Origin of the sequence: Pseudomonas sp. Leaf434 (assembly GCF_001425545.1) — a bacterium.
Taxonomy (GTDB): Bacteria; Pseudomonadota; Gammaproteobacteria; order Pseudomonadales; family Pseudomonadaceae; genus Aquipseudomonas; species Aquipseudomonas siliginis.
Map to the genome: position 1 here is coordinate 1 of NZ_LMQZ01000013.1, position 56,117 is coordinate 56,117.

The 56,117-nt window shown below is 60.5% G+C and carries 52 protein-coding genes and 6 pseudogenes (1 of these 58 running past the window's edge); 25 read left to right on the forward strand and 33 right to left on the reverse strand.

The features are described 5' to 3' along the window. The 8 genes and pseudogenes from ASG55_RS24890 to ASG55_RS24920 all read right to left on the reverse strand — a co-directional run. A pseudogene (locus ASG55_RS24890) lies at positions 1 to 802 on the reverse strand (toxin VasX); the annotation flags it as partial. Continuing rightward, positions 792 to 1,457 (reverse strand): hypothetical protein, encoded by a 666-nt coding sequence (locus ASG55_RS24895; RefSeq protein WP_056791345.1) that lies wholly within the window; start codon positions 1,455 to 1,457, stop codon positions 792 to 794. The gene ASG55_RS24895 and the pseudogene ASG55_RS24890, both read right to left, overlap by 11 nt. 179 nt (positions 1,458 to 1,636) lie before the next feature. Next, positions 1,637 to 1,998, reverse strand: a pseudogene (locus ASG55_RS27555) (toxin VasX); the annotation flags it as partial. Further along, entirely contained in the window at positions 1,995 to 2,861 is an 867-nt protein-coding gene (locus ASG55_RS24905; protein WP_056791351.1) for a DUF4123 domain-containing protein, read from the reverse strand. The gene ASG55_RS24905 and the pseudogene ASG55_RS27555, both read right to left, overlap by 4 nt. After that, entirely contained in the window at positions 2,858 to 4,861 is a 2,004-nt protein-coding gene (tssI, locus tag ASG55_RS24910) for a type VI secretion system tip protein TssI/VgrG (protein WP_056791354.1), read from the reverse strand. Before tssI ends, ASG55_RS24905 begins: the two co-directional genes overlap by 4 nt. A gap of 270 nt (positions 4,862 to 5,131) precedes the next feature. Then, positions 5,132 to 6,088 (reverse strand): quinone oxidoreductase family protein, encoded by a 957-nt coding sequence (locus tag ASG55_RS24915; protein WP_056791356.1) that lies wholly within the window; start codon positions 6,086 to 6,088, stop codon positions 5,132 to 5,134. 31 nt (positions 6,089 to 6,119) lie between these two features. After that, positions 6,120 to 6,293 (reverse strand): DUF1427 family protein, encoded by a 174-nt coding sequence (locus ASG55_RS26645; RefSeq protein ID WP_081932387.1) that lies wholly within the window; start codon positions 6,291 to 6,293, stop codon positions 6,120 to 6,122. A 211-nt stretch (positions 6,294 to 6,504) separates the two neighbouring features. Beyond that, positions 6,505 to 7,281 carry an AraC family transcriptional regulator gene (locus tag ASG55_RS24920; RefSeq protein WP_056791359.1) on the reverse strand — a complete coding sequence of 259 codons (777 nt, stop codon included), beginning with the start codon at positions 7,279 to 7,281 and terminating at the stop codon, positions 6,505 to 6,507. A 137-nt stretch (positions 7,282 to 7,418) separates the two neighbouring features. Here ASG55_RS24920 and ASG55_RS24925 point away from each other — a divergent pair, with 137 nt between their 5' ends. Then, positions 7,419 to 7,646, forward strand: coding sequence for a DUF6555 family protein (locus ASG55_RS24925; protein WP_016775403.1), 228 nt, complete (start codon positions 7,419 to 7,421; stop codon positions 7,644 to 7,646). Between the two features lie 49 nt (positions 7,647 to 7,695). Continuing rightward, positions 7,696 to 7,968 carry a hypothetical protein gene (locus tag ASG55_RS24930; protein WP_056791362.1) on the forward strand — a complete coding sequence of 91 codons (273 nt, stop codon included), beginning with the start codon at positions 7,696 to 7,698 and terminating at the stop codon, positions 7,966 to 7,968. 22 nt (positions 7,969 to 7,990) lie between these two features. On the opposite strand, the gene ASG55_RS26650 is transcribed toward ASG55_RS24930, so the two are convergent. The 3 genes from ASG55_RS26650 to ASG55_RS24940 all read right to left on the reverse strand — a co-directional run bounded on the left by ASG55_RS26650 (position 7,991) and on the right by ASG55_RS24940 (position 9,746). Beyond that, positions 7,991 to 8,158, reverse strand: coding sequence for a metallothionein (locus ASG55_RS26650; protein WP_016775405.1), 168 nt, complete (start codon positions 8,156 to 8,158; stop codon positions 7,991 to 7,993). Between the two features lie 646 nt (positions 8,159 to 8,804). Next, entirely contained in the window at positions 8,805 to 9,257 is a 453-nt protein-coding gene (locus ASG55_RS24935) for a DMT family transporter (RefSeq protein WP_056791365.1), read from the reverse strand. A 3-nt stretch (positions 9,258 to 9,260) separates the two neighbouring features. After that, positions 9,261 to 9,746 (reverse strand): DMT family transporter, encoded by a 486-nt coding sequence (locus ASG55_RS24940; RefSeq protein WP_056791368.1) that lies wholly within the window; start codon positions 9,744 to 9,746, stop codon positions 9,261 to 9,263. Positions 9,747 to 9,859: 113 nt separating this feature from the next. Between ASG55_RS24940 and ASG55_RS24945 the strand changes: the two genes are divergently transcribed. After that, positions 9,860 to 10,795, forward strand: a complete 936-nt coding sequence (locus ASG55_RS24945) for a LysR family transcriptional regulator (protein WP_056791371.1) — start codon at positions 9,860 to 9,862, stop codon at positions 10,793 to 10,795. Positions 10,796 to 10,996: 201 nt separating this feature from the next. Here ASG55_RS24945 and ASG55_RS27765 read toward each other — a convergent pair whose 3' ends face one another. The 3 genes and pseudogenes from ASG55_RS27765 to ASG55_RS24955 form a co-directional block, all read right to left on the reverse strand. Beyond that, positions 10,997 to 11,818: a methyl-accepting chemotaxis protein gene (locus ASG55_RS27765; RefSeq protein WP_370695145.1), complete on the reverse strand. Its 822-nt coding sequence runs from the start codon at positions 11,816 to 11,818 to the stop codon at positions 10,997 to 10,999. A gap of 36 nt (positions 11,819 to 11,854) precedes the next feature. Next, a pseudogene (locus ASG55_RS27770) lies at positions 11,855 to 12,679 on the reverse strand (cache domain-containing protein); the annotation flags it as partial. 202 nt (positions 12,680 to 12,881) lie between these two features. Continuing rightward, positions 12,882 to 14,198: a Na+/H+ antiporter family protein gene (locus ASG55_RS24955; RefSeq protein ID WP_056791374.1), complete on the reverse strand. Its 1,317-nt coding sequence runs from the start codon at positions 14,196 to 14,198 to the stop codon at positions 12,882 to 12,884. A gap of 1,601 nt (positions 14,199 to 15,799) precedes the next feature. Between ASG55_RS24955 and ASG55_RS27775 the strand changes: the two are divergent. Next, a pseudogene (locus ASG55_RS27775) lies at positions 15,800 to 15,946 on the forward strand (HAMP domain-containing protein); the annotation flags it as partial. Positions 15,947 to 16,048: 102 nt separating this feature from the next. Continuing rightward, the gene (locus tag ASG55_RS27780; RefSeq protein ID WP_370593523.1) at positions 16,049 to 16,804 is read left to right on the forward strand and encodes a methyl-accepting chemotaxis protein; all 756 of its coding nucleotides are present in this window, start codon (positions 16,049 to 16,051) and stop codon (positions 16,802 to 16,804) included. A 204-nt stretch (positions 16,805 to 17,008) separates the two neighbouring features. On the opposite strand, the gene ASG55_RS24965 is transcribed toward ASG55_RS27780, so the two are convergent. From ASG55_RS24965 to ASG55_RS24980, 4 genes are read right to left on the reverse strand one after another with little or no spacing between them, the layout of a single operon-like run. After that, entirely contained in the window at positions 17,009 to 18,322 is a 1,314-nt protein-coding gene (locus ASG55_RS24965; protein WP_056791379.1) for a sensor histidine kinase, read from the reverse strand. Continuing rightward, entirely contained in the window at positions 18,319 to 18,987 is a 669-nt protein-coding gene (locus ASG55_RS24970; RefSeq protein WP_016775412.1) for a response regulator transcription factor, read from the reverse strand. The genes ASG55_RS24965 and ASG55_RS24970 overlap by 4 nt, the downstream gene beginning before the upstream one ends. A 3-nt stretch (positions 18,988 to 18,990) precedes the next feature. Further along, the gene (locus ASG55_RS24975) at positions 18,991 to 19,302 is read right to left on the reverse strand and encodes a PepSY domain-containing protein (RefSeq protein ID WP_016775413.1); all 312 of its coding nucleotides are present in this window, start codon (positions 19,300 to 19,302) and stop codon (positions 18,991 to 18,993) included. Beyond that, entirely contained in the window at positions 19,302 to 19,610 is a 309-nt protein-coding gene (locus tag ASG55_RS24980) for a PepSY domain-containing protein (RefSeq protein WP_016775414.1), read from the reverse strand. The genes ASG55_RS24975 and ASG55_RS24980 overlap by 1 nt, the downstream gene beginning before the upstream one ends. A gap of 292 nt (positions 19,611 to 19,902) precedes the next feature. Between ASG55_RS24980 and ASG55_RS24985 the strand changes: the two genes are divergently transcribed. From ASG55_RS24985 to codA, 4 genes are all read left to right on the forward strand, one after another. After that, entirely contained in the window at positions 19,903 to 20,982 is a 1,080-nt protein-coding gene (locus ASG55_RS24985) for a hypothetical protein (RefSeq protein ID WP_056791383.1), read from the forward strand. Positions 20,983 to 21,067: 85 nt separating this feature from the next. Then, on the forward strand, positions 21,068 to 21,424 hold the full coding sequence (queD, locus tag ASG55_RS24990) for a 6-carboxytetrahydropterin synthase QueD (protein ID WP_007915588.1): 357 nt from the start codon (positions 21,068 to 21,070) through the stop codon (positions 21,422 to 21,424). 245 nt (positions 21,425 to 21,669) lie between these two features. After that, entirely contained in the window at positions 21,670 to 22,941 is a 1,272-nt protein-coding gene (gene codB / locus ASG55_RS24995; RefSeq protein ID WP_056791386.1) for a cytosine permease, read from the forward strand. Positions 22,942 to 22,955: 14 nt separating this feature from the next. After that, entirely contained in the window at positions 22,956 to 24,191 is a 1,236-nt protein-coding gene (gene codA / locus ASG55_RS25000; protein ID WP_039763460.1) for a cytosine deaminase, read from the forward strand. 129 nt (positions 24,192 to 24,320) lie between these two features. On the opposite strand, the gene ASG55_RS25005 is transcribed toward codA, so the two are convergent. Then, complete coding sequence (locus ASG55_RS25005) at positions 24,321 to 25,301, reverse strand: diaminopimelate epimerase (RefSeq protein WP_056791390.1); 981 nt, start codon at positions 25,299 to 25,301, stop codon at positions 24,321 to 24,323. A gap of 244 nt (positions 25,302 to 25,545) precedes the next feature. Here ASG55_RS25005 and ASG55_RS25010 point away from each other — a divergent pair, with 244 nt between their 5' ends. Then, complete coding sequence (locus ASG55_RS25010; RefSeq protein WP_041477246.1) at positions 25,546 to 26,697, forward strand: MFS transporter; 1,152 nt, start codon at positions 25,546 to 25,548, stop codon at positions 26,695 to 26,697. Between the two features lie 150 nt (positions 26,698 to 26,847). On the opposite strand, the gene ASG55_RS25015 is transcribed toward ASG55_RS25010, so the two are convergent. From ASG55_RS25015 to ASG55_RS25030, 4 genes are all read right to left on the reverse strand, one after another. Beyond that, a complete protein-coding gene (locus ASG55_RS25015; RefSeq protein ID WP_056791392.1) occupies positions 26,848 to 29,271 on the reverse strand; it encodes a TonB-dependent siderophore receptor in 2,424 nt (807 codons plus the stop codon). 98 nt (positions 29,272 to 29,369) lie between these two features. Beyond that, entirely contained in the window at positions 29,370 to 30,353 is a 984-nt protein-coding gene (locus ASG55_RS25020) for a FecR family protein (protein WP_056791395.1), read from the reverse strand. Between the two features lie 87 nt (positions 30,354 to 30,440). Further along, positions 30,441 to 30,932, reverse strand: coding sequence for a sigma-70 family RNA polymerase sigma factor (locus ASG55_RS25025; protein WP_056791398.1), 492 nt, complete (start codon positions 30,930 to 30,932; stop codon positions 30,441 to 30,443). A 251-nt stretch (positions 30,933 to 31,183) separates the two neighbouring features. Then, positions 31,184 to 31,624 carry a carboxymuconolactone decarboxylase family protein gene (locus tag ASG55_RS25030; RefSeq protein WP_016775423.1) on the reverse strand — a complete coding sequence of 147 codons (441 nt, stop codon included), beginning with the start codon at positions 31,622 to 31,624 and terminating at the stop codon, positions 31,184 to 31,186. Between the two features lie 189 nt (positions 31,625 to 31,813). Between ASG55_RS25030 and ASG55_RS25035 the strand changes: the two genes are divergently transcribed. Continuing rightward, positions 31,814 to 32,167: a hypothetical protein gene (locus ASG55_RS25035; RefSeq protein ID WP_041477257.1), complete on the forward strand. Its 354-nt coding sequence runs from the start codon at positions 31,814 to 31,816 to the stop codon at positions 32,165 to 32,167. Between the two features lie 159 nt (positions 32,168 to 32,326). Here the strand turns inward: ASG55_RS25035 and ASG55_RS25040 are convergent, their stop codons facing one another. The 3 genes from ASG55_RS25040 to ASG55_RS25050 all read right to left on the reverse strand — a co-directional run bounded on the left by ASG55_RS25040 (position 32,327) and on the right by ASG55_RS25050 (position 35,562). Continuing rightward, positions 32,327 to 33,895, reverse strand: a complete 1,569-nt coding sequence (locus tag ASG55_RS25040; protein ID WP_056791557.1) for a sensor domain-containing diguanylate cyclase — start codon at positions 33,893 to 33,895, stop codon at positions 32,327 to 32,329. Between the two features lie 174 nt (positions 33,896 to 34,069). Then, entirely contained in the window at positions 34,070 to 34,843 is a 774-nt protein-coding gene (locus ASG55_RS25045) for an aldolase (protein ID WP_056791401.1), read from the reverse strand. A gap of 11 nt (positions 34,844 to 34,854) precedes the next feature. Next, positions 34,855 to 35,562 carry a haloacid dehalogenase type II gene (locus ASG55_RS25050; protein ID WP_056791404.1) on the reverse strand — a complete coding sequence of 236 codons (708 nt, stop codon included), beginning with the start codon at positions 35,560 to 35,562 and terminating at the stop codon, positions 34,855 to 34,857. Between the two features lie 108 nt (positions 35,563 to 35,670). Here ASG55_RS25050 and ASG55_RS25055 point away from each other — a divergent pair, with 108 nt between their 5' ends. Further along, positions 35,671 to 36,528 (forward strand): LysR family transcriptional regulator, encoded by an 858-nt coding sequence (locus ASG55_RS25055; protein ID WP_056791408.1) that lies wholly within the window; start codon positions 35,671 to 35,673, stop codon positions 36,526 to 36,528. A gap of 177 nt (positions 36,529 to 36,705) precedes the next feature. Here the strand turns inward: ASG55_RS25055 and ASG55_RS25060 are convergent, their stop codons facing one another. Beyond that, positions 36,706 to 37,374, reverse strand: a complete 669-nt coding sequence (locus ASG55_RS25060; protein WP_056791411.1) for a ribonuclease T2 family protein — start codon at positions 37,372 to 37,374, stop codon at positions 36,706 to 36,708. Positions 37,375 to 37,538: 164 nt separating this feature from the next. On the opposite strand from ASG55_RS25060, the gene ASG55_RS25065 reads away from it, so the two are divergent. The 8 genes from ASG55_RS25065 to ASG55_RS25100 all read left to right on the forward strand — a co-directional run bounded on the left by ASG55_RS25065 (position 37,539) and on the right by ASG55_RS25100 (position 43,849). Beyond that, positions 37,539 to 38,009 (forward strand): hypothetical protein, encoded by a 471-nt coding sequence (locus ASG55_RS25065; protein ID WP_041477268.1) that lies wholly within the window; start codon positions 37,539 to 37,541, stop codon positions 38,007 to 38,009. 102 nt (positions 38,010 to 38,111) lie between these two features. Then, the gene (locus ASG55_RS25070; protein ID WP_056791414.1) at positions 38,112 to 39,809 is read left to right on the forward strand and encodes a copper resistance system multicopper oxidase; all 1,698 of its coding nucleotides are present in this window, start codon (positions 38,112 to 38,114) and stop codon (positions 39,807 to 39,809) included. An 11-nt stretch (positions 39,810 to 39,820) separates the two neighbouring features. Continuing rightward, positions 39,821 to 40,690: a copper resistance protein B gene (locus ASG55_RS25075; RefSeq protein ID WP_056791559.1), complete on the forward strand. Its 870-nt coding sequence runs from the start codon at positions 39,821 to 39,823 to the stop codon at positions 40,688 to 40,690. A gap of 32 nt (positions 40,691 to 40,722) precedes the next feature. Next, complete coding sequence (gene copC / locus ASG55_RS25080) at positions 40,723 to 41,097, forward strand: copper homeostasis periplasmic binding protein CopC (protein WP_056791417.1); 375 nt, start codon at positions 40,723 to 40,725, stop codon at positions 41,095 to 41,097. A 3-nt stretch (positions 41,098 to 41,100) separates the two neighbouring features. Further along, a complete protein-coding gene (gene copD, locus ASG55_RS25085; protein WP_056791420.1) occupies positions 41,101 to 41,970 on the forward strand; it encodes a copper homeostasis membrane protein CopD in 870 nt (289 codons plus the stop codon). A 58-nt stretch (positions 41,971 to 42,028) separates the two neighbouring features. After that, positions 42,029 to 42,814 (forward strand): transporter substrate-binding domain-containing protein, encoded by a 786-nt coding sequence (locus tag ASG55_RS25090; protein WP_056791423.1) that lies wholly within the window; start codon positions 42,029 to 42,031, stop codon positions 42,812 to 42,814. A gap of 178 nt (positions 42,815 to 42,992) precedes the next feature. Continuing rightward, positions 42,993 to 43,427, forward strand: a complete 435-nt coding sequence (locus ASG55_RS25095) for a YeeE/YedE family protein (protein ID WP_056791428.1) — start codon at positions 42,993 to 42,995, stop codon at positions 43,425 to 43,427. A 2-nt stretch (positions 43,428 to 43,429) separates the two neighbouring features. Next, positions 43,430 to 43,849 (forward strand): DUF6691 family protein, encoded by a 420-nt coding sequence (locus ASG55_RS25100; protein ID WP_056791431.1) that lies wholly within the window; start codon positions 43,430 to 43,432, stop codon positions 43,847 to 43,849. Positions 43,850 to 43,907: 58 nt separating this feature from the next. Here the strand turns inward: ASG55_RS25100 and rimA are convergent, their stop codons facing one another. The 4 genes and pseudogenes from rimA to ASG55_RS27355 form a co-directional block, all read right to left on the reverse strand. Further along, the gene (rimA, locus tag ASG55_RS25105) at positions 43,908 to 44,717 is read right to left on the reverse strand and encodes a S6 modification regulatory phosphodiesterase RimA (RefSeq protein WP_056791436.1); all 810 of its coding nucleotides are present in this window, start codon (positions 44,715 to 44,717) and stop codon (positions 43,908 to 43,910) included. 141 nt (positions 44,718 to 44,858) lie between these two features. Then, on the reverse strand, positions 44,859 to 45,731 hold the full coding sequence (locus tag ASG55_RS27785; protein WP_442962996.1) for a methyl-accepting chemotaxis protein: 873 nt from the start codon (positions 45,729 to 45,731) through the stop codon (positions 44,859 to 44,861). 33 nt (positions 45,732 to 45,764) lie between these two features. Continuing rightward, positions 45,765 to 46,793: pseudogene (locus tag ASG55_RS27790) on the reverse strand (methyl-accepting chemotaxis protein); the annotation flags it as partial. A 423-nt stretch (positions 46,794 to 47,216) separates the two neighbouring features. Then, positions 47,217 to 47,353, reverse strand: a pseudogene (locus ASG55_RS27355) (Lrp/AsnC family transcriptional regulator); the annotation flags it as partial. 230 nt (positions 47,354 to 47,583) lie between these two features. On the opposite strand from ASG55_RS27355, the gene dusA reads away from it, so the two are divergent. Together dusA and ASG55_RS25120 are read left to right on the forward strand one after the other, a co-directional pair. After that, positions 47,584 to 48,594: a tRNA dihydrouridine(20/20a) synthase DusA gene (dusA, locus tag ASG55_RS25115; RefSeq protein WP_082530344.1), complete on the forward strand. Its 1,011-nt coding sequence runs from the start codon at positions 47,584 to 47,586 to the stop codon at positions 48,592 to 48,594. 75 nt (positions 48,595 to 48,669) lie between these two features. Next, entirely contained in the window at positions 48,670 to 49,041 is a 372-nt protein-coding gene (locus ASG55_RS25120) for a DUF2388 domain-containing protein (protein WP_056791440.1), read from the forward strand. On the opposite strand, the gene ASG55_RS25125 is transcribed toward ASG55_RS25120, so the two are convergent. Then, positions 49,042 to 49,875, reverse strand: coding sequence for an undecaprenyl-diphosphate phosphatase (locus ASG55_RS25125; RefSeq protein WP_056791442.1), 834 nt, complete (start codon positions 49,873 to 49,875; stop codon positions 49,042 to 49,044). Between the two features lie 491 nt (positions 49,876 to 50,366). On the opposite strand from ASG55_RS25125, the gene ASG55_RS25130 reads away from it, so the two are divergent. The 3 genes from ASG55_RS25130 to ASG55_RS25140 all read left to right on the forward strand — a co-directional run bounded on the left by ASG55_RS25130 (position 50,367) and on the right by ASG55_RS25140 (position 53,829). After that, positions 50,367 to 51,107, forward strand: a complete 741-nt coding sequence (locus ASG55_RS25130; protein WP_056791444.1) for a winged helix-turn-helix domain-containing protein — start codon at positions 50,367 to 50,369, stop codon at positions 51,105 to 51,107. Positions 51,108 to 51,384: 277 nt separating this feature from the next. Next, a complete protein-coding gene (locus ASG55_RS25135; RefSeq protein WP_016775451.1) occupies positions 51,385 to 52,044 on the forward strand; it encodes a winged helix-turn-helix domain-containing protein in 660 nt (219 codons plus the stop codon). A 390-nt stretch (positions 52,045 to 52,434) separates the two neighbouring features. Then, positions 52,435 to 53,829, forward strand: coding sequence for an undecaprenyl-phosphate glucose phosphotransferase (locus tag ASG55_RS25140; RefSeq protein WP_056791447.1), 1,395 nt, complete (start codon positions 52,435 to 52,437; stop codon positions 53,827 to 53,829). Positions 53,830 to 54,152: 323 nt separating this feature from the next. Here the strand turns inward: ASG55_RS25140 and ASG55_RS25145 are convergent, their stop codons facing one another. Beyond that, positions 54,153 to 56,117, reverse strand: the 3' portion of a protein-coding gene (locus tag ASG55_RS25145) for a YjbH domain-containing protein (RefSeq protein WP_056791450.1). 114 nt of this gene lie beyond the right edge of the window; the window shows 1,965 of its 2,079 coding nt (coding positions 115-2,079); its start codon lies beyond the right edge, outside the window; its stop codon occupies positions 54,153 to 54,155.

Here is a 56,117-nt window from a genome sequence, read left to right on the forward strand (position 1 = left end):
AGATGGCTACTGAAGCGTCCGACGAAACCATCATTCTGCTGGGGTTCGGTGGTGACATCGCCATGCCGGCGTTGAACAGCGTTGAATATTGCCCGGCCTGTTCGGTCTGCATGCGCAGCGGCAAGGTGTAGAACAGCGGGCGGGTCAGTTGCGGGTGTTGTTCGAGGTAATCGAGCATTTGCTCGTTGGCCGCGTCGCTGCGGCCGATGTCCTTGAGGCAGGCGTATTCGCTGGCGAAAGCCTGATCGATCTGCGCCGGCAGTTGCCCGTCGAAATACCACGCCGAGCGATGGAAACGCCCGGCGCACAGCAGTTGCGCGCGATCGGCGGTGATGCGTTCGAGCAGGCGATTCCAGCGTCCGAGGTTGTCGCGATGACTGTTCAGCACCTCGTCCATGGCCGGGCGGTCGATCAGGTCGTTGATGCCGCGTTTGCCGCTGAGCAATGGGCCGTCGAGCACGTCTTTCATGCGCCGGCTCTGATCTTTGCCGAGGTCAACCAGTGTGCTCAGGTGACGCTCGACGAAGTCGGCCGGGGCGACTTCAACAAAATATTCGCGGGTATAAAAGCGTCGGTCCGCCTCGGCGGTGACGCGAGCGTGCGCGGTGAAATCCGGGGCAACGCCGTCGAAGCGGTTCAGCGCCAGTGACTCGTCCAATGCCTTTTCGCGAAGCTGTTGCAACTCAGGCGTGGCTTCGACTGCAACTGGCTCGACCTCACCACCCTTGTTCAAATAGTCGAGCAGCGCCTGCCGGGTATTTTCCCGATCCGGTTCGGGCAATTGCTCCAGTTCAGCAAACAATGCCTGGGCGCGCGGATCGTCGCTGGCCTTGGCCGGCCAAAGTGTCGAAGTCCTGAGATCCGAGCTGGCTCAGCGACTCGATGTAACTGGCCAGCAGATAGTCGCGCTCGTTGTTGTCGGTGTTGCTCCACTGCTCGATCCAGCCGACCACCAGGTCCTGATAATCAGCCAGATCGCGCATCACGCCGAGGTCGTCGTTGACCAGCAGAAACAGCGTGTCGTCCTGATATGGTCCGCGCACCCGCCCGAGAAATTCGCCGATATGCGCCTCGCGAAAACGTCGCGGGTTTTCCCACAGATAGGGTTCGCGTTCGTGCTCCGGCGCATCGCTGACCTGCAACGCCGGCATCCGCGTGGCGTCCGCCTCGGCCAGCGGTTTCGCTGTGCAGGCCACTTCCGCCAGCCACTGTTTCGCCTGAGCCACGGTGAGCAAATGCTCGCCGCCGATCAGACAATGCACCGGGCCGAGATCGACGGCCTGCATGAAGTGCTCGCGTTCCTCCGCGCTGTCCAGCACCTGTCGGCATTTCGCCGCGCTCAACTGCACATCGGCGAAGGTCACGTAAAGGGTGCTTTTGCGCGAAAAGATCAACGCCGGACGTTCTTCGATGGCGCTGCGCTGATCCTCGCTGACGCTTTTGCCGCGATGCAGCAATGCGCTGATGACATCAGCTCGCGCTGAGTGCCACGGTTTTCGGTGAGCAAGCGTTCGTTGTCACGGGGACTTGGTTTCCTCCAGATATAACCGGTATGTATCGGTAGCGAATGGTATTTGCCCTACACCTGAGCAGCCCCGTAAAGACAAACTGGCCGCTGTTCCACGTGGTGGTGATNCTTTTGCGCGAAAAGATCAACGCCGGACGTTCTTCGATGGCGCTGCGCTGATCCTCGCTGACGCTTTTGCCGCGATGCAGCAATGCGCTGATGACACCGTCGAGCACGCGATATTCGTACAGCTCACCGTTGAGACTGTCGACGATGTACAGCCAACCGTCGCGCAGGCGGCGGATGCCCATGGGGCGCGTGGTCAGGGTGTACGGCAGCGTGAGTTCGGTGCTGGGGTCGAAGGGTTTTTCCACCAGGCCGTAAGCGAGGGGTAGCAGTTGCACGTGGGTGTTGCGCAAGGGGCAGGCGGCTGGCGCACCAATGGGCGCTTTCGAGGCGGCTAACGCATCGAGGATGGCGGGGTGATTCATGATTGATGTCTCTCAGAGGCCCATCGAAAGGCCATTGCAGCGGCAATCGCAACGCGCTCGCCGGGGGATTGCAGCGAAGGTGTGTGCATCAGCTGATGGATCTGCGGGTGCCGACTGCACGCTGCATCGTCCAGCCATGCCACCACGTTGGCGTACAGCAGAATCTCGGACGGGCTGCTCAAGGCAAGCTCGCTGGCATGGGCGTGGATGCGTTCCAACAATTGCCAGCGTTCAACTGCCGTGTCCCCGACATGAAAGTCAGGAAAGTGCTTGAGCAGGTGGGTATCGATGTCGAGCAACACCCGCCGCCGATCCACCCGATCCAGCGCGGCATCCTGCTCCGCACTCAACCGATACGGCGCCACCAGCGCCCCACCCTGCCCGTGCCGAGGTCGCTGACAGTGCCAGACTCCCCGCGCGCCATCCGCCGTGACCACGCACCCCAGCGGCCCGAACAGACTCGCATCGCCGCTGGCAAACAGCGCCTGCGCTACGGCGGCATCCGCCAGGCGCAACAACACCGGCGAGCCGACCGGCAACTCGATGATCAGCAACTGGCGCAAGTGCGCGACAATTTCATGCGCCGGCGCGGCGCTGAACAACAGCACGCCCCATTCCTGTTGGGCGTGCTGGCGATAAAACCGCGCCACCGGATCGTCAGCGTCAGCGAGCGCCACCAGCAGCGGCGAGACGTCACGCAGGGCCGAAAACGGTGGCTGGTCGTACAGCGCAAAAGCGTTGGCGGCGGGGTCGAGCCTTCGCAGTTGCGCCGGCAAATCCGCGATCGTCGCACCGTCGAGCAGCACAAACGCCTGCTGCTCAGCCCACGGCAAACCTTCAGGCCAATCCGTCAAAAGGCTCATGCCTGGGCCGCCTCGCAAATCAGGCAACGCGAGGTCCGCGTGGTCAGCAGCGCATGCCGTTGCTGCACGGCATCGAACGTCGCCTTGAGCAACGGCGCGGCCCCCGGCAGCAAGGGTTCCGCTGGCAGACACACCGTCGGCGCCCCGCCCTGCACCACCGGCACACTGCTGAAAATGCCGGCGGCGCCGACCGTCAGCCAATGCCCGCCAGCAGCCAGAGTGATCTGCAGGCCGCTGTTGAAAACCACCTGCTCGCCCGCGCCGAAATGCAGCTGCTGCGCGGCACTGACGCGCTGGCTGGCGACCCGCACATGCTGCTCGCCCTGCACCCACAGATGATCGTCCTGCTTGAGTTCAGTCAGGCGATTGCCGTGGGTCAGGTGATGTTCCTCGTCGCGCAACTCAAGGCTGGAGACGCCGCCAATCACTTGGCTGTGCAGGTTGTCGATCTGCACACGCAAGTCGTTGAGCACGTGCTGCACCAAGTCGCGCTGCGCCCTGATGGAGATTTCTTCCGCGCCTTGCCGGTCCTCGATGCGCAGTTCGTTGTAACCACCGCCACCGGGACTGCTCTGGCTGCGCCAGATGCTACGCGTCTGTTGCGCCGGCAGGTCCAGTGGCACCGGGGTTTCGGCGTTGGGCAGGCAGGCGAGCACATGCGGTTTGTCCGGATCGCCATCGGTGAAGCCCACCAGCACTTCCATACCGACGCGAGGAATCTGCACGCTGCCGTAGCGGTCATGCGCCCAGGCAGTGGCCACGCGCAGCCAGCAACTTGACTGTTCATCACGCTGGCCGTCGCGATCCCAGAGCATTTGCACTTTCACGCGGCCGTAGGCATCGCTGTAGATTTCTTCGCCGGGCGGGCCGGTCACCACCGCCAACTGACTGCCACTGACGCGCGGTTTGACATGCCTGAGCTGCGGGCGAAACACCACGTCCCACGGCGTCGCGACGAAATGGTTGCGATAGCCCTGACTGAAACCATCAGCGTCGACCTGCTCGGTGAACGCTTCTTCGAGCACTTGCGGCTGTTTGCCGATGTGCTCGACCTCGGTCAGCAACCATAAATCGTTGCAGTCGGCGCGCGAGTAATCCGCCATGGTCATGAAACTGCCGCCGCGCATCAGCGCCTGATTGCTACGTCCGTTAGCCAGACGATAGTCGGCACCATGGCGCTCCAGCGCACACTGGCTGAGGTGCTTGCCGCGCTCGCGATGGGTGAACTGCCCGGGAAACTCATAATCTTCCAGCAGCGGAACCCGCGCTGCACTGACCTTGGCGTCCAACTGCACTGCGGGCTTTTCGAAGTGATAGTCGCGGCGCTCGACGAGGTTGGAGCGTGGCTCCAGGCGCACAGTGAACTGGTCGATAACCGGCGCATCGGCAACCAGGCCGTTGCCCTGCACATAGCGCGTCGTCACGTCGTGTTTGAGGAACGCCGTTTGATCGTCGCCGAACACCAACAGGTGCGCCTCACGGCGGTGGCGGAAGTGAAAGTGCAGACCCTCCTCTTCGCACAGCCTCTGGATGAAGTGCAGATCGGATTCCTGGTATTGCACGCAATACACCCGCGCCGGGTACTCGGCGCTGAGCTGAAAATGCCAGGCATCGGCCTGCATGCCGTGATCGCTCAACACATTGGCGATGATCTGCGGCACGCTCAGGTTCTGGAAAATCCGCTGATTGCGCCGATGCGCGAGGTAGGCAAGATGCGGCGCCAGGGTGACCTGGTAACGGCTCAGCCGAACACCGCAATCACCCTGGCCGACCCGATAGACCAGCCCGTGCATGCCGCTACCGTCGGCACCGAAACAGAGAAAGGCCGGCCGATGCAGCAAGCCTTCCAGATCCACATCGGGCCGCTCGCTGACCAGCTCGAGATCCAGTTCATAGGTCTGGTTGAGCACTTCCCGGGTGCGAAAGCCGAACACTTGAAGATCGTGGGCAACGCCTTCTATCTCGAGAGTGAAAACAACGGGCCTGCCAGCGATGCGCATCCACCTGTCCCTGTGTCTGATTGAAAGACGGGACTGTGCAACGGTGCACTGCAATGGGTGAAGTCAGACCTTTCCCTGTTTTGCCGGCCTGCGAGCGAAAAGGACGTGGCCCACAGAGAAGCGGCCGGGATCCTACGGAAATGATCCCGAATCCTATGCCTTTCCCCTGTGGGAGCGAGCCTGCTCGCGAAAACGGTGTGTCAGTCGCCGACGGTTTAACTGATCTACCGTCATCGCGAGCAGGCTCGCTCCCACAGGGATTTGCGTGAGTCAGGGCAGCAAGATGATCTTGTCGCCACCACCTTGATTGACCTCAGCATAGCGCGCCGGCCCTTCAGACAGCGGCACCTCCACCAAGCCCTGCGGCAGCGGCAAGCGATCCTCATCGAAGAAGCGCCCGAACTGCTCGAGCATCGCCGCGCACGCCTCAACGCCGTACAACAACGAGTTGATCCCGACCACCGAACCGCCCTTGCGATACAGCGCCAGCGCCGGCAATTGCACGTGGCCGTCGACCGGTGCGGCGATGATGGCGATGCGACCGAAGGTCGCCAGTGCCGCCACCGAAGCGGGCAGCCAGAAGCCGGTGGTGTCGAAGATCACATCGGCGCCACCGCGATACACCGCGTTGACCTGCGCACCCAGCTCTTCAGGCTTATCCAGTTGAATCGTCTGATAGCCCTGCTGCTGCAGATCGGCTACCTGCTCGGGCCGGCGCGCCGCCGCCAGCAATTGCGCGCCGCGCACTTTTGCCAGGGCCAAAGCCGCAGTTGCCACTGCCCCGCCGCCGATCACCAGCAAGCGCGTGTCGGCGCTGACCAGGCTGCGTTCCAGCGCATCCCACGCCGTGGTGTACGGCACGCCAACGCTGGCCGCCTGAGCAAAACTCAAATGCGCCGGTTTGTGCGACACGCCACGGGCCGACAATTTGACGAATTGCGCATGGGCGCCGTCGGCGAAGAAGCCCAGCTCGCGGCCGGTACCCCAGACTTCCTGACCGATCAGTGCTTGCGGCCCCTCGACCACCACCCCGGCAAAATCCCGCCCCGGAACCCGTGGCAGCGTGGTGTAAGGGAAACGCCCGAGGACGTTTTTCACATCGCTGGGGTTGAGGCCGGCAGCCTTGATCTGCACCAGCACTTCATCGGCGCCGGGCACCGGGGTCGGAACGTCGACGAAACGCAGGGAAGACAGGTCGCCGGTCTGATCGAATTGCAACGCTTTCATGGGCACATCCACCGAAAGGAAAAAGGGAAATTCAGGACACCCAGCCAGCGACCAGTTGCCGGCCCAGCGGCCACAACTGCTCACCGGCCAACATGCCAAGCAGACCGACCAGCGCGATGGCCGGTGGGGCGGGAGAACGGAAATCGAGCGCGCCGTAGAGCAGGCCGACGCCCAGGCCGATGGCCAGAGAAATGAGGTAGTTCATGAAAGGAACTCCGCCGCGATAAGTGATGGGCAGAGTCTAGGGAAACGGGCGGAGCGGTATCGGCCAAGGACTTCTGAATTTCGGACAAACCTTCTGCAGCCGCCATAGAACCGTGTGGGAGCGAGCCTGCTCGCGAATGCGGTCTTCCAGTCAGCACTTCATTGCCTGGTGCAAAGCTTTCGCGAGCAGGCTCGCTCCCACATGGATCTGTTCAAGTTGCCGAGAATTGCGAAGGCGCCACCCCCAGCTCCCGGCGAAACATGTCGCTGAAACTGCTCGGTGAATAACCCAGTTCGCGAGCAATGACGCTCACCGCCACGCCTTGAATCAACGCCGCCACCGCCGTCGCCAACTGCACCTGCCGCCGCCATTCGGCGAAGCCCATGCCGAGGCTGTCCTTGAACAAGCGCGCCAGGGTACGCACGCTGGCCCCGGCGTTCTGCGCATGCTGCTCGAACGGGATCTCCAGCGACGGCGCGGCCATCACCGCCTGACACAGATTCATCAGACGCCGGTCGGACTCGTCCGGCAGTGGAATCTTCAACTGCGAACGCCTGGCCCGGCGCAGTTCCAGCAATGCCAGCCCGACCAGTGCATCGTAATACTCAGCCTCGCCGTCATCGCCCTGCGCCACCAGTCCGACGATCAACTCGCGCAGCAGACCACCGACTTCGATCACCTGCACCGTCGCATCCAGCGTCGCCGCCAGCGCCGGGCGCAGGTAGATATTGCGCATCTGCAAATCCGACACCACCCGAATCCCGTGCGGCACCCCCGGCGGCAACCACACCGCCCGCTGCGGCGGCACCACCAGCGCTTCGTGCGGGGTTTCGACCCACATCACCCCGCTCATCGCATACAGCAACTGCCCCCAGACATGCTCGTGCGGCTCGATGAACAAACCACGCGGATAGGTCCGCGCCAGCGGTTGCACGGGCACATCGGTGTCGGTCAGATCAGGGGGCGCGGCGAGGGCCATGGCGAGCATTCACAGGGGGTTGGCGAAGCCGCCATGGTAACCAGCACGCCGCGCACTCGCCAACGATAGATACCGTCGGACAATCCGAATGAATTTTCCCGGCACAGCGCGATCCGTTTAATACCACAGGGAGGAATTCGGGCTTTATGAACAACGCAAAACTTTACGTCATCGACTACACACTGCATGGCACCCCCAAGTCGTTCATTATCCGCTCGGACAAAATGGACAACGCCGAAGCCTGGCATTGGGCAAGCTGCGACGCGGGCGTGGGTCGCATCCCGCGCTTCGGCCGCGAGAAAGTGCAAAAGACCAGCAAACCGATGGCAGAAAAATTCGGCCTGGAAAACGTCACCTGGCGCCAGACCAACTGACCCCACCGCCTCCACCGCAGGCTTGGCAATCGACAGGGGGAATCGACCGATGACCGACACTTATCACACGGCCCGACTGGACTACGGCCTGACCACCTTCTTCGGCCAGATCACCAAAACGGTGAATTGCGCAGTCGCACTGGAAACGGTCGCGGATGACCCTTACCGCTTCACCTTGTGCGTCCAGGCACCGGTACCGGAAGACCTCCACCAAGCCAAGGTTGTGGTGGTCAAGGTCGAAGGGCGAACACTGCAAGGCACGGTGAGGCACTTTGAACGACAGGAAGACGACAGTCTGAAAATGGAAGTGGAGCCTGATTAGGCTCCACTTTTTTTTGCCGCGCTTATTTCGGATGAGCGCAACCGCAGCCCTTCATCGCACATTCTTCACCGTGTTTGTGGTGATGAGCGCAAGCCTCGCAGCAATAGTGTTTACCGTGTACAGCGTAGGAATGTTCGCCTTCTTTGATCGTGCAGTTGCAGCCCGGGCAGTCGCATTTTTTATCGGACATGGGACAGACTCCTTGCGTAGTGGTTGTCTGAGGCTTGAGTGGTAAGCCGTAAGGGACAGTGTAGAAGGTGGTGTTGCAGGCTGACCAACTGTTGAGAGATTGGGCGACGCAGAGATGGCTTTCGCGAGCAGGCTCGCTCCCACCAGAACGACATCGCGCTGCACAGACCTGCACATGACATCAAAAGCCCCTCACCCTAGCCCTCTCCCAAAGGGAGAGGGGACTGATTGGGGAGTGCTTCAAAAGTACACCGACCTGATCGTGCGTCACCGAATCCATAATCGATAAGGTCTTTCAGTTCGCTGTATAACGCGAAACAACTCGGTCGGCTCCCTCTCCCTCGGGAGAGGGCTGGGGTGAGGGGCGAATCCCGGCACAAAACCAAAGCCAGACACCACCCGCTCCTAACCACTCAACACAATGAGCGCAAGCTCGAGTACCGCCCTTGATCTTGCCGTGCCGGCCCCATCGGCAGGCTGAGTGGAGGGATCGGTCCCGGAGCGAAGGAACCCCGAGCCCCAGCGAGCGGGCCGAACGCCGGGGCCAAGCCTTTTGGTTACTTTTTGGCGTCTGAAAAAGTGACCCGCTGTAAGAGCGGAACCGTAATCAGCAACAACCGCAGCAACGGATATGTACTCAAATCCAATCACTCAGAACGCAAACTGCTCCGATACATAAACACCAAAGCCACCGCCAGACACACCATCGCCAACATCCGACTCGCAGACAAGCCGATCGCCGGATTCCCCAACCAGCCGAAATTGTCGATCAACATCCCCATCCCCAACTGCCCGACAATCACCGCCACCGTCGCCACAGCCGTCCCGACCACCGGCACCGCGCCAACCATCACCATCATGTACACCACACCAAACAGCGCCCCGGTCAACTGCCACTTCGGCACCTCAAGCAGACTCACCGCCTGCGCCGGCTCGAAAAACAGAATCAACAACCCGGTCACCACCGCGCCCACCGCAAAGGTCAGCAGACTGCTACGCAGCACCCCCACCGTTTCACCCAAACGCCCATTGATCGCGGCCTGCACACTCAACACCGCACCGGCCAATACCACCACCACCAACAAAATCACCAGACCCATCACTCACCCCCGCGCAATCAGAACCAAAGCCACCACAATCAAGCCCAACGCCAGCCAGCGCTCGCCGTTGACCTTCTTGCGCGTCGCGCCGAACCAGCCGAAATGGTCGATCAGCACACTCTTGCCGACCTGACCGGACAAAATCGCGATCATCGTCATGGCAATGCCGATATGCGGCGTCGCCAGCGTCAACACCACCACGTAGATCGGCCCGAGAAAACCGCCGATCAACTGCCAGCGCGGCAACTGGGTCAGCGCCGGACCTTTCTGTGGGCCGGCGAACAGCAAGAGCAAAAACAGAATTGCCGAACCCACGCCGAAGATGCTCAACGTCGCCCACAAATGCCCGACCTGCTCACCCAGCGGCCCGAGCAAACCAGCCTCGACCGACAAGCCCATACCAGCGAGAATCACCAGCGGCAGCACCAGCAGACGCAACACCGATCTTTTCACCGGTGCAGCAACCACCCCTTCATCCAACGTCTGCATACATAACCTTCCACACTCAAAAACAATGGCGCGGATTATCGGCTGGCGCCGCTGTGCGATAAATGGGAGCATCCGGACAACACTTTTGCGCAACACGCACAGCGAGACACGGCATGCACGGGCTCAACGAACTCGGATTCAAAGCGTTAAGGCTGTTTGTGGCGGTCCTCGACCACGGCAGTTTTTCCGAAGTCGCCCGCCGCGAAGGGGTCGCGCCCTCCTCGATTTCGCGGCAGATCCAGTTGATGGAACAGGCGCTGAACCAGCAATTGCTCTACCGCCACACCCGCGCCGTCACGCCGACCGAAGCCGGGCGCACGCTCGGCCACCATGCGCGGTTGCTGCTGGTGCAACTGGAAGAAGCCGAGCAGGCGTTGCAGGAACAGCAAAGCGAACCCACCGGACTGGTGCGCATCAACGCCCCGGTGGTGTTCGGCCAACGCCATCTGACGCCCTGGCTGGGCGAGCTCTGCGCGCGCTATCCGAAGCTGCAACTGGATATCCAGCAAACCGACCATTACGTCGACCCGCTACAGGAAGGCGCCGACCTGCTGTTTCGCATCGGCGCGCTGCACGATTCGAGCATGCAGGCACGCATTGTGGCGCCGCACCGTTTTCAGGTCGCCGCCAGCCCGGCCTACCTCAAACGCCACGGCACGCCGCAGCACCCGAACGAACTCGCGCAACATCAGTGCCTGGCCTATAAAGGCGCGGCCGGTCAGCAGCGTTGGTTTTTCCGCCGCGACGGCGAGGACTGGACGCCATACACGGTCAGAGGCCCGATCACCGGCAACCACGCCGACACCCTGACCCAGGCCGCTCAGCAAGGCCTCGGGCTGGTGATGTTTCCGTCGTGGCTGATTGGCGAAGCGGTGCGCGAGGGCACGCTGGTGCCGGTGCTGAGGGAGTATCAGGTGTCGAACAGCCTGGAACCGCAGCAGATCGCGGTGCTGTGGCCGGGGAGCCGACGGTTGTCGGTGAAGGTGAGGACGGTGATTGATTTTTTTGTCGAGTGCTTTGGCGAGATTCCCTATTGGGACAGAGCCTGAAGATCAAGAGCCCCCTCACCCTAGCCCTCTCCCTGAGGGAGAGGGAACCGACCGAGGTGTCCCACCTACTGCATCGACCTGAAAAACCGCGTCGATTATGGATTCAAAGCAGGACTTTCAGGTCGGCGTAATCCCGCAATATTCCCCAATCGGTTCCCTCTCCCTCTGGGAGAGGGCTAGGGTGAGGGGCTTTTCAGGCCATCAGATACGGAACTGCCCGACCAGCTTGCCCAACCGCTGCCCCAGCTCCGCCAGACTGCGCGACGTTTGCGCGCCCAGTTGCGTTTCATCGGCGACGCTGTCCACCGCCACGGCAATCTGATGCACGCTGCGGTTGATCTCTTCGGCCACCGCCGTCTGCTCTTCCGCTGCGCTGGCGATCTGCGCGTTCATCGAGTTGATCGTCGCGATCAACTGCGCCATGGCGTCCAGCGATGCGCCAGCCTGATTGGCTTGCTGCGAAGTGCCGTCGCCGGCCTCGCTGGAACGGCGCATCGCTTCGACCGCCTGCTGCGTGCCGGCCTGCAAGCGGTCGATCATGCCCTGGATTTCCTGGGTGCTGATCTGCGTGCGGCTGGCCAGCGCGCGTACTTCGTCCGCAACCACCGCAAACCCGCGCCCGGCCTCACCGGCGCGCGCCGCTTCGATCGCGGCGTTGAGCGCCAGCAGGTTGGTCTGCTCGGCAATCGAACGGATCACCCCAAGCACGCCGACGATCGAACTGACGTCCTGCTGCAGGCTGTCCAGCGACACGCCGCTGTTGCGGATGTCGTCGACCAGCGCATGAATCTGTTTGATGCTGCCCGCGACCACGCGCTTGGCGCTCTGGCCTTCTTCGTCGGTCTGCTGAGCGGCGACGGCAGCGTTTTGCGCGCTCTTCGCCACTTCCTGAGCGGCGGCGGACATTTCGTTGATCGCCGTGGCGACCTGATCGGTTTCGTGGCGCTGACGCTCCATGGCCTGATCGGAACGCTGCGCCTGTTCCGAGACCTGGGTGACCAGACCGGTCAGTTGCGTGGTCATCTCGGTGATCTGCCGCACCAAGCCGTGGATCTTGTCGACGAAACGATTGAACGAGCCGGCCAGTTCGCCGAGTTCGTCCTGACTGGTGATGTTCAGGCGCCGGGTCAGGTCGCCCTCGCCCGCCGCGATGTCGTCGAGGTTGGCTTTCATCAGGGTCAGCGGGCGCAGAATGGTGTTGGCCAGCAGCATGCCCGCCGCCGCGATCACCAACAGCACCAGCACCGCAACGCCGACGATGCTCAGCACCACGCCTTGCACGCGCTCCTGCACTTGCGCCTCGACCTGCGCCACTTGCGCTTCGATGCCGTCGAGGTTGACCGAGGTGCCGACCGCCATGTCCCACTTCGGCAGGTATTCGGTGTAGCCGAGTTTCGGCACCAGCACCTTGGCGTTACCCGGCAGCGGTGAGCTGTATTGCAGATAGTGGGTGCCGTCCTTGGCCACTTTGACCAGGCCGAGGTTGACGTAGACGCCGTTCGGATCGCGGTTGTCCTTGAAGCTTTTGCCCACACCATCGGGATCGTTGGCCTTGAACAGGCGCACGGTCTCGGAGTCGTAGCCGAAGAAGTAGCCGTCCTTGCCGTAGCGGATGCCCGAGAGCAATTTGATCGCTTGCGCCCGCGCCGCGTCATCGCCCGGTGCGGCGGCGTCGTACAGCGGTTTGATCGTGGTCATGGCCACGGCGACGTAACTTTGCAGGGTGGCCTTGGCGTCGCTGAGCAGCCGCTCGCGGGTCTGTTCGACCTCCTTGCGCGCCTGTTCCTGGAGGATGAACAGCGTGGTCACGCTGATGACCAGCGCAAAGAGCAGCACCGGCAGAACGGCAAGGGACAGGACTTTAGCCTTGAGACTCAGGCGCATCGGGGGACTCACTCTTTTGATTTTGTTGGCGTGGTTAAAGGCTTTAACGGCACGCCGGGGCAAAAGTTGAGTCTTGAAACATCGCCGCCCCCCCTGTGGGAGCGAGCCTGCTCGCGAAAGCGTTGGCTCAGCAACCTGTGTGTCGACTGACACGACGCCTTCGCGAGCAGGCTCGCTCCCACATGGGGCAATTGTGGATTTTTTAGAGAACCATCGCCGCCACCCAGCCAAACACCAGCAGCGGCAGGTTGTAGTGCAGGAAGGTCGGTACGACGGTATCCCAGATGTGGTGATGCTGGCCGTCGATGTTCAGGCCCGAGGTCGGGCCGAGGGTCGAGTCCGAGGCCGGCGAACCGGCATCGCCCAGCGCACCGGCAGTGCCAACGATGCAGACGATGGCGATCGGGCTGAAGCCCAGTTGCACGCACAACGGCACGAAGATCGCTGCGAGAATCGGCACGGTGGAAAACGACGAACCGATGCCCATGGTCACCAGCAAGCCCACCAGCAGCATCAACAAAGCCCCGACGCCTTTGCTGTGATTGATCCAGGCCGCCGACGATTCGACCAGCGTCTGCACCTGCCCGGTGGCCTTCATCACTTCGGCAAAGCCTGAGGCGGCGATCATGATGAAGCCGATCATCGCCATCATTTTCATGCCTTCGGTGAACAGGTCATCGGTCTCGCGCCATTTGACGATGCCCGACACCGAGAAAATCAGGAACCCGACCAGAGCGCCGATAATCATCGAGTCCAGCAGCAACTGCACCACGAATGCCGAAGCAATGGCCACACCGGCGATCATCAGGCTCAGCGGGTTGTAGTGCACCGCCGTCTGCTCGACCTGTTCGATTTTGGCCAGGTCATAAACGCGCTTCTTGCGGTAGCTGATGAACGCGATCGCCAGTCCGAAAACCATGCCCAGCGCCGGAATGCCCATGGCGTGGGTGACATTGATGCCGCTGATGTCGACGCCGCTGCGGGCGACGTTGGCCAGCAGGATTTCGTTGAGGAAGATGTTGCCGAAACCCACCGGCAGAAACATGTACGGGGTGATCAGGCCAAAGGTCATGACGCAGGCGATCAGACGGCGATCGAGTTGCAGCTTGGTCAGTACATATAGAAGTGGTGGCACCAGCAGCGGAATGAAGGCGATGTGGATCGGCAGGATGTTCTGCGAGGCAATCGCCACCACCCACAGCAGGCCGATCAGCAGCCATTTGACGTTACCGCCGCCGGTTGCGTGCTGCCGATCCACCATCGCCAAAGCCTTGTCGGCCAGCGCATGGGCCAGGCCGGATTTGGCAATCGCCACGGCGAACGCGCCGAGCAAGGCGTACGACAACGCCACGGTCGCGCCACCGCCCAGCCCGCTGTTGAACGCCTTGAGTGTTGCGTCGATGCCCAGACCGCCGGTCAGGCCACCGACCAGCGCCCCGACGATCAGCGCGATCACCACATGCACGCGCGACAGGCTGAGGATCAGCATGACGCCGACGGCTGCTATGACTGCATTCATTTCACTACCTCAAAAAACACTGCGGGTGAAAACACACCGCCAGACAGGATGAGTCCGCCCGGGGTTGGCCGGCGGATTTGTACAGAGGGTCTTGTTAGAGGGCGCGCACTGTGCCGCAGAGTGGCGGCGCTGTCAAAGCCCTGTGGCGAGGGGATTTATCCCCGTTGGGTGGCGAAGCCGCCCCCGGCAAACTTTAAATCAACCCTGTACGCAGGTGTCACGACTGCTTCGCAGCCGAACGGGGATAAATCCCCTCGCCACAGGACTACAGGACTACCGGACCACAGGACCACAGGATCACAGGATCACAGGACTACAGGACTACAGGACCACAGGACCACAGGACCACAGGCCCCGCATGCGGCAATCGGTCATATTGCGCTCACGGCATAAAGAAAGCCGAAACGCGGCCGCTACAGTGCAAAGTCTCAGATATTTATCGGATAAGGATGTTTTCCATGTCGCTCAGACAACTTTCCATCCAGTGGAAAATCACCCTGCTCGCCGGCCTCTGCCTGGCCGGTATCGTGACCCTGTTGGTCGGTCTTTCGCTGTATCGCATGGAACACAGCTCGGCGCTGGTCAAGGCCTCGAGCATGGAGATGCTCACCGAATCGGCGCAGGCGCGGATCGAATCGCAAGGTGAAGTGCAGGCTGCCGGCATTCGTCAGCAATTCATGGACGCCTATCAGTACGGCCACGGTTTCTCGCGGCAGGTACTGTTTTTGCGTGAGCAGGCCGAGAAGCGCTTTCTCGATGCCTTCGACCTGCGCGAGGACATGACCCGTCAGGTCAAATCCGCGCTGCAAGCCAACCCGGACCTGCTCGGCCTGTCGCTGGTGTTCGAAGCCAATGCGCTGGACGGCAAGGACGAACTGTTCGCCGATCAGGCTGAACTGGGCAGCAACGACAAGGGCCGTTTTGCCCTGTACTGGTCGCAGCCGACCCCGGGCAAAGTCACCTCGATGGCGCTGCCGGAAAGCGACATGAGCGACACCAGCACCGGCCCCAGCGGTCAGGCCGCCAACGCCTGGTTCACCTGCCCGCGCACCACGCTCAAACCCTGCGTGATCGAGCCGTACTTCTATGTCATCGATGGCCAGAAAGTGCTGATGACCAGCATCGTCTTCCCGCTGCAGGTCAATGGCAAAGTCATCGCCTCGCTGTCAGTCGACATCAACCTCAATAGCCTGCAAGCGATCAGCCAGAACGCCAGCCGCAAGCTTTACGACGGTCAGACCGCCGTCAGTATTGTCAGCCCCGCCGGCCTGCTCGCCGGTTACAGCCCGGATGCCGGCAAACTCAGCCAGCGCCTGGATGCGGTGGATCAGGCCAGCGGCAGTGAGTTGCTGCGCTTGCTCGCCTCAAGCACTGGCGTGAGCAGCCTGCACAGCAACGGCCAGTTGAAAGTGCTGTCGCCGTTCCAGCCGATTCCCGACGGACCGGCATGGGGCGTGTTGCTCGATGTGCCGGAGAAAGTCCTGGTCAGCCGCGCCGAAGCGCTCAAGCAGCAACTGGATGCGAGCAATACCTCAGGCACGCTGATCGAACTGAGCCTGGGCCTGCTCGCCGCGCTGATCGGTTTGCTGCTGGTGTGGCTGATGGCGCGCAGCGTGACCAAGCCGATCCTCGGTGTGGCGCACATGCTTGAAGACATCGCCAGCGGCGAAGGCGACCTGACCCGGCGCCTGGCCTACGACAAGCAGGACGAACTGGGCCAATTGGCCGGTTGGTTCAACAAGTTCCTCGACAAGTTGCAGCCGATCATTGCCGAGGTAAAACGCTCGGTGCAGGACGCGCGCAACACTGCTGACCAGTCTTCGGCCATCGCCACCCAGACCAGCGCCGGCATGGAGCAGCAATACCGTCAGGTCGATCAGGTCGCCACCGCGTCCCACGAAATGAGCGCCACCGCCCAGGACGTCGCGCGCAGTGCCGCCCAGGCCGCCGAAGCCGCCAAGGACGCCGACCGCGCCACCCGCCAGGGTCTGACCGTGATCGACCACACCACCGCGAGCATCGACACCCTCGCCGCCGACATGAGCGCCGCGATGGTTCAGGTCGAGGGCCTGGCCGCCAACAGCGAGAAAATCGGCACGGTGCTGGAAACCATCCGCGCCATCGCCGAGCAGACCAACCTGCTCGCACTCAACGCCGCCATCGAAGCCGCCCGTGCCGGTGAAGCCGGACGCGGTTTTGCCGTGGTCGCCGATGAAGTGCGCAACCTCGCGCGCCGCACTCAGGAGTCGGTGGAGGAAACCCGCCAGGTCATCGAGCAATTGCAGAACGGCACGCAGGAAGTGGTCGGTGCGATGGGCAACAGCCATCGTCAGGCCCAGGGCAGCGTTGAGCAGGTGGGCCAGGCTGTCACGGCGTTGCGGCAGATCGGCGATGCGGTGACGGTGATCAGCGACATGAACCTGCAAATCGCCAGTGCTGCCGAAGAGCAGAGCGCAGTGGCTGAGGAGATCAACAACAACGTGGCGACGATTCGCGATGTGACGGAATCGCTGTCCGGACAGGCGAATGAATCGGCTCGGGTGAGTCAGTCGCTCAACAGCCTGGCGAATCAGCAACAGCGGTTGATGGATCAGTTTCGCGTTTGATGCACAAGTGCGGGGTGTCAGTTCCAATCCCCCCTCACCCCAGCCCTCTCCCCCCAAGGTGGGCGAGGGGGAAAGGGAGCCGATCTTCATGCCATTCAAGTCCTGAGTTCGACTCGGATTTCAAGTGGGTGAATCTCTCAAGAACAACACAATCAGTCCCCTCTCCCTCTGGGAGAGGGTTAGGGTGAGGGGCTTTTCAGGGGCTCACCGCCGAGGCAGTTCAATCACCACTTTCAACCCGCCCCACTCGCTTTCGCCCAACACCAGCAAGCCACCCCACGTTTCGACAATATCCCGCACGATCCCAAGGCCGAGCCCATGCCCGTGGGTCTGCTCATCCAGCCGCGTGCCACGGCTGAACACCTGAGTGCGCTGCTCTTCGGGAATCCCCGGGCCGTCATCTTCCACGCTCAGGGCAAAGCCGTCAGACCTTTCGATCACACTCAAGCGCACCTCGGCATCGGCCCATTTGCAGGCGTTGTCGAGCAGGTTACCGAGCAGTTCGAGCAAGTCCTCGCGGTCCCACGGCAGTTGCAAACCCGGCGGTGCGACGTAGCTCAAGGCCAGATGCTCGCCGTGAATCATGTTCAAGGTCGCCAGCAACCCTGGCAGCTCGGCATCGCAATCGAACAACGCGCCGGGCAGCGCATCCCCCGACAACCGCGCGCGATTGAGTTCGCGATTGAGGCGCTGCTGCACCTGCTCCAGTTGTTCCTTGAGGATCCTGCGCAGCTCGGGATGGTCATCGAGCTTGTCGCTGGAGGCCAGGCTGAGCAGCACCGCCAACGGGGTTTTCAGCGCGTGGCCAAGGTTGCCCAAGGCATTGCGCGAGCGCTTGAGGCTGTCTTCGGTGTGGGCGAGCAAATGGTTGATCTGCGCCACCAGCGGTTCCAGCTCCACCGGCACCTGATCGTCGAGTTGCGAGCGCTGGCCCTGCTGCAACTGAGCGATCTGCTCGCGCGCGCGTTCCAGCGGTTTAAGGGCGCGGCGTACGGTCAGGCGTTGCAGGAACAGGATCAGCAGCAACGCCGCCAGCCCCAGACCGAGGCCGATCTGGCGCATGCGCTGGAAGCTGTCGCTGACCGGCGTGTAATCCTGGGCGACGCTGATCGAGATCGACTGACCCAGGCGTCGATAGTCCGAGCGCAATATCAACAAGCGTTGCCCGTCCGGGCCAAGTTGCAGATTGCTGTGCAGCCCCGGGTGTTGCAGCAGCGGCAGTTCCTGATCCCACAGCGAGCGCGAACGCCAGTGGCTGTCGGAGAAATCGATGCGAAAGTAGTGCCCGGAAAACGGCCGCTGATAGGCCGGCGACAGATGCCGCTCATCCAGCTGCAAACCTTGCGGGCCGCGCACCAGCGCTACCAGCAGGCTTTCGCTGTCGTTGCGCAGGCCGGCTTCGAGGTAGCGCTGCAAACCGACTTCGAACAACCACAGGCTGGTTTGCGCCAGCACCAGACCGACCACTACCATCACGCTGATCAAACCCAGGCTCAGACGGCGCTGGATTGATCTCATGAAGCTTGCCCGCCGAACAGGTATCCCTGACCGCGACGGGTTTCGATCACGCTTTTGCCGAGCTTGCGCCGCAGGTGATTGACGTGGACTTCGAGGACGTTGGAGTCACGCTCGGTCTCACCGTCGTAGAGGTGTTCGGCGAGGTGGCTTTTCGAGAGGATCTGTTCGGGGTGCAGCATGAAATAGCGCAGCAGACGGAATTCAGCGGCGGTCAGCTGGATGTCGGCGCCGTCGCGAACCACGCACTGGCGGCCTTCGTCCAGATGCAGGCCGGCGGCTTGCAGGGTCGGCTGGTTGGCCTGGCCCTTGGAGCGGCGCAGCAGCGATTGAATGCGCAGGTACAGCTCCTCCGGGTGGAACGGTTTGGTCAGGTAATCGTCAGCGCCGGCCTTCAGCCCTTCGATGCGCTCGGCCCAGGAGTCACGCGCGGTAAGGATCAGCACCGGAATCGCCAGACCGGCCGCGCGCCACTGCGCCAGCACGTCCAGCCCCGGTACGCCGGGCAGGCCGAGATCGAGGATGATCAGGTCATAAGGCTCGCTGCTGCCCTGATACACCGCGTCACGACCATCGGCCAGCCAATCCACCGCGTAGCCTTGGCGCTGCAGGCCGGCGAGCAATTCGTCGGCCAGCGGTACATGGTCTTCCACCAGAAGCAAACGCATCGATCAATCTTCCTTGTCTTTGACTAACTCGCCGGTATCGGCCTTCAGGTGCAGCTCGCGCGCCACGCCTTCGACCGTCAGCAATTCGACTTCGTAAATGTACACGTCGTGTTTTTCTTCCAGCTCGACTTCCAGCAGTTTGGCGCCGGGGTAGCGATCCATGGCCTGCTGCAGCACTTGCTCCAGCGGCAGGATCACACCATCGCGACGCAGGGCCAGCGCCTCGTCCTGATCGAGGTCGCGAGCCATGGCCGTACTGCACAACAACACCAGCGCCAGCGCCGTCAGGCGGGTGGCGCGACTATTCAGCTTCATTACGTATCCTGATGATCCCTGAGCACTTCACCATCGACCGCGTTCAACTCCAGATCCCACTTCAGCCCTTTCGGGTCGCGCAGTTCGATCTGGTAAATGAACTTGCCGTACTCTTCCTCCAGCTCGGTTTCGGTGATTTCCGAACCGGGGTGTTTTTCCAGGGCGATGGCGTTGAGCTTCTCGAAGGAGACGATAGTACCAGCGTCGCGCAAACGAAGCGCTTCGTCAGGTCCGAGATCGCGCGCCAGCGCAGTGTTGGCGCCAAGGCCGAGGATCGAGGCAGTGGTCAGGGCAGTCAGGGTTTTCATGGGTGTCTCCGAATTCTTATATGTTGCTTACGGTGGGCACCATAGCGAGGTCAACTTAACTGAAACTGAATGGCCATCATTGTGCCCCATTGCTGGCAAGGTCCCCTGTGGGAGCGAGCCTGCTCGCGAAGACGAAGTGTCAGCTGCAGCGATGTTTCTGACCCGCCGCTTTCGCGAGCAGGCTCGCTCCCACACTGGTTTTGCGTCTGCCCCGTTTGTGGGACAGGCTCACTCCTACATGGGCCTGCAACATGTGCTTATAATCGCCAGCTTGCTAACGATCGAGACCGGTATGACCGCCATCCACATCAAGTTTCCCGCCCTCACCCTCAAGGCCGGCCCACGGGCCATGGCGCGGATTCGTGCGCAGGGATTGCACGCCGCTGACGTCGGCACCCTGCCCGGTGCGGCCGGTGGGCCGAAGGCGTTGGGGATTCAGGGCCTCGATCTGGCGTTGTTCGGCGAGTGGCTGCCGAGTGCGCCGCGTGAGCGTTCGCTGATCGGCGCCTCGGTGGGTTCCTGGCGCTTCGCCAGCGCCTGCCTGCCGGACGCCGCCGAAGGCATTCGCCGCCTCGGTGAGCTGTACGCCGAGCAGCATTTCAACAAAGGCGTGACCATGGCCGAGATCAGCCAGAGCTCGCAGCGCATGCTCAATGACCTGCTCGACGGCCGCGATGCGAGCATCCTCGAGAACGCCGATTACCGCTTGAACATCATGGTGGTGAAAAGCCAGGGCCGCCTCGCCGAGGACCATCGTGGGCGCCTCGGTCTGGCGCTGGGTTCGGTGATCGCCGACAACCTGCGCGGCCGTGCACGGCTGTCGCGACACTTTGAGCGGCTGATCATCCACGATCCACGCCTGGCGCCGCCGCTTGATGCCTTGACCGATTTCCCCTCGCGTTTCGTTGCCCTCAATACCGGCAACCTGCGCCAGGCCCTGCTCGCTTCCGGGTCGATTCCGATGGTGATGGAAGGCGTGCGCGACCTGCCCGGCGCCGGCGCGGGTACGTTCCGTGACGGCGGTTTGCTCGACTACCACCTCGACCTGCCCTACAGCGGCGACGGCATCGTGCTCTATCCGCACTTCACCGATCGGGTGATTCCCGGCTGGTTCGACAAGACCCTGCCATGGCGCCGCGCTTCGGTGCAGCGTCTGCAGGATGTGCTGCTGGTCGCGCCATCGAAGGAATATCTGGCGCGCCTGCCCTACGGCAAACTGCCCGATCGCAACGACTTCAAACGCTTTATGGGCGATGCGCCGAGCCGGCAGAAATACTGGCACGCGGCGATGGACGAGAGCCGGCGACTGGGTGACGAATTCCTCGAGCTGACGGCCAACGGTCGCCTCGCCGACCGCTTGCTGACCCTTTAGTCAGCACGGCCAAAGACAAGCTGATAAACTCGCCGCCTGCCCGAATCGCTGCGGCGAACGCCATCTGAACAGAGCCGAAAATACCGTGGAAATCTTCAAGGAATTTACTTTCGAATCCGCCCACCGCCTGCCGCACGTCCCGGACGGCCACAAGTGCGGCCGCCTGCACGGCCACTCATTCAAGGTCGCGCTGCACCTGAGCGGCGACCTCGATCCGCATACTGGCTGGATTCGCGATTTCTCCGAGATCAAAGCGATTTTCAAGCCGCTGTATGAGCGCCTCGACCACAACTACCTGAACGACATTCCTGGCCTGGAAAACCCGACCAGCGAAGTGCTGGCCAAATTCATCTGGAATGAGATGAAGCCATTGCTGCCGGAACTCAGCGCGATCCGCATTCATGAGACGTGCACCAGCGGCTGCATTTATCGCGGCGAATAAGCAACAGATCTCCCCGCCCCTGTGGGAGCGAACCTGCTCGCGAAAGCGTCGTTCCAGTCAATTTATTCGGTGACTGACACTCCGTATTCGCGAGCAGGCTCGCTCCCACATTGGGCTCCTGGTGCTTTCAGTGCACTGCTTTTGCGCTGAAAACCCCAGTCGCGTCTCCACATTCGGTCACTTGCGCCGCTTGGCACGACCGCTGCAACCCTTCTGCGTCTTCCCCTTCCAGCAAGGACTGCCCCATGACGCAGAACGCCTCCGGCAACGATTACCCGCTCAGTGAAGTCCCCATGCACGCGCGCAAAGGCCTGGCCTCGACGGCGATGGTGTTACTGGGCTTCACGTTTTTCACCGCGACCATGTTTGCCGGCGGCAAGCTCGGGGTTGCGTTCGGTTTCGCCGAGATGATGGCGGTGATCATCGTCGGCAACCTGCTGCTCGGTCTGTACGCGGCAGGCTTGGGTTACATCGCCTTCAAGAGCGGCCTCAATTCGGTACTGATGGGCCGCTTCTGTTTTGGCGAGGTCGGCAGCAAGCTCAGCGATCTGATTCTCGGCTTCACCCAGATTGGTTGGTACGCGTGGGGCACGGCGACGGCGGCGGTGGTGATCGGCAAGTATTTCAATCTCGATGAAAGCACCGTGCTGGTCCTGATGGTGCTGTTCGGTCTCGGCTTCTGCGCCACGGCGTACATCGGTTATCGCGGACTGGAAATTCTCTCGTACATCGCGGTGCCAGCGATGATGTTGCTGCTGATGCTGTCGATGTGGGCAGCGACCGTGAAGGTTGGCGGCTTCGAAGGCTTGCTCAGCGTGGTGCCGAGCGGTTCGCTGGACTGGTCGACAGCGATCACCCTGGTGTTCGGCACCTTCGTCAGCGGCGCAACGCAAGCCACCAACTGGACGCGATTTTCGCGCTCGGCAAAAGTCGCGGTGCTGGCCAGCCTGATCGGTTTTTTCATCGGCAACGGGCTGATGGTGCTGATCGGCGCGTACGGCGCGATCGTCTATCAACAGCCGGATGTGGTTGAAGTGCTGCTGTTGCAGGGCTTCGCCATGGCCGCGATGGCCATGCTGTTGCTGAACATCTGGAGCACTCAGGACAACACCATCTACAACTTCGCCGTGGCCGGCTGCAACCTGCTGCGCACCGGGCGGCGCAAGACCGTGACCCTCGGTGGCGCGGTGATCGGCACTCTGCTCGCCCTGCTGGGCATGTACGACATGCTGGTGCCGTATCTCATCCTGCTCGGCACGGTGATTCCGCCGATTGGCGGGGTGATCATGGCTGACTTCTTCTACCGCTGGCGCGGGCACTATCCGCGTCTGGCCGACGCACGGTTGCCAGCGTTCAACTGGCCGGGCCTCGGGGCCTACGGGGTCGGAACCGTCGCTGCGTTCAGCTCGCCCTGGGTCGCGCCGCTGGTAGGAATCGCCGCTGCCGCGCTAACGTATGTCATCGTCACCGGTGTGCTGGGCGCCCGTCGCGTCAGCGCACCACTACAAGACCTATAAAAAGGATTTGCTTGATGCACATCATCAACGCCCGCCTGCGCAACCAGGAAGGCCTGCACGAATTGCACCTCGAAGACGGCCTGATCCACAGCATCGCCCGTCAGACCGAAGCGCCGACCCTCGGCGCGGATGACCTCGATGCCGGCGGCAATCTGGTGGTGCCGCCCTTCGTCGAGCCGCACATCCACCTCGACGCCACCCTCACCGCCGGCGAGCCGCGCTGGAACATGAGCGGCACGCTGTTCGAAGGCATTGAATGCTGGGGCGAGCGCAAAGTCACCATCACCGAAGAAGACACCAAGACCCGCGCCAAGAAGACCATTCAGGCCCTGGCCGCCCACGGCATTCAGCACGTGCGCACCCACGTCGACGTCACCGACCCGCAACTCACCGCGCTCAAAGCCATGCTCGAAGTGCGTGAGGAAAGCCGTCACCTGATTGACCTGCAGATCGTCGCGTTCCCGCAGGAAGGCATCGAGTCGTTCCGCAACGGGCGCGAGCTGATGGAAGAGGCGATCCGCATGGGCGCTGACGTGGTCGGCGGCATTCCGCATTTCGAGTACACCCGCGATCAGGGCGTCAGCTCGGTGAAGTTCCTCATGGACCTGGCCGAGCGTACCGGCTGCCTGGTCGACGTGCACTGCGACGAGACTGACGATCCGCATTCACGTTTCCTCGAAGTGCTTGCCGAAGAAGCGCGCAGCCGCGACATGGGCGCCCGCGTCACCGCCAGCCACACCACGGCGATGGGTTCTTATGACAATGCCTACTGCGCCAAACTGTTCCGCCTGCTCGGCCATTCCGGCATCAGCTTTGTTTCCTGCCCGACCGAAAGCATTCATCTGCAAGGACGTTTCGACAACTTCCCGAAACGCCGGGGCGTGACCCGCGTCAACGAACTGCTCGAAGCCGGCATGAACGTGTGTTTCGGTCAGGATTCGATCGTCGACCCGTGGTATCCGCTGGGCAACGGCAACATCCTGCGCGTGCTTGAAGCGGGTTTGCACATCTGCCACATGCTCGGTTATCGCAACCTGCAAAGCGCGCTGGATCTGGTCACCGACAACAGCGCCAAAGCCATGCACCTGGGCGAGCGCTACGGCCTCGAACAGGGCCGCCCGGCGAACCTGCTGATTCTCTCGGCGGACAGCGACTACGAAGTGATCCGCAGCCAAGGCCTGCCGCTGTATTCGATTCGCGGCGGCAAGGTGTTGATGAAGCGGCAGATGCCGGTGGTGGAGTTCAGTTGAGATTGCGCTGGGGCTGATGGCCTCATCGCTGGCAAGCCAGGCTCCCACAGGTTTTGTGTTGAGCACATGATTGGGCCCTCATGCAAAACCCTGTGGGAGCCTGGCTTGCCAGCGATGGCGTCGGCCGAATCAACCCGCCAACCGCGCCGTGCCAAACAATCTGACGCGCAGCAATTCCCCTTGCGAAACCTCAAGCAAAACCGGTGCGGTGCCACCCGGCATGACCACCCGCACTTTTCCCGCCTCGACCCAACCCACCCGCCACGCGGCACACGCGACCGCACTGGCGCTGGTGCCGGATGACGCGGTTGGTCCTTCGCCACGTTCGAATACCCGGGCGAGGATTTGCTGCGGCGACGCCAGCGCGGCCCATTGCAGATTGACGCCCGCCGGGCAGGGATTGCCGGCACCGGTGGGCATGGCATAGGCAATTGCCGTCAGCCTTTCGTTCAGCAGTGATTCAAGCATCTGCTCGTTACTCGGCAACATGGCCGGATCGCTTAGCAGCGTCACGCAATGCGGATTGCCGATACGGACGAATTGGCTGTGGCTCCAGTCAGGATCGAGTTCCGCCAGGGGCTGGACATGGCTGACGTCGCGATTGTTGAACTGAACGCTTTCAACCGTATGCGCACCCACAACCTCCGGGCCAAATTTGGGCTGACCGAGGTCGAGCCAGAAACCGCGCACGCCTTCGACTTGGGCCGGTGTCACCGCGGTTTCCAGCGCTTCGCCTTTGTCGTGATGAACGCGCAGCATGGCGCCCTGCTCCGCCATCAAGCCTTGCTCGGTCAATGCCTGAGAAAAAATCGTCAGGCCGTTACCGCTGCGCTCGGCGAGACTGCCGTCGGTGTTGACGATCAGCACATCGAACGGCGCAGATGCCTGAAACGGGCCGATCAGCAGGCCGTCACTGCGGTGGGGTTTGCCGTTGGCCGGACGCTGGCCTTCCGGCCAATCGCAGCACAGGGCGATGGCAGCTTCGCTCCATTGCTGCCGAGATCCGGCGCACTCGGCGGCGCTGGCCGGCAAAGCAATCCCGACCTCGCGCAAGGCTTGGGGTGAGACCACAGCGTAGATATTGCCGCGTGCGTCGTAGAACTTCGTCATGCCTTGTTCCCGTATTCCATGCTGGCGAAAATCCAACTGTAAACCGCAAACCAGTGTGGGAGCGAGCCTGCTCGCGAAGGCGGTGCCTCAGTCGACAATTCCATATTTGACCCACCGCTTTCGCGAGCAGGCTCGCTCCCACAGGGTAGGATGTTCACCGTTATGCCCCGAAAGGCCTGAGATCGAACCTCAACGCCGTCAGAATGTCACTCGGGATGCAGTTGTTTTTTTGCCAAGGATCGATATGACCAGCCTCAACCCCCAAGACACGTTCGTCCCCGGACGTCTGCAACAGATGTCCACCCGCGTCGCTTTTTTCATCGCTGGCCTCGGCATCGCCGCCTGGGCGCCGCTGGTGCCGTATGCCAAGGCGCGGGCCGGGCTGGATGAGGGCACGCTGGGGTTATTGCTGCTGTGCCTGGGCGTAGGCTCGATTCTGGCGATGCCGCTGGCGGGGATTCTTGCCACGCGTTTTGGTTGCCGACGTGTAGCCACCGCCGGCACCTTGCTGATCTGCGCGGCGCTGCCGTTGCTGGCGACGGTGTCATCGATCCCGGCGCTGATCGCCACATTGTTCATGTTCGGTGCCGGCCTCGGCACGGTGGATTCGACGGTGAACCTGCAAGCAGTGATCGTCGAGCGCGCCAGCGGCAAGCACATGATGTCGGGTTTCCACGGCTTGTTCAGCCTCGGCGGCATCGTCGGTGCGGCGGGCGTAAGCGCCCTGCTCGGCCTCGGCCTGACACCGCTGGCGGCGATGCTGGTGGTAGTGGTTTTGCTGATCGGCGCCTTGCTCAAGTGCGTGCCGCACATGTTGCCCTACGGCAGCGAAAGCTCCGGCCCGGCGTTCGCCATTCCCCATGGCATCGTGCTGTTTATCGGCGGCATGTGCTTCATCGTTTTCCTTACCGAAGGCGCGGCGCTGGACTGGAGCGCAGTGTTCCTCGCTCAGGAACGGGGGATCGACACGGCTTATGCGGGAATGGGTTACGCAGCGTTTGCCCTGACCATGACCGTCGGCCGTCTGCTGGGTGATCGCATAGTGCGCAAGCTGGGGGCTACGCGGATCATTCTGTTCGGCGGCCTGTTGGCGGCGGCGGGACTGTTTCTCGCCACCTTCGCGCCGAGCTGGCAAGCGGCGCTGGTCGGGTATGCGCTGGTCGGCGCCGGTTGCTCGAACATCGTGCCGGTGCTGTACACGGCGGTGGGCAAGCAGACGGTGATGCCGGAGAGCATCGCGGTGCCGGCGATTACCACGCTGGGTTATGCAGGGATTCTTGCCGGGCCGGCAGTGATCGGTTTTGTCGCCCATGCCAGCAGCCTGAGTTTTGCCTTTGGACTGATGGCGGTATTGCTGGTGGCTGTGGCGATCGGCGGCAAAGTCCTCAAGGTCTGAAAGCTTCGCGAGCAGGCTCGCAGGACGTAGCCAGATCGTTCCCCACGCTCTGCGTGGGAATGCCTCAACGGACGCTCCGCGTTCGGCTTTGCAAGGGACGCGGAGCGTCCCGGGCTGCATTCCCACGCAGAGCGTGGGAACGATCAAGCCTTAGAAGCCGACGCTGGCCTGCACGAAGAACGTGCGCGGTGCGCCGACATACATCCCCGAGTTGTTGTCGCTGGAGCGGGTGAAGTATTGCTTGTCGAAGACGTTCTTCACCCCGGCGCCGAGCTTCAGGTTCGACACCTGCGGACCAAAGTCATAACCGCCGCGCACGTTCCAGGTCACGTAACCCGGGATGTCGCCGTACTGCCCGTCTGCTGTGCCTTCGGTGATGTAGTTGCCATTGAAGCTGCCATCCGCATTCACACCGGTGCCCGGCGAACGCTGTTTCGATTGGGCAAAGCCGTCGATGTTCCAGGTCCAGCGGTTGATGTCGTAACGCAAACCGACTGTCGCAACCTGCCGCGAATAGAACGGCAGATCGCGGCCCTTGAAGCCGGGGATCTCGCCTTCATAAGTGGCGCGGGTGTAGGTGAGCCCGGCGTTGGCGGTCAGGCCATCGAGGCGCGGGTCGAGTGCAGCCATGTCGTAATGCACCGAGGCTTCAATGCCCTGGTGCTTGGTCGCGCCGAGGTTGGTCCAGCCGACGTCGTTGCTGATGTATTGCAGCTCGTCATCGAAATCGATGTAGAACAGCGTCACCTCGCCGCCCCACACATCATCGTTGTAGCGCGTGCCGATCTCGTAGGTCTTGGCCTTTTCCGGCTCCAGCCCGTTGGCGGTGCTGTCACCCGAACCGCCCTGGCCGAGCTGGAAATACTGCAGGCTGCCAAACGAAGTTTCGTAGTTGGCGAACAGCTTCCAGGCATCGGACAGGTGATACATCACGCTCAGCGCTGGCAGCGGTTCGTTGCTTTCGATGCTGCGGTTTTTCTCCGGGACCGGGCGGCCAGCGGTGTCGAGCACGGCGCGATCATGCCAATCGGTGCTGATGTGTTCGAAGCGAATGCCCGGGGTGATTGTCCAGTTGCCGACGTCGATCTTGTTGTCGACATACACCGAATTGGCCTCGGTGCCACCGGTGCGATCCTGGAACACATGGCCGTCGGAAGTCGGCGTGACCACTGGCTGATTGTTGACCAGCGCCAGACGACTCGATTCTTCGTGCATGGCCTCTTTCAGATAGCGATAACCGACGCTGACTTCCTGAGTGGTCGGGCCGACATCGAACACCCGCGACACGCGCGGCTCGATGCCCAGGGTGTAATAGGAACGCGGGTACGAGCTGAGGGTGCGCTGATCGCGCGCGGCGATGGTACTGCCGCGAAAGCTGTCGGTGTAATAGGTGAGAATTTCTGCCTGGGTGCGCTCGTCGATCTGGCGGATCCACTTGAACGACACGTCTTTGCGCCGGCCTGTGAACTGGTCGTAATCACGCACCGATTCGTACGGTTTGTCGTCGTACTGACGCTGCGTCAGGCCACCCGGCATGTCGGCACTGGCGTCGTAGTAGTGGAAGTTGAGGCTGAAATCGTCCTTATCGGTCGGCGCCCAATGCGTCTTGAGCAGCACGTCGTCGATGTCATTGCCGTTGTTGCGCTCGCGATAACCGTGACCGTTGACGCCGGAGTACAGCAGCGCGACGCCCATGCCGTTGTCGGCGGTGCCGCCAAGAAATGCGGTGTCGATGTGTTTCCAGCCGCCGTACTGCGTGGTTTCCAGGGTGGTGCCGATTTCGCCGGTGGTTTTCTCCGGAATCGCGCGGGTCACGAAGTTGATCACGCCGCCGACGTTCTGCGGCCCGTAGCGCACGGAACCGGCGCCGCGCACGACGTCGATGCTGTCGAGATTGCCCGAGGAAATCGGCGCCATCGACAGTTGCGGCTGGCCGTAAGGCGCGAACGCCGCTGGTACGCCATCGATCAAAACAGTCGAGCGTGGCGACAGGCGCGAAGTCAGACCGCGCACGCCGACGTTAAGGGAAATATCACTGCCGCCGGTGCCGTTGGAGTCCTGCACCTGCACGCCAGGCACGCGCTTGAGCACGTCGCTGACGTTCATCGCGCCCTGCTCGACCATCGCTTCGCGGCGAATCACCGTGCGTGCGCCGGGGTGGTTCTGCACCACCGCAGCGTCCGCGTCACCGAGCCAGTCGCCGACCACTTTGATGTCGGTCACACCCAGTTCCAGCGGGCCGTTGCTGGCTGCGGAAGTGGCGGCCGGGGCGAGCGTCACCGAGCCTTCATTGATTTGGTAATCGAGACCGCTGCCCTGCAACAGCTGACGCAAAGCCTGCTCTGGCGAAAGGTCACCGTCGACCGCTGGCGCCTGTTTGCCGGCCACCAGCTCGGGGCTGAAAAACACCTGCAGCGAGGTTTGCTGGCCCAGTTCGCTCAAGGCCTGGCCCAGCGGTTGCGCGCGGATATGAATGGCTTCAGCGGCAAACGCCAACGGCATCGCGGCACTGACCGCGAGCGCCAAGGCCAGTGGCAACCAAGGGGATTTTTTATTGTGGGTTGTGATGTTCACGTCGTACGGAGTCCTGTGGATCGCAAGAGTGTGCGGCTGTTAATGCAAACCAGTTGCAGTTGAACAGGAAGACGATGAACGGGGAAAAAACCTGAATGCTATCTGGAAATTATTTCCTGACTGCCATCGGCAAGGGTGCGCACCGTCACCGGCAGGATGCTCGGCAAGGCTTTGAGCAAGGCGTCGGTGTCGTCGGATTTGAACACGCTGGTCAGGCGCAGGCTGGCCACATTCGGCTGGGTTACGGTCAGCGGTTTGTCGCGATAGCGCGATACTTCCACCGCTACTTCGCTGAGGCTGGCGTTGTTGAATACCAGTTTGCCGTTGCGCCATGCGGTCAGTTCCGCCGGGTTGACCGCGTAAGCCGGCAGCACTTGGCCTTGGGCATCGACCGCAGTGCCGAGGCCTGCGGTGAGGTTGATGAACTCGTTGTCCGGGGCAGCACTTCCCTGCACCTTCACCGTGCCCTGCTCCACCGCCACGCGGGTTTGCGTGGCATCGCGGCGCACATCGAAACGCGTACCGGTGACCGTGACCCTGCCGCTGCCGGCTTCGACAATAAACGGACGCGAGGCGTCGTGTTCAACGCTGAACATCGCCTCGCCCGCGCTCAATTCGATAACCCGTCGATCCTGCTCATAACGCACCTGCAAGCGGCTGCGACTGTTCAGATCGATTACAGAACCGTCCGGCAACGCCACATGCTTGCGCTCGCCCGGCGCCGTGGCGAATTCAGCGCGGTAACCGCCCGGATGATTCAGCCCGCTGAACAGGCCAAGCCCCAGCGCCACGGCCAGAACACTCGCGGCGACGGCATAACGCAGCATCGGCCGACGTTGGCGGCGAGCTGGCGGAGTTTCGGCAAGCGCCTGCAGACGCGACGTCGGCAGCAGATCAGCCGCCGCCCACAATCCTTGCAGCAACTGGAATTCTTCACGGTGCTGCGGATGCGCGTTCAGCCAGGCGTCGAAGCGCTGCCGTTGCTCGACGCTGACATTCGGCTCCTGCAATCGCACGAACCATGCCGCCGCCTCATCACGCACCGCCGCTTGCCCACAGGCGCAATCTCTCGTCTCCATCATGGAATATTCTGTCCGGCTGAGGTTGAGACCAGGCACGCCCCCTGTAGGAGCTGCCGAAGGCTGCGATCTTTTCGACGTCACACGTCATCATGACTGCAAGCCATCCAGCCGCTCACGCAGATGGCGCAGGATGCGGATCATATACTTTTCGACCATGTTCTTGGACAGCCCCAGGCGTTCGGCGATTTCTGCCTGCGTCAGGCCTTCGATCTTCTGCCAGACAAAGATCTTGCGGCAGTTGAGCGGCAGCTCGGTGAGCGCGCGTTCGATGGAATCGGCCAACTGGATCGCGTGCATGTAATGCTCCGGATCGCCCGCCGACGACGCACTGTCCTCGACCGCCTCCGACTCCAGGGCGCCCCGCCGTTCCTCCCGCCGATAACCGTCAACGGCGATATTGCGTGCGGTCTGATGCAAATACGCACGCGGCTGCTGCACCGCCGCCGAATCCGCCTCAAGCACCCGCACAAAGGTGTCGTGCGCCAGATCCTCGGCCTGCGAGCGATTGCGCAGGCGACGAGTCCAGGTGCCGATCAACTCTTCGTAATGCTCGAAAAAGCCGGATCTGCGGGAGCGCATGGGGGTGGGCGGCGTGGTGAGAAAGGGGCGTGAATAGTAATGCTTCGTATTAATACAAAGCAATGCACGCTGTGATGGTGTTCTTGATGCGCAAGGTACAAGCACCGACGACGCCGAGCTCCGATGGGCATTGAATAGGACCCTGTGGGAGCGAGCCTTCTCGCGAATGCGGTATGTCAGCAACGATGATGGTGACTGACACGTCGCCTTCGCGAGCAGGCTCGCTCCCACAAGGTAAAAGCGTGAATGTCTCAGGCCTGCGGCAGTTTGCGGAAGCCCACTGCCAGGCGATTCCAGCCGTTGATGGTGTTGATCGCCACCGTCAGGTCAACCAGTTCCTTCGGCGAAAACTGCGCAGCGACGACTTCATAGTCTTCGTCCGGCGCGTGGGTCAGGCTCAGTTGCGTCAGCGACTCGGTCCACAGCAGTGCGGCACGTTCACGCTCGCTGAAGAACGGCGCTTCCCGCCATGCTGTCACGGCGAACAGGCGGCGTGGGGTTTCGCCGTCCTTGATCGCGTCGGCGGTGTGCATGTCGATGCAGAATGCGCAGCCGTTGATCTGTGAAGAGCGCAGCTTGACCAGTTCGAGCAGGCTCTTTTCCAGCGACAGTTTCGAGACGGCATTTTCCAGCGCCATCATCGCTTTCATGGCATCGGGGGAAGCGGTGTAGAAATCGGCACGAGGTTGCATGGTGGGCTCCGGGGTAGCGATTGAATGTGTGGCTACGTTAGTCCCCGGGGGTGGTTCGGCAAATAGCCAATATTGCAGAAGAACGGTAGGCCACTTGGCGCGGCGACTGACCGCTCGTCACTCGACGGGCACCAAGGTTTCAGTGCGCAAGACCAATATCAGGTAATCCCCTTTATCAGGAGACGTACCATGATGACGCGCAAATTCACTTCGTTATTGTTGGCCGGCCTGCTCGCCACGGCATCCGCCGCCAGCTTCGCTGCCAATGACAGCACCGATGCGACGGGCACCAAGTCCGGCGGCGCCAGCAGCTCGACCATGCCGCCAGACAGCACGCCGGGCTCGCCTTCCGTTGACAGCAATTCGGGTGGAACCAATAACGGAACTGGCACAGGAACCGGGACAGGAACAGGAACTGGTTCGGGCATGGGCACTGGAACGGGCACCAATGGCGGCGCCAGCGGTTCGGGTTCCGGCGCGGGTGGCGGGACCGGTTCGGCCGGCGGCGGCACGGGTGGTGCGGGCGGTGGCACGGGCAGCTGAACGAACAAGAGCCATCCCAGATAGTCCTGCTTACATCAGGACCCAATGTGGGAGCGAACCTGCTCGCGAAAGCGGTCTGTCAGCCAACCTTGATGCAAGCTGACACACCGATTCGCGAGCAGGCTCGCTCCCACTTCTGATTTCTGTTGATTGAAAGAATCAGCGATCCGACCGCATCAGTTCGGCAAAACCTTCTTCCGGCGCATACACCGCCGCGCGATTGCGTCCGGCATTTTTCGCCTGATACAACGCCGCGTCCGCGCGCTGGATAAACACTTGCGGGCTGTCGTTGCCATGCGGAATAAACGCATAACAGCCCAGGCTCACGGTGAGATAACCGGTCGGCGAGCCGCTGTGGATGATGTGCTTGTCGATCACGCTGCGGCGAATCTGCCCGGCTATCGCCAGCGCGCCGTTGATGTCGGTGTCCGGCAGCAGCACGGCAAATTCTTCGCCGCCGTAACGCACCGCCAGATCCGACTTGCGCTGGCAGCAGGCCTTCACCACTTGCGCCACCTGCGCCAGGCATTGATCGCCGGCGACATGACCATAAGCGTCGTTGTAGCGCTTGAAGAAATCGATATCGAGCATGATCAGGCTGACCGGGCTGACCTGGCGCGCGCCACGAGCAAACTCGATGTCCAGCGAGCGCTCGAACAGGCGCCGATTGGCAAGTCCCGTGAGGCTGTCGTGGGTGGCGATCTGCTCCAGCGCCAGTTGCGCCTTGCGCAGGTTTTTCTCGATACGCTCGCCGTCGCGCACCTGATGAATGAATACCCAGCCGAACAGGCCAACCCCGAGAATCACCAGCGCGACAATCACGCTGGACTGAAAGGCGCGGTCATACCAGCCCTGCAGAATCGTGTCTTGCGACGTCGCCGCAGAGACCACCAGCGGATACGAGGCGAGCTGGCGATAGCCATACAAGCGGGTCACGCCGTCTACCACTGAATTGAGCATCGCGGTGCCAGCGTTAGCGTTCGGCAGCAGGGTTTGATAGATCTCGCCGTGGGCCACCGAGGTATTGATCAACGACTCATCAAAGGGCCGTCGCGCCAGCAAGGTGCCGTCGGTCAGCGCCAGAAACATGATGCCGCTGTCATCGAGGCTGAAGCTTTTGAAGAACTGATCAAAGTAGGACATGCGGATGCCCGCCATCAGCACGCCCTGAAAGTTGCCGAGCTGGTCGTTGACGCGTCTGGAAATCGGAATGATCCATTCGCCGTTTTCGCGGCTGCGAATCGCCGGGCCGATGTGCGCAACGGTCGACGCATTCTGCTGATGGAACTTGAAATACTCGCGATCGGCCACGCCGTTGCCACGAGGCAGATCGGCGAACGAGGTGATGATCCACTGCCCTTCGCGATCGAAGAGAAAGATGCCATGCAGCTGATCCAGTTGCTGCGCGCGACGGGTAAAGATCCGTTGCAACCGAGGTCGCTGCGCCGCTCCATAACCATCGTCCTGAATCCAGTCGACCAGGCTGGTCATCACCAGATCCGCTGCACGCACAGTGTCTTCGGCCTGCTGCGCCATGGCCCGGGTCAGGTTGCCCGAGGCCATCTTCGCCACCGCCAGATCCTGACGCCGCGACTGCTCCAATTGCAGGTACAGCAGACCGCACAGGCACAGGCTCACCGCAACGATAAACAGCACCGCCGCTTTGCGAAGCGGCAACCGTTTGAGCGTGCCGGGAGCCTGATGCGGATCGTGAATGGGGATTGGCAAAAGCATGTCCTGGGCAGGTACGACAGGGGCGCGAGCCCGAAACCCTTGTATTTGTGAGCGTAGCCCACCGGGATGTACCGGGCAAACGCCCGCCTCCCGCCCAGTTATCGGCGCGTCGCGAGTTTGGATGATCGCTTTTCGTCGATTTATTTACGATTGCTTCTTTACGGTTAATCAGTTGTGCAGGGCCAGCCGCCGCATCGCGCTGGTCAGGTGCGCGCGGGCACTTTGCGCATCGCCTTCACGCATTTGTTCATAGGCGCGCTGCGCAATCGCATGGGGCACCGGTTTCAATTCGCGCTGAGTGGCCAGTGCCAGCAGTTGCACCTGCGCGGCGCGTTCCAGGTAATACAGATCGTCCCAGGCTTCGGCAATGCTCGGCGCAGCGACAATCACACCGTGGTTTTTCAGAAAGAGAATGTCGGCATCGCCCATGACGCTGGCGATGCGGTCGCCTTCAGATGCGTCCAGCGCGAGGCCGTTGTAATCCTCGTCCACCGCTGTGCGCCCGTAAAACTTCAGCGCAGTCTGCCCCAGCCACAGCAGCGGCGGGCCTTGCAATAGGCACAACGCGGTGGCGTGCGGCATGTGCGTGTGGAACGCGACTTTTACTCGTGGCAGTTGCTTGTGCAGGCGCGCGTGGATGTAGAACGCGGTCGCTTCGGGCTCGCCTTCGCCATCGACCACGTTGCCAGCGAAGTCGCAGACCAGCAGATTCTGCGCGGTCACTTCCGAAAAAGCGTAGCCGTATGGATTGACCAGAAACAGATCATCATGCCCCGGCAGCATCGCCGAAAAATGATTGCAGATGCCCTCCTCCAGACCATGCAATGCGGCCAGTTGAAAGCACGCAGCGAGTTCGTTGCGGGCGGTGATGATCGCTTCGGTTTCCAGGTTCAGCGTCGCGGTTGGTCTGGCTTTGCCAGTGCCGCTCAAGATATGAGCCATGGCAATCCTCCTTAGGTCCAGCCGAGGGATTTGAACAGCGGCAGCACTTGATCGAGGCTGGACAGGATCGCGTCGGGGCGATAGTCGGGCAACAACTGGCGCCCGGTGCCGCGATCGATCCACACGCATCGAAAACCCATGTCCCGCGCCGCCGTGTGATCGAGCATGGGGCTGGCGCAGATGTGCACCACTTCATCCCGGGTCACGCCCAATTGCTCATGAGCGTAGTCGAACAGGCGCGGCGCCGGTTTGTAGGCACCGGCCTGTTGCGCGGTGATCACCCGGTCGATATGGCCGCCGAGTTGCGCGACGTTACCGGCGATGATGTCGTCGTCAGTGTTGGAGACAATGCACAGCTTGAAGCCCATGGCTTTGAGCTGCGCGAGGGTGTCGACCACTTCGGCAAATGGCGGCATGTTCGGGATGGCCGCCGCCAGACGCTGACTGTCCTCGGACTGGCTCGGCAAGCCCAGTTCTGCCAGCGCCAGTTGCAGGCCGAGGGTGCTGAGTTCGCGAAAGGAACGGTGCGGCGGCGTTTGTTCGAGACGGTGCTCGTGACGGTCGTAGACTTCGATCAACTTAGTGGCGTCGACGGCGTGCTCGCCCTTGTCGCTGAGCATTTTTTCGACCACGGCTTTCAGGCCTTCATCCCACTGAATCAGCGTGCCGTAGCAATCGAAGGTCAGCCAGTGCGGGCGTGGCGTGTTGTTCAAGGTCATCGGTCAATCCTCCAGAGTGAGGACTTCAGCTTATGAGCGCGCAGTGATAGTGTGAAATTAAATAAACACGCCATCGTCATTCGCAAATCCACTATCAGGAACGCCGTCATGCTGGATCTGGAATTGCTGAAAACCTTTGTCTGCGTAGTCGACGAAGGCAGCTTCACCCGCGCAGCCGAACGTGTGCACCGCACGCAATCGACGGTCAGCCAGCAGGTGCGCAAACTCGAAGATCTGGTCGGCCACCCGCTACTCCTGCGCGACCGCACCGGAGTGAACGTCGCTCTCACTGAGCACGGCGAACTGCTGATCCACTATGCGCGCCGGTTGCTGGCGCTGTCCGCCGAAGCCACGCAAGCGCTGGCCAGTGACGTCGACCTGGAAGTGCTGCGCATCGGCATGCCGGAAGACTTCGACGCCCGGCGCATGGCCCTGATCCTCGCCGGCTTCACCCGCAACCATCCGCAGGCGCGCCTGGAAACCATCAGCGGCATGAGCCTCGACCTGCGCCAACGCCTCGACGCCGGCGACATCGACATTGCCCTGATCAAACGCGAACCCGACAGCGGCCCGGCATGGGCTACCTGGCCGGAACGACTGGTATGGGTCAAAGGCACCGAATTCGACACCTCCAGCTGTGTGCTGCCGCTGGCACTGTTTCCGCAGGGCTGCCTGTACCGACAACGGGCGATTCGCCTGCTCGATGTGGCGCAGCGACCATGGCGAGTGGCGTTCGGCAGCCACAGCCTGACCGGGATTCAAGCGGCGGTAGCGTCTGGGTTAGGGATTTCGGTTTTGCCGGTTTCGGCGCTATTGCCAGAGCATGAGGTGTGTAGGGATCTGCCGGAGTTGGCGCCGACGGAACTGGCGCTGGTCAGCCGCGAGGGGGTATTGAGTGGGTTGCAGCGGGGGCTGGTGGAGTTTTTGCGTGGGGAATTGGGGGTGGATGCGGGGGGATTTGCCTGAATCCCCCGGGGATCCTTATTCGGGTTTGTTGATTTCGCGGAGCAGGTCGGCGGTGGGGATGTTCATGGTGTTTGAGTAGTAGCGTGGTTCGTATTCATATTCACATTTCAAAATCCTCAGACCAAAAAAACAGGCGCTCACGGGAGCGCCTGTTTTTCCTGGCTCATTACGGATGGCTCACCGTACCGGCGGCACCCGAATATCCCCCGCCCGACACTGCGTCTTCACCCCTTTGCCACACGCGCCGAACTGCAAATCCTTGTCCATGCACACCCGCACTTCCGACAGCTGCGGGCCGCTGCAAATCACCGCAATTCCATCCTCGGGAATACCCGGATTGGCCTTGCGAAACAGATCGACAATCTCTTGCGCTTCGAAGTAGTACGACGTCGAGCCGAACGGCTGTAACGCCTGCGGAATCTTCACCGCGCCGAGGGCCTGATCTGACTTGTCCAGATAGCCCACCGCGCCCAGACCACTGCAAGTGCCGTGCTTGGACCATTCGTGATCGAGGAGTTTTTTCGTCGGGTACATCGTCAGGCCCTTGCTGGTTTCTGCCGCCGATAGCCTGGTCAGCGGCGGGCAGGATTGCGGCCAGCCGCCCTTGGCGTATTGCGGCCACAAACCGTGCAGGACAAAACCGTAACCCTTGCCGGTGCACTGCGCATCGTCCTTGTGCGTCAGACAAAAGGTCGGCGACCAGGACAGCGCCAGCAGGTAGTAGTCGAACACCCCCGCCACCGATTCGGCCTGCGCTTTCATCGATGCCGGCTGACGCGCCGAACTCGTGCCGATGCTACCGGCCGTCAGCGCGATCAGCGCCAGAATTGTAAACAGCTTTTTCATTAACCCGTTCCTTGGGACGCCTGCGTCCGTGGTTTTCGTTGTTGGCCAGACCTGGCCAGTGCTGATTTCGACACGCTTGTATTGCAAGCGCATGACGCAAGGCAAGGCCCTGCGCCGTGCAAAGGTCTACGCTGAACAGGCAGACATCCAACAAGGGAACCGACATGAGTAAAGCAGACGAACTCGCCGCCAGACTCAAGCAGACACGGCACACCCAGGCTGATGCGGCGCTGGAAATCGATTGCTGGCCTGCTCAGGTGTACGACTTGTACCACCGCATTGAGGGCTGGCTGCAACCAGTCACCGAAGTAGGACTGAAGATTCGGCGAAATCCTACGCACGTTTGCGAAAGTTCGCCGGATGGTGAAAGCCACGACTACGCCATAGACCAGTTGGTGATCGAAGCCAACCATCACAGTTTGATGTTCGATCCGATTGCGCGGTTTACCGAGGATGGTTGCGGACGTGTCGAGATCAAGGTGCCGGGGCGCGATCAGTCGCTGCTGCGCACGGTCGACGAGCATGGCGAGAGTCACTGGTGGTTGCAGACTATCGAGACCGGCCAGGAGCTGGATGCGATTGCGCTGACGGAAAACAATCTGCTGCAAGTGGTGCAGCAAGGGCTGGGGCTGTAACCCGTCCGAGTCAACTGACAAAACTGTAATGTTTGCCTCAGCCAACTGAAAGCTGGGGCTGGCTAGTCTCTCTGTCATGAGTCAGACGGGGATTTCCAGCGCATGCCTTCCACTCCAACAAGACGTACCTTTGTCAAAGGCCTGGCCGCTGGCAGCGTGCTCGCAGGCCTCGGGCTGTGGCGTACACCGGTCTGGGCGCTGAACGGCGCCGCCCCCCTCAACGAACTGAGCGGCAACGAATTCGAGTTGTTCATCGGCGAAACTCCGGTCAATTTCACGGGTTCCGCACGCACAGCGATGACCATCAACGGCAGCCTGCCCGGCCCGCTGTTGCGCTGGCGCGAAGGCGATACCGTGACGCTGCGGGTGCGAAACCGGCTCACGGCTGACACCTCGATTCACTGGCACGGCATTCTCCTGCCGGCGAACATGGACGGCGTACCGGGCCTGAGCTTCCACGGCATTGAACCGGGCGGCGTGTATGTCTACCAATTCAAGGTCCGGCAGCACGGCACCTACTGGTATCACAGCCATTCCGGCTTACAGGAGCAGGCCGGCGTCTACGGGCCGCTGGTCATTGAGGCCAAAGAGCCGGAGCCGTTCCAGTACGATCGCGACTACGTGGTGATGCTCAGCGACTGGACCGACGAAGACCCGGCCAGCCTGATTAAGACCCTGAAAAAACAGTCCGACTACTACAACTTCCACAAACGCACCGTCGGCGATTTTATCGACGATGTCAGTGAAAAAGGCTGGGGCGCCACGGTCGCCGATCGCAAGATGTGGGCGCAAATGAACATGAATCCCACCGACATTGCCGACGTCAGTGGCGCCACGTATACCTTTTTGATCAACGGCCAGGCCCCCGATGACAACTTCACCTGGCTGTTCCGTCCCGGCGAAAAACTGCGCCTGCGCCTGATCAACGGCTCGGCCATGACCTATTTCGATGTGCGCATTCCGGGACTGAAGATGACGGTGGTGGCTGCCGATGGCCTGTACGTCAAACCGGTCAGCGTCGATGAACTGCGTATCGCAGTGGCCGAGACCTATGACGTGATCGTCGAACCTGAAAGCGAGGCCTATACCCTCTTCGCTCAAGCGATGGATCGCACTGGCTACGCCCGTGGCACTCTCGCCACACGCGCCGGCATGTCGGCAGCAGTGCCGGCGCTGGATCCGCGTCCGTTGGTGAGCATGGACGACATGGGCATGGGCGGCATGGATCACGGCAGCATGGACATGAGCGCCATGGATCACTCCAGCATGGGCCCGATGCAAGCCCATCCCGACAGTGAAAACAACAATCCGCTGGTGGACATGCAGGCCATGATCACCGCGCCAAAGCTTGACGATCCGGGCCTTGGCCTGCGCAACAACGGCCGCCGAGTGCTGACCTACGCCGACCTGCGCAGCACCTTCGAGGACCCGGACGGCCGCGATCCGGGCCGCACGATAGAGCTGCACCTGACCGGCCACATGGAGAAATTCGCCTGGTCGTTCAACGGCATCAAATTCTCCGATGCCGAGCCTTTACGGCTGAAATACGGCGAGCGCATCCGCCTGGTGCTGGTCAACGACACCATGATGACCCACCCGATCCACCTTCACGGGATGTGGAGCGATCTGGAAGACGAAAACGGCAACTTTCAGGTGCGCAAACACACCATCGACATGCCGCCCGGCAGCCGCCGCAGCTATCGCGTCACCGCCGACGCCCTCGGCCGCTGGGCCTATCACTGTCATCTGCTTTATCACATGGAAACGGGCATGTTCCGCGAAGTGCGGGTGGAAGAATGAAGAGGCCGATCATGACTCGACTCAGCGTGTTTCCGCTGCTGCTAGCCGGCACCTCCGCCATGGCCGCCGACGCCATGCACGGCATGGACCACAGCCAGATGCCCGGGATGGATCATTCGGCAATGCAAAGCATGGACGACGGCATGATGCAGCCCGCCGCGCCGAGCGAAAGCCGCACGCCAATTCCGCCCGTGACCGACGCCGACCGCGCTGCGGTGTTCACCAGCCCCGGCGGTCATCAGGTGCATGACAGCGTTATAAACAGTTACTTTCTTGCCGACAAACTCGAATGGCAGAACGCCGATGACGGCAGCGCTTTGGCCTGGGACCTGTCCGGCTGGATCGGCGGGGATACCGATCGGCTGTGGCTGCGCTCTGAAGGCGAGCGCAATAACGGCAAGACCGAAGACGCGGAAATTCAAGCGCTATGGGGCCATGCCATTTCGCCGTGGTGGGACGTGGTCAGCGGCGTGCGTCAGGACTTCATACCCGGCGCACCGCAAACCTGGGCCGCGTTCGGCGTGCAAGGCATGGCGCTGTACAACTTCGAGGCCGAAGCCACGGCTTTCCTTGGCGAGGGCGGCCAGAGCGCGGTACGTCTGGAGGGCGACTACGACATCCTGCTGACCAATCGACTGATCCTGCAGCCGACCGCTGAACTGAATATCTACGGTAAGAACGATCCGCAGCGAGGCATCGGCTCAGGGTTGTCCAATACCGAGGCGGGCCTGCGGTTGCGCTATGAAATCCGCCGCGAATTCGCGCCTTATATCGGCGTGACGTGGAATCGCACTTACGGCAACACCGCCGACTACGCCCGCGAAGAAGACGAGGATCGCAGTGAGGCGCGCCTCGTCCTAGGCGTCAGGCTGTGGTTCTGAATTCTTCTACAAAAACAAACCGGAGACCTTGCATGCGCACATTAACCCTGCCCCTGATATTCGCCAGCGGATTGCTCCTGAGCACCCTCGCCCAGGCCCACCCGAAACTGCTTTCGTCAACGCCAGCCGAAGGCGCGGAAGGCGCCGCGCCGGGCAGGATCGAGCTGCACTTTTCCGAGAACCTGGTCACGCAATTTTCCGGGGCCAAACTGGTAATGACCGAAATGGGTGGCATGGCTCACTCGCCGATGCCGATGAAAGCCAAAGTCAGCGCCAGCAGCGATCCGAAAACCATGCTGATCACCCCGCTCGCCCCGCTGCCTGCCGGCACCTATCAGGTGCAGTGGCGCGCGGTGTCCGCCGACACGCACCCGATCACCGGTAACGTCACGTTCAAAGTGAAGTGAACAATGGCGGACCTGCTCAACATCATCCTGCGGTTCGCCTTGTATATCGATTTGCTGCTGGTGTTCGGGCTGGCGTTATTTGGCTTGTACAGCTTCAACACGTTGCTACGGTCCCGTCCGTTGTTGCGGGGCATGGCAGTGACAGGGGCATTGCTGTCAGTGGCCGGGCTGGTGCTGATGACCCGCGCCATGAGTGGCGAAACACAGCTCGCGGCGTTGTGGCCGCACCTGCAGATGATGGTGTTGGAAACGGACGTCGGCCTGGCGTGGGCACTGCGGATGACAGCACTGGCCATCGTGGTGATCCGACCGGGTCTGTGGCCAGCGTCGTTGGCAGGCGCCATTGCCCTCGCTTCGCTGGCATGGAGCGGGCATGGCGCAATGGACGAAGGATGGCTGCGGTTCTGGCACTTTCTCAGCGACATCTTGCACCTGCTTGCGGCGGGAGCGTGGTTGGGTGCCTTGCTGGCGCTGGTGTTGATGGTGAGCGGGCGGATCGGTGACACACGCCTTCGCTTGATAGCCGATGCAGTGAAACGCTTCGAATGGGTGGGCGCGCTGATCGTGCTGACGGTGTCGGTCACCGGCGTGATGAATTATCTTTTCATCGTCGGCCCAAGGTTCGACGGAGTGCTGTTCGGCACTTACGGGCTGCTGCTGGCGATCAAGGTGCTGGCGTTCGCCGTGATGCTGGTGCTGGCTGCGTTGAACCGCTTTCATCTTGGACCGTCACTGCAACGATCGCTGCGCGACGGCCAGCACCTCATCGCCGCGAAAGCGCTGCGGCGCAGTGTCGTAATGGAGTTGGCCCTTGCCCTGTTGATCGTGGCGCTGGTGGCGTGGCTCGGCACATTGAGTCCGGACCCGGGATGACACCCGTGGAAGGCTTTCACTACACTGGGCCACCTTCCCTTTCAGAAGCCCGATCTCAATGACAACACTAAAAAGCACGATGATCCTCGGCGGCCTGCTGACCCTGGCGACTGGCGCTCACGCCGACCCGGCCTCGTCCCACCTCGACAGCATTCAGCAACAAGGCCAGTTGCGCGTCTGCACCACCGGCGACTACAAGCCCTACACCTTCAAGCGCAGCGACGGCGACTTCGAAGGCATTGACATCAGCATGGCCCGCTCCCTGGCCGACAGTCTCGGCGTCAAGGTGCAATGGGTGCAGACCACCTGGAAAAACCTGATGCCCGACATGCAGGCCGGCAAATGCGACATTGGCATGGGGGGCATCTCGGTCACATTGGAACGGCAGAAAAAAGCCTACTTCAGCAACACCCTCGATACCGACGGCAAAATCCCGCTGGTGCGCTGCGCCGACCAGTCCAAATACCAGACCATCGACCAGATCAACCAGCCCAACGTGCGCTTGGTGGAACCTGCCGGCGGCACCAACGAAGCCTTCGTCCACGCCTTCCTGCCCAAGGCGCAACTGGCCCTGCACGACAACGTGACGATCTTCCAGCAACTTCTCGACAACAAGGCCGACGTGATGATCACCGACGCCTCGGAAGCGCTGTATCAGCAGAAACTCAAACCCGGTTTGTGCGCGGTGAATCCGCATCAATACATGCAATACGGCGAGAAGGCTTATCTGCTGCCGCGCGATGACATCAGTTGGAAACTGTATGTCGATCAGTGGCTGCATTTGAGCAAGGTCACTGGCAAGTATCAGCAGACGTTGAGTGAGTGGATTGCGGTGCCGCAGTAAGCCACGGAACCCGGCCGACGCGCGCATTGAGGGAACGGTTCGCTCAATGCACGCGTTGGAAAAAAATGGCAGCCGTTATTCAAACAGCACACGGTTGCTACACTGAAATCACAGCGACACGTTCGCTTCCGCCGCGATGCATACCGCACATCCACCGCTACTGCGCTTGAGGCGTCCCATGAATGTCGACTGGCTCAATTTCACGCCTTGGTCTTCCCTTGCCGGCGGCGCGCTGATCGGCCTGGCCGCGAGTCTGTTCGTGGTCGGCAATGGGCGTATTGCCGGCATCAGCGGCCTGATCGGCAGCCTGCTGCAACGCAACCGTGAAGGCGCCAGCGAGAAAGCCCTGTTCATCCTTGGCCTGCTGGTCGCGCCACTGCTGTGGGGATTGTTCAAGGCGTTACCGCCGATCGAGTTCCAGAGCGACTGGTCAGGGCTGATTCTCGCAGGGTTATTCGTAGGGCTTGGCACACGCTACGGCTCAGGTTGCACCAGCGGCCATGGCGTTTGCGGCATATCGCGCCTTTCGCCACGTTCGATGCTCGCCACTGCCTGCTTTATGCTCAGCGGGTTCTTCACCGTATTTGTCCTGCGCCATCTGACGGGAGTTTGAACGTGCTCAAACTCAATGCATTCCTGGCCGGCCTGCTGTTCGGCGTCGGATTACTTCTGGCGGGCATGGCCAATCCGACGAAAGTCCTGGCGTTCCTCGACGTGGCCGGGGCCTGGGATCCCTCGCTGGCATTGGTCATGGTGGGCGCCATTGCCATCGCTATCGGCCCGCTGACCTGGGCACGCCGGCAACGCAAATCGGTACTGGGCAACCCCATGCAACTACCCGTCCGAAAAGAGCTGGACCGACGTCTGGTTGGTGGCAGCCTGCTGTTTGGGGTCGGTTGGGGAATAGCCGGCATCTGCCCTGGCCCGGCAGTGACCATCCTGTTGACGGGCCACTGGCAGGCAATCGTTTTCGTATTGGCGATGCTGGCAGGCATGGGGCTATTTACGCTGCTGGAAACCCGACGCAACCCGTGACCGCAGAACAACCGGCATTCAGGCGCAGGGCATCCACGGCAGCCAGTGTTGGTGGTGATCAATGTTTTGCACAAGATCGCGGATTGGATGATCTCCCCTGCCACGCACTCGTCGAGATCTGCGCCAATGATTTGAAGGCGGGCCTGGCGAACCAGTAGCCCTGCATCAGATAGATGCCGCAATCGGCGAGAAAGTCTCTTTCCTCGGCCTCTTCTATGCCCTCGGCGATCACTTCCACGCCCAACTCTCTACACATGTTCACCACGTTGCGCACGATCGTCTGGCGTACGCGGTCACGGTGAATATTGCGGATCAGCGCCATATCCAGCTTGATCAGGTCCGGTTGAAAATCCGCCAACAAATTAAGGCCGGAATAGCCTGCGCCAAAGTCGTCGATGGCCGTCTTGAAACCAAACTCACGATACTCACGCAAGATATTCATCAAGTGTTTGTTGCTTTCAACGTGCTCGCCTTCCACAGCCTCGAAGATCAGCCGCTCCAGCGGAAAGCCGTATGTGCGCGCCGCCTCCAGCGTGCTGCGAATACACATCTCCGGCCGGTAAACGGCATTCGGCAGAAAGTTGATCGACAGGTACTGCGTCATGCCCAAGTCAGCCGCCGTGGAAATCGCCCGCACTCGACACAGTTGATCGAATCGGTAACGGTTCTGATCGTCCACCTGCTCGAGGACAGACAAGGCGCCTTCGCCGTTCACGCCGCGAACCAACGCTTCATGGGCAAACGTCGTTTGATCGCGCAGGTCCACAATGGGCTGGAAAGCGAAGGCGAAATCCATCTCTGGCACACCTTTGTTTCTACAGCCCTGGCAGCCACCGGGAGACACTATTGATTTTGGAAAGTCGGTCATGAACCACCTGATGACGGCGTGCAACCTTCCATGGCGATAAATAAAACAGCTGCTGGCCTTAGTTATCTGCAAACAAGGCAATAACTGTAGCCCTGCGGCGCCTGAATAGTTGAAGGCACCGCGTGCGCCAAGTTGAAAAGATCAGGTGCGGAAATGCGCGGTCATTCGCTGCAGGTCCTGCCCCAGGGACGCCAATTCGATCGTCGCCGCCGCACTTTCTTCGCTGGCGACAGCCGACTGGTCAGCCACATCACGCACACTGACAATGCTGCGGTTGATTTCGTCGGCCACGGCACTTTGCTGCTCGGCGGCGGCCGAGATCTGCTGACTCATCTCCTGGATCGTACCGATGGACTGATTGATCTCGGTAATCGCCAATTCGGCCTTCTGCGCCAGTACCACCGTATCGAGGGTGCGCTCGCGGCTTGAGGTCATCAGCGTCGCAGCCGCTTGCGTGCCTTGTTGCAGGGTGACGATCAACGCTTCGATTTCCTTGGTCGAGTCCTGCGTGCGCTGTGCCAGCGAGCGCACTTCGTCTGCCACCACAGCAAAACCACGACCCTGCTCACCCGCCCGCGCGGCTTCGATAGCGGCGTTCAACGCGAGCAGATTGGTCTGCTCGGCGACGGCTTTGATCACATCGATGACTTTGCCGATCTGCTCGCTGTCCTGAGTCAGCACATTCATCGCACCGCCCAACTCTTCAATGGCCATGGCAAGTTCGCTGATCTGCACCGTCGCCTGCTTCACCACCGTGCTGCCATGGCGCGCCTGCTGATCGGCGAGGGTCGCGGCAGCTGAGGCATCGGTGGTGTTACGCGCAACTTCCTGCACCGTCGAAGCCATTTCGTGCATCGCCGTGGCGACCTGATCGATCTCGCTCTTTTGCTGACGCACACCCGCGCTGGTCTGCTCGCTCATGGCCGAGAGCTTTTCCGCAGAGGTGGAAATCTGCGTGACGCCATTGCCGATACCTTGCACCAGCGTGTTCAGGTTCTGCGCCATCTCCTGCATCGCATTTTGCAGATCGCCCAACTCATCTTTGCGCGCAGACCTGGCCTGTACCGTCAGGTCGCCTTTGGCAATGCGTCGTGCCAGATCAACCGTCAGCGCCAGCGGCGCAGTGATCTGGCGCGAGATGACCACCGAAGCCAACAGCCCGATCACTAGCGCCAGCGCAGTCAATACCGCCATCTGAATAAAAGCCGAATGCTGATCCTCATGTGCAAGGCGCTGCTGGGTGTCCATCAGGCCACTCATGATCTTGTCCATCGCCTTGCTTTCCTGGTCGACCTGCTCGCGCATGTTCTGCTTCTGCTCAAACAGCCCGGCCACTTCCACCAATACTTCGCGATAACGCCGCATGCCGGAGTGGGCTTCTTCCAGTTGGCTCGACAGCGCCGTCGGCAGGCTGGTGCGCGCCTTGCTGATATCACTCAAGAAGCTATCGATGGTTTCCATCAGCAGTTTTTTGTTCACGTCGTTGGGCACCGCGATGTAACGACGCAACATCAGGCGAAACGTGGTCATGCCATTGCGCAAATCGGCCACCGTGCGCAGCTCCCGAACGCGTTCACCATCGGCAGACGCCAAGGCACTGGTCGTGGTGCCTTCAAGCATGCCGGCAAAAGTTTGCGCGTACTTGTCCGACAGCGCCGTCAGCGGTTTCAGCGCATCGGTGGTCGATTGATCGGCAGCGATCAGCCGTTTGACCTTCTGGTCGTAGGCAACAATCGTGGTTTGCAAAGCCTTCAAGGCTTGCTGGTTTTCAGCGCGAGTCAAGGTGTCCAGCGCCTTGCTCACAAGGCCCTGCAAGACATTCAACTGCGCGTTATAGGACTCGGCGAAGGCTGCGTCAGCGGCGGCTTCGTACTGTTTCTCGGACAGACGCATATTTTGCGTAGCGTCATTCAACGTGCCGATCAGACGCGTCGTACTCAAGCGATCAACCAGCACGCTGTTGCTGTTATAGCCAATGAAGGCAACCGCCAAAACGGCCAGCAGAAGAATGCCGAAGCCGGTTCCCAGCTTGCGGGAAACTTTGATGTCACCGAGGAAATTCGACGCTACTGCCATATTCAGCCTCAAACGTCCTGACGCGAAACGCCAGGCACAAAAAAATTGATCTCCGGTAACCAAAGTCACCGTCCAGACATTCGGGGGGTCGTCATCCAGGGCGTAATACGGGACGCTCCAGCTGTCCCGGAAATGCAAATGCCGATGCTGTGGACGCGTCGATAAATCCGCGATGCGAGCACCGGCAGACAAACCCTTCACGTCGCAAACAGAGCATTTGCACGCTGGATTTATCGTTTCAGCAAAGGTGTCTGGAGGGATGCTATTAATTTTGCGAAAACTTGTACAACTTTATATTTTTGTATAATCGTTGAACTTTTTGAGCGACGTGATGACGCATTGCCATCATGATTTGTGGCACATCGCTATCGGCGTGAAACGGGGGCTGAAAATGTGCATTCAAACGCTTGGCGACTCAATCCTTTACCAGGTGGGAATGGCAATACGCCTACCGGTCGTGGCCTCGCGCAAGCACGGGACTCAATAGAGGCAATCCCCATCTGACGCCGGAGCACCTGCTCGATGAAGTTGCTGGAGCTATCAAGATCCTCTGCCAGCAATCCAGATCGCGTAGTCCGTTTCCGGGGCGAAAATGTGGCTGTCTTGGTAGACTTGCACTCCATTCCGCCGGATGCGGTGTAGCGCATGCTGCCATCCGCCAGTTTTCATGTCCTGACAGCTGCCATAAACGAAAGTGGTACGCGTCGGTTTTGAAGTGGTACATCGTACCACCGAGACCTGAAAAACGCCTGAAAACGCCCAAAAACACGCCGAATACACGTTGAGTAAAATGGTACAGAATCAGAGCTTTAGCCCAGTAAAACCAAGGCCTACGCTGTCTCGGCGGTTTAGTGTCGCACCCATGATGGATTGGACGGACCGCCACTGCCGGTACTTCCTACGCCTCCTGTCGAAGAACGCCCTGCTCTACACCGAAATGGTCACCACCGGCGCGCTGCTCAACGGCGATCACGAGCGTTTCCTCCGCCACAACGAAGCCGAGCACCCGCTCGCCTTGCAGCTCGGCGGTAGTGTTCCGTTGGATCTCGCCGCCTGCGCGCGCATGGCCGAGGAACACGGCTACGACGAGGTGAACCTGAACGTCGGCTGCCCGAGTGATCGTGTGCAAAACAACATGATCGGCGCGTGCCTGATGGGGCATCCGCAGTTGGTGGCCGATTGTGTGAAGGCGATGCGCGATGCGGTGTCGATTCCGGTGACGGTGAAGCACCGGATCGGCATCAACGGGCGCGACAGTTATGCCGAGCTGTGCGATTTCGTCGGTACTGTGCGGGATGCCGGCTGCACGAGTTTTACCGTGCATGCGCGGATTGCGATTCTGGAGGGGTTGTCGCCGAAGGAGAATCGCGACATTCCGCCGTTGCGCTATGACGTCGCGGCGCAGTTGAAGGCGGATTTTCCGGAGCTGGAGATTGTGCTGAATGGCGGGATCAAGACCATGGAGGCCTGCCATGAGCATCTGCAGACGTTCGATGGCGTGATGTTGGGGCGTGAGGCTTATCACAATCCGTATTTGCTGGCGGAGGTCGATCAGCAACTGTTCGGCAGTACCGCGCCGGTGATCAGTCGGGCTGAGGCGTTGGCGCAGTTGCGGCCGTATATCGCCGAGCATTTGCTGGCCGGTGGTGCGATGCATCACATCACTCGGCATGTGCTGGGCCTGGGCACAGGGTTCCCCGGGGCGCGCAAGTTTCGTCAGTTGTTGTCGGTGGATATTCACAAGGCCAAGGATCCGCTGGCGTTGCTGGATCAGGCGGCTGAGTTGCTTGAAGGTCGTTGATTGATGGATTGAGCGTGCGGGCGACGCATGAGCGTTGCCCGCTGTTTTGATGTACTGACAGGATGTCTTTCGTTTATGCCCGCGTTTACTTGTTCAGGTTTCAAGCGTTTCACCCTCCTCGCTTTGTTCAGCTTCACCTCCAACGTTTATGCGCACTGCGATGGCTTTTGCATGGGCCGTACCGATACGCCGTGGGAGGTGACGCAGTTTTCCGGCTTCACTTTGGTGTCTTTGATCCTCGCACCTATTTCGTCTAGCCAGGAAACCACCGACAGTCACAAGCGTGTTTACTCCGCCGAGGAGCAAGAAGACGCGCGACTCTATCTGGCCAGCGACGGCATGCTGCAAGCCGCGTATTTCACCTCGGCCTTGCAGCGCTATCGCCAGGAGTCGGCGGATTCGGGGTTAAATGATCTCGCCGTGGCGGCGTTGATCAGCGCTCAGTGATCAGGCGGCCGCTGCGGCGGTCCAGTTCACCCAGCCGAACAGCCAAGTCGCCAGAATCAACAAACCAAACGCGATCCGATACCACGCGAACGCGGCATAGCTGTGGTTGGCGATAAATTTCAGCAGGCCACGCACGGCGATCATGGCGAAGATGAATGCGGTGACGAAGCCGAGGGCGAAGACAGGCAGGTCGTTGGGTTGGAACAGGTCGCGGTATTTGTAGCCGGAGTACACGGCAGCGCCAACCATGGTCGGCATGGCGAGGAAGAACGAGAACTCGGTGGCGGCTTTGCGCGAGAGGCCGAAGAGCAGACCGCCGATGATGGTCGAGCCGGAGCGTGAGGTGCCGGGAATCATCGCCAGGCACTGTACGAAACCGACCTTCAACGCGTGAGACCAGCGCATGTCGTCGACATGTTCGACGCTGACTACATGGCTGCGCTGTTCGGCCCACAACATGACGATGCCGCCAACAACCAGGGCCACCGCAACGGTGATCGGGTTGAACAGGTATTCATGAATCGCGTCGGCGAATAACACGCCGAGGATAACGGCCGGGAAAAACGCGATCAGCAGATTAAGGGTGAAACGTTGCGCGTTGCGCTCGGTGGGCAGGCCTTTGACGATTTCGAAGATCTTCGGACGAAACTCCCAGACCACCGCAAGAATGGCCCCCAGTTGAATAATGATGTTGAACGCCATGGCGCGTTCGCCGCCAAACTCGAGCAGGTCGGCGACAATAATCTGGTGGCCGGTACTCGAGATGGGCAAGAACTCGGTCAGGCCTTCAACCGCGCCTAATATCAATACCTGGAAAAGGGTCCAGAAATCCATTAATCCTCCGTCAGAGCACTCAGGGTGAGCGACCGGTTCAATAACACTCAGGGGTTGAGTATCTGAAGTAATGCATACAGCGATTCGCCGATCCGGAAGAATAGGGTTTATGCAGAGTTAGACTCAAGAGCTGTTAGTAATCGTCGGCCGACGAACTAAACGGAAAAAATTTACATCTATTACAACAAATATTTCAGTTCAGATATGAAGTGTGATCAACTTCACACATTGTTGACATGGCCAATCAGTGGCAAAAGGACATAGACAACGCCATCGTCACAAGCTCAAAATAGTGGCACCATTGCATATAGCCATCACTTATCCATTAGTTCACAAGCCCGAGAAAATCAACTAAAAGCCTGAAAAGCTTAGTTATTGTTAGAAAACTCGGGAAACACGTCTAAAATCCGCGCAAATGTTACCAATTGTCAGTCACAGATGAGAACCGGTGCTTTAACATCCCGATGTCAGCACCTAATTCGAGTCAACGCATGATGCTCTCAGGGAACTTGGCGACGAGAAGTCCGCGCCCGACAAATGATGAATCCGGTGTTCTTGCGCTGGGTCGTACACTGGGTGTGGCTGATCATTTGAGATCGCTGATCGCAAAGCACGTGCAGCCCGATATGACTCTGGAAACAGGTGCTTTCACTAGTTCATATAAGCAGCACGGTTACATCGGTTCCTACCGCGCCATTTTCGTCATCATCGATAATCCACAAGCTATCGAAGAAAATCTGGTCCTGGTGCAGAACCTGCGCGATGACAACTTGAAGCCACTTATTTGCGCAATTGTCACCGGCCGCGGTGCCGTCAACAAGATCAAATATTTCCTCGCCGGGGCGGATGCCTGTATCAAGCTCAACACATTGAGCGATGACAGCGAAGACTTGCTCGCGGAGTTCTTCAACAGCGAAGACTGGCAACGAGATATCAATCTCACGCTTGATCCGACGCGAATCTGCCTGATGGACAGTCGGCGCAAACTGGATATCTCTTTCGCTGAAATGAAGATCCTCGAGGCCTTTGCGCACACCGGCAATCACATTCTGAGTCATGATGAAATCGCCAGCATCATGGGCCTCAACAGCAATTTCTACGATCCTCGGGCACTGGAAAAATCAATCAGTCGCTTGCGTGGAAAAATCAAGGACATGTATGGTACAAACGCGATTCAGAGCATCCGCGGCTACGGCTATCGCCTGATGCGGGGCCTGATATCGACTGCCTGAGTCTCGGGCAGTCTTCCCTTTTGCATACGTACGAAGGATCGTCTGATGCAGCCATATCGTTTCAATTGCGCCTCATACTTATTAAAACTCAAGCACTTGAATGAGCACGGCATCACGCCACATAACAATAAAACTCCATAACATAGCAGCAGATCGAGTGGAATTTATCGATGGCCATTTTCGGCCAGAACCCTGCCTACGATTACTTCCGAGGAAGTCATTGCTCGCCTGCCGATTTATCTTTTAGCCAATTTTGGTGTGTATTTAGGAGAGAGACATGGAAACGAGTACAACCCTCCCCAGAAAATATTTTGTTGTTGTGACGCACAGCACAACGTCGCAACGTGAACTGGAAAGTATCTTGTCCAGTGAGCGTTTCAATTCGTTTGGCACGTCGCAGGCACAAATGTTTGTTGAAGGTGTTGCTTCGCCCTCTTCCGCCCCGATGGTCATGGAATTCAGTTACCCGAGCCTAAGTCGAAAGAACGTTGCGCGCAGTATCGAACATGATACTCAACGCATACTGGCCACTCTTGAAAATGAATGGCGAGCCGCGCAAACAGACAATCCGTTTCAAAGCTTCCCGACCCGCAGTGCAGAACGCGCTCATATCTCCAATGTCAGCGACAGCACTGAGCCTTGCAGCGATACTTGGCATCTCGACGATGAACAAGGCGTGTTGCTCAAGGACAATGTTGCGATCAGCCTGACTGGCCTGGAAACCGCTCTGGTCAGGAAAATGCTGAGCCATGAAGAGCGCGTGGTCAGTCGTGATGACCTGATCATCAGCATTGGTCGGGAACCCGAGCAATACCGTGGCCTGGAAATGTGCCTGAGCCGATTGCAGGACAAGTTCAAGAGTGCGAGTAATGGCGAGCGATTGTTCCGAGCCGTAAGAAATCGCGGATATTGCCTGATCCAGGAAGTCGTAGCGTAATCACCGGCGCCACTAAAACCGAGACAAACAGATATAAAGTGCGACTACAACAACAAGAAGAGCACTCTGTCTGGTTTTCCCTCCCTGATTCAATAAAAGCTTCCCTGCCTCCACCCTGCAACAGTAACAAATACCCCCTCGCCTTTTCATCCCCCGCTCTACGACCTTTTCTAACAGCCATCTATTTAATTATTAAAAAGTTGGCACTGTGCCATCTTGTTAGAACTCGTCAGACACCATTCCCGGCAATAACTTAGTCTATTGGCTGACGACAGTTCGGCTCTCGATGTTGTTACCTCAAGACACTCGCTAAAACAAAAACAATAAGTCTGCATAACAACTCGGCTTTCAACTGTTGAAACCTGAATGGACGTCTTTTGGGGATATCGTATGGATCTTTCTCTCAGTATTAATCGAAGCACGGGCCTCAAGGGACTGACCTTTTGGGGCCAATGGGCGCTGGCACAGGCTTTCGTTGTGACGCTGCTGTTCATTCTCGCTGAACAGCACACCGGCACCGTCGCGTTCTACTACCGAATGTGCGCCACCCTCGCCGTCCTGGCTTCGGTGCCGGCTTACACATTCAGCGGCGTTTATCGCAAACGCGACAACTACCTGACCGGCCTCGGCCGCTTGTTCATGGGCTGGTCGATGACCATGGCCGCGCTGGCGTGCATCGCGTTTGTCTGCCAGGCCGATGAGCTGTTTTCCCGTCAGGTGATTCTGAGCTGGGCGGTGTACGGCTTCCTCGGTCAGGCGTTTCTCTACGCGCCGCTGCATGCATTTTCCAAGTTCTACCAGCGTTCGCGTAAAAGCGAACACCGGACGCTGATTGTCGGCACTGGCGAACTGGCGCTGGGCCTGGCGAAGAAACTCAGCCAACTGGAAAACCTGCCGCTGATCGGGCTGGTCAGCAACGGAGACAAGCCCGCTCTCGGCTCCGATGCACCGCGTGTCGTTGGTGCTCAGGACGAGTTGCTTGAGCTGATCGAAGCCCACGACATCCGTCGTTTGTACATCACCCTGCCCCTGTGCGAAGCCGCGAAGATCGAAGCGATGTATGTCGATTTGCTCGGCGCCAACGTCGATGTGGTGTGGGTGCCGGACTTGAACAGCCTGACCCTGCTCAACCACTCGGTGAAAGTCGTGGACGGCCTGCCGGCGATTTACCTGAACGAAAGCCCGCTGACCAGCCGCCCGACCGCTGCCCTGAGCAAGAGTCTGGTTGAGAAAACCGTGGCATTCCTGGCAATCATCGCCCTCAGTCCGCTGCTGTTGATCATCGCTCTGGCGGTGAAAATCAACTCGCCCGGCCCGGTGTTTTTCAAGCAGGACCGCCATGGCTGGAACGGCAAGGTGATCAAGGTCTGGAAATTCCGCTCGATGCGTGTCCACGATGACCGCGAAGTAAAACAGGCCAGCCGCAATGACTCGCGGATCACCGCAGTAGGCCGTTTTATTCGCCGCACTTCGCTGGATGAGTTGCCGCAACTGTTCAACGTGTTGCAGGGGCATATGGCGCTGGTAGGTCCACGGCCACATGCGGTGGCGCACAACAATTACTACTCGGGCAAGATCCTCGCTTACATGGCGCGTCACCGAATCAAACCGGGGATCACGGGCCTGGCACAGATCAGCGGCTGCCGGGGTGAGACCGACACCATCGACAAGATGCAGAAGCGTGTCGAGATCGACCTGCAGTACATCAACAGCTGGTCGTTGTGGCTGGATCTGAAGATCCTGGTGAAGACGCCGTTTACGTTGTTGTCGAAGGATATTTACTGAGGCTCAGCGCTGCAGATCACAAGGGGACGAAAGTCCCCTTTTTTGTGGGCGGGATTTTGGTAACCAGTATCGACTACCGGCACAAACCTTGTAGGAGTGAGCCTGCTCGCGATGGCGGTGGGTCAGTCAATGACGATGTCGGCTGACACGAAGCTATCGCGAGCAGGCTCGCTCCCACAGGGATTCGGGTGATGACCTGGATGTGTGGCGTGACGCCGATCAACTGTGGGAGCGAGCCTGCTCGCGAAAGCGGTGTGTCAGGCACTGGAGATATTGGATGTGCCGGACCATTCGCGAGCAGGCTCGCTCCCACAGACCAGCGCCTACTCGGTAATCTTCTCGAAGTTGCGATAGAACATGTCCCCTTCCCGGCTATCCGTCATCGAGTGCAGTTGATAGCTGCGGCTCAGTCTGGCGCCGCCATCTCGGGTCAGTGGCGCCCAGACCAGGTTGGCGCGGCGCATGGTCGACATGCTCATCATTTCGTCGAACGGGATCGACAGGTACAGGCCCTTGTCGAAACTACCTTCGCCATATTCGGCGCTGCTGGCCGTGGTGATGGTTGCCCAGGCACCGACCCGCACACCATTGAAGAACTCACGCGAGATGTCCACGGTCGTGCCCCAATCGCCGGCCAGATAGCGACCGACACTGACCGCCGCCAGCGTGTCGAACGGCAGGTCGGTATAGCCGGTGATATGCCCGGTCACTACCGAGTAATCGCGCAAGGCAAAGCCCTGATCGAAATCACGCTGGCGCACCCAGTTCAGATCCGCACCCAGCGACCAGCGCTCGCCGGTCGGGCGGAACAACACTTCCGCGCCGACGCCGGCAAACATCGATTCCAGATAGCCGCCGTACACCATGCCGTACAGGTCTTTATCCAACTGCTCGGCATGGCTGAGCTGAAACAACGGCATGGTCGTGTTTGAGGTGGTCAGGTACTGGCGCAAATCCGTGCGCACGCGGGGCAATCCGCTCGGCGCGTCGTAGACGAATTTGTCGAAGTTGTTGACCAGGTTGGCGCTGAGCAAACCGCTCCACCAGGTGTTGCGGTTGAAGCGATATTCAGCGTCCGCATCCGCACTGAATTGATAGAGCAAACCATCCGGGCCGCCGACGTTTTGCTTGAAGCCTAGACCCACGCCATAGCTGAAATGCTGCGGCGCTTCGGTGTAGAGGGTTGTCTCGTTGTGCGGCATCGCCGGGTTGATTTCGGTGGTGCGATGCAGCGACTCCAAGGGTTCTTCGTTGTTGATCACTTCACGGAAGGTCTGGCGTGGCAGGCTGGTTTCTTCCAGCGGCAAGTCATAGCGCTTGTTGACCACGGTGAACCAGTCGATGTCGTCGTTGACGCTGTTGTCGAGAATCCGGCTCGCGCGGCCAACGGCTTTGGACGAATGGAAATACCGCTGCTGCTCGCCGTAGACGATCAGTTCGGAATCGCGCTGACTGATGCGCTCGACCTTGTACCCGGCGTTCTGCTGCAAACGCCGCGACACATCGGCCCAGTTGACCTGTTCCATCGAGGTCGTCGGCGCCTTCGCCGGCAGCGGTTCGGGAGTCGGATCGTAAGTCTTGGCCGGCGCTTTGCGGCTGACGAAATTGGTGTGAAACGTCACGCCGAACATCGCCGTATTGCCCCGTTCCCAGGCAGCGCTCAGATCGATCGAATCGGTCACCTTGAACACCGCGCCAAGGTTGATCGGCGAGTCCTGTTTGATCTCGTTGTCCTTCGGCTCGTTCTTGTAGTCGTTGCCTTCGAATTCCAGCTTCAGGCTCAGCCGATCCCACGGCGTCTGGTAGCTCACGCCACCGAACAGAGAAGGCTTGCCACGAAAGTACGAGCCGGAGTTGACGTCGCCGGTGCCTTCCAGCGCCGGTCGCGTATCGAAGCGATTGCTGACGTAGCCCAGCGGGTTGTCGAAGTCGCCGCGATTACCGATGTAGCCCCAGGCGATGCCGGCGCTGAAATCGAAATTGTCGAAGCGCTTGTTGGCGACGAAGAATTCGCTGGAGAACAAACCAGTACCACCGATATCTCGAAAGCCCAGCGCCACTTCCGGCGCCCAGTGGCTTTCCTGCCACAGGCGCACTTTGGCGTCGACCGCCTTGTCCTTGTAGCTTTGGCTGCCGCTGAGGGCCTCCGAGCCGTAGGGCCGGTTGGTGATCGCGGTGTAGCGGAACGAACCTTCGAGCCAGTCCAGCGGTTGCAACGACACGCTGTAGCGGCTGTAGGGATCGGTGCGGTTGGCGTTGACGCTCAGCTCGCCGGCCGGGGCCATGCG

Excerpts from the sequence above, each read along its gene's own strand:
- ASG55_RS27785 (WP_442962996.1), bottom strand. The coding sequence starts at position 45,731 with ATGCAGGAGATGGCGCAGAACCTGAACACGCTGGTGCAAGGTATCGGC.
- codB (WP_056791386.1), top strand. The coding sequence starts at position 21,670 with ATGACGCAGAACGCCTCCGGCAACGATTACCCGCTCAGTGAAGTCCCC.
- ASG55_RS25035 (WP_041477257.1), top strand. The coding sequence starts at position 31,814 with ATGATGACGCGCAAATTCACTTCGTTATTGTTGGCCGGCCTGCTCGCC.
- ASG55_RS24935 (WP_056791365.1), bottom strand. The coding sequence starts at position 9,257 with ATGGGTCTGGTGATTTTGTTGGTGGTGGTGGTATTGGCCGGTGCGGTG.
- ASG55_RS24955 (WP_056791374.1), bottom strand. The coding sequence starts at position 14,198 with ATGAATGCAGTCATAGCAGCCGTCGGCGTCATGCTGATCCTCAGCCTG.
- ASG55_RS25050 (WP_056791404.1), bottom strand. The coding sequence starts at position 35,562 with ATGACCTTGAACAACACGCCACGCCCGCACTGGCTGACCTTCGATTGC.
- ASG55_RS26645 (WP_081932387.1), bottom strand. The coding sequence starts at position 6,293 with ATGAACTACCTCATTTCTCTGGCCATCGGCCTGGGCGTCGGCCTGCTC.
- ASG55_RS25090 (WP_056791423.1), top strand. The coding sequence starts at position 42,029 with ATGACAACACTAAAAAGCACGATGATCCTCGGCGGCCTGCTGACCCTG.
- ASG55_RS27780 (WP_370593523.1), top strand. The coding sequence starts at position 16,049 with ATGGAGCAGCAATACCGTCAGGTCGATCAGGTCGCCACCGCGTCCCAC.
- ASG55_RS25025 (WP_056791398.1), bottom strand. The coding sequence starts at position 30,932 with ATGCGCTCCCGCAGATCCGGCTTTTTCGAGCATTACGAAGAGTTGATC.
- ASG55_RS25020 (WP_056791395.1), bottom strand. The coding sequence starts at position 30,353 with ATGATGGAGACGAGAGATTGCGCCTGTGGGCAAGCGGCGGTGCGTGAT.
- copC (WP_056791417.1), top strand. The coding sequence starts at position 40,723 with ATGCGCACATTAACCCTGCCCCTGATATTCGCCAGCGGATTGCTCCTG.
- ASG55_RS26650 (WP_016775405.1), bottom strand. The coding sequence starts at position 8,158 with ATGTCCGATAAAAAATGCGACTGCCCGGGCTGCAACTGCACGATCAAA.
- ASG55_RS24975 (WP_016775413.1), bottom strand. The coding sequence starts at position 19,302 with ATGAAGCTGAATAGTCGCGCCACCCGCCTGACGGCGCTGGCGCTGGTG.
- ASG55_RS25055 (WP_056791408.1), top strand. The coding sequence starts at position 35,671 with ATGCTGGATCTGGAATTGCTGAAAACCTTTGTCTGCGTAGTCGACGAA.
- ASG55_RS24940 (WP_056791368.1), bottom strand. The coding sequence starts at position 9,746 with ATGCAGACGTTGGATGAAGGGGTGGTTGCTGCACCGGTGAAAAGATCG.
- ASG55_RS24965 (WP_056791379.1), bottom strand. The coding sequence starts at position 18,322 with ATGAGATCAATCCAGCGCCGTCTGAGCCTGGGTTTGATCAGCGTGATG.
- ASG55_RS25130 (WP_056791444.1), top strand. The coding sequence starts at position 50,367 with ATGATGCTCTCAGGGAACTTGGCGACGAGAAGTCCGCGCCCGACAAAT.
- ASG55_RS24925 (WP_016775403.1), top strand. The coding sequence starts at position 7,419 with ATGAACAACGCAAAACTTTACGTCATCGACTACACACTGCATGGCACC.
- ASG55_RS24945 (WP_056791371.1), top strand. The coding sequence starts at position 9,860 with ATGCACGGGCTCAACGAACTCGGATTCAAAGCGTTAAGGCTGTTTGTG.
- ASG55_RS24915 (WP_056791356.1), bottom strand. The coding sequence starts at position 6,088 with ATGAAAGCGTTGCAATTCGATCAGACCGGCGACCTGTCTTCCCTGCGT.
- ASG55_RS25045 (WP_056791401.1), bottom strand. The coding sequence starts at position 34,843 with ATGGCTCATATCTTGAGCGGCACTGGCAAAGCCAGACCAACCGCGACG.
- codA (WP_039763460.1), top strand. The coding sequence starts at position 22,956 with ATGCACATCATCAACGCCCGCCTGCGCAACCAGGAAGGCCTGCACGAA.
- dusA (WP_082530344.1), top strand. The coding sequence starts at position 47,584 with ATGGTACAGAATCAGAGCTTTAGCCCAGTAAAACCAAGGCCTACGCTG.
- ASG55_RS25075 (WP_056791559.1), top strand. The coding sequence starts at position 39,821 with ATGACTCGACTCAGCGTGTTTCCGCTGCTGCTAGCCGGCACCTCCGCC.
- ASG55_RS25070 (WP_056791414.1), top strand. The coding sequence starts at position 38,112 with ATGCCTTCCACTCCAACAAGACGTACCTTTGTCAAAGGCCTGGCCGCT.
- ASG55_RS25095 (WP_056791428.1), top strand. The coding sequence starts at position 42,993 with ATGAATGTCGACTGGCTCAATTTCACGCCTTGGTCTTCCCTTGCCGGC.
- ASG55_RS24930 (WP_056791362.1), top strand. The coding sequence starts at position 7,696 with ATGACCGACACTTATCACACGGCCCGACTGGACTACGGCCTGACCACC.
- ASG55_RS25140 (WP_056791447.1), top strand. The coding sequence starts at position 52,435 with ATGGATCTTTCTCTCAGTATTAATCGAAGCACGGGCCTCAAGGGACTG.
- ASG55_RS24920 (WP_056791359.1), bottom strand. The coding sequence starts at position 7,281 with ATGCTCGCCATGGCCCTCGCCGCGCCCCCTGATCTGACCGACACCGAT.
- tssI (WP_056791354.1), bottom strand. The coding sequence starts at position 4,861 with ATGCGCATCGCTGGCAGGCCCGTTGTTTTCACTCTCGAGATAGAAGGC.
- ASG55_RS25120 (WP_056791440.1), top strand. The coding sequence starts at position 48,670 with ATGCCCGCGTTTACTTGTTCAGGTTTCAAGCGTTTCACCCTCCTCGCT.
- ASG55_RS25010 (WP_041477246.1), top strand. The coding sequence starts at position 25,546 with ATGACCAGCCTCAACCCCCAAGACACGTTCGTCCCCGGACGTCTGCAA.
- ASG55_RS24980 (WP_016775414.1), bottom strand. The coding sequence starts at position 19,610 with ATGAAAACCCTGACTGCCCTGACCACTGCCTCGATCCTCGGCCTTGGC.
- copD (WP_056791420.1), top strand. The coding sequence starts at position 41,101 with ATGGCGGACCTGCTCAACATCATCCTGCGGTTCGCCTTGTATATCGAT.
- ASG55_RS24905 (WP_056791351.1), bottom strand. The coding sequence starts at position 2,861 with ATGAGCCTTTTGACGGATTGGCCTGAAGGTTTGCCGTGGGCTGAGCAG.
- ASG55_RS25005 (WP_056791390.1), bottom strand. The coding sequence starts at position 25,301 with ATGACGAAGTTCTACGACGCACGCGGCAATATCTACGCTGTGGTCTCA.
- rimA (WP_056791436.1), bottom strand. The coding sequence starts at position 44,717 with ATGACCGACTTTCCAAAATCAATAGTGTCTCCCGGTGGCTGCCAGGGC.
- ASG55_RS25125 (WP_056791442.1), bottom strand. The coding sequence starts at position 49,875 with ATGGATTTCTGGACCCTTTTCCAGGTATTGATATTAGGCGCGGTTGAA.
- ASG55_RS24970 (WP_016775412.1), bottom strand. The coding sequence starts at position 18,987 with ATGCGTTTGCTTCTGGTGGAAGACCATGTACCGCTGGCCGACGAATTG.
- ASG55_RS24985 (WP_056791383.1), top strand. The coding sequence starts at position 19,903 with ATGACCGCCATCCACATCAAGTTTCCCGCCCTCACCCTCAAGGCCGGC.
- ASG55_RS27765 (WP_370695145.1), bottom strand. The coding sequence starts at position 11,818 with ATGACCACGCAACTGACCGGTCTGGTCACCCAGGTCTCGGAACAGGCG.
- ASG55_RS25030 (WP_016775423.1), bottom strand. The coding sequence starts at position 31,624 with ATGCAACCTCGTGCCGATTTCTACACCGCTTCCCCCGATGCCATGAAA.
- ASG55_RS25135 (WP_016775451.1), top strand. The coding sequence starts at position 51,385 with ATGGAAACGAGTACAACCCTCCCCAGAAAATATTTTGTTGTTGTGACG.
- ASG55_RS25065 (WP_041477268.1), top strand. The coding sequence starts at position 37,539 with ATGAGTAAAGCAGACGAACTCGCCGCCAGACTCAAGCAGACACGGCAC.
- ASG55_RS25060 (WP_056791411.1), bottom strand. The coding sequence starts at position 37,374 with ATGAAAAAGCTGTTTACAATTCTGGCGCTGATCGCGCTGACGGCCGGT.